Here is a 57,034-nt window from a genome sequence, read left to right on the forward strand (position 1 = left end):
CGCCATCGGTGGTGGTTCGGTTCCCGGTGGCATGGACCACCTTGTGGCCGCAATGGTGATGGAAGCTGCGGGCAAAGATGCCCTTGGCGTGAAGTACATTCCCTATGACGCAGGTGGTAAAGCCATGGCAGCCCTGCTGTCGGGTGAGATTGCAGCCCTGTCGACCGGTTTCTCGGAAGCCGTTGATCTGGCCAATGCTGGCGAAGTGAAAATCATCGGCGTGACCTCGGACGAGCGCGTCGGTGCTGCACCGGATGCGATGACCATGAAAGAGCAGGGCATCGACACCTCGTTCGTGAACTGGCGTGGGTTCTTTGCCGCTCCGGGTCTGCCGGGTGACAAGCTGGCCATGTACCAAGATGCTCTTGCCAAGATGTACGCAACCCCCGAGTGGGAAACCGTGCGCGCGCGCAATGGCTGGGTAAACATCCACAACTCGGGTGACGACTTCAAAGCCTTCCTTGAAGGTCAGGAAAAGGTCATTGGTGATCTGATGAAGAAGCTGGGCTTCCTCTGATAGATACTACTGGTCAAAGATGAGGGGCTCTGCCCCTCATACTCCCCGGGATATTTTTGGCAAGAGGAAGGGGGACGCCGTGCAGGCCTCCCCCAACTGACAGAAGGCAAGTCACCTTCCCCTTGCACGGTCATCGGCTTCCCAGCCTGTACCGTAGAGACGGTTTACCTCGAAACTGGTTAACATTTTCTTTCCTCTTGCTCGAAATATCCCGGGGGGTGCCGGTGGGTTCGCCACTGGTTCGAGAAACCACTGGTGCCGGGGCTGAGCCCCCAGCTCGACTTCCAAAACAGGAGAAAACGATGGCGCTTGATCGCTGGATTTCCCTCATCTTGCTGGGCGTGTGTCTGGTCTATGGCTACACCGCCTGGTTCACGATGGACGCAGGCCTTGCCCCGTTCATGAAACGCAACCCGATCTGGCCCAGCACTTTCCCGAAACTTTTGTCGGTGCTTGGCATCATTGCCTCGACCATCATCCTGTTGGGGATTGAGAAGGGCAGCCCGAAAGAGGCGGACATCGATTACCGCCGGTTGGGCGAGTATCACCTTGGTCAGGCGCTTGGTCTTCTGGCCCTGATGATTGCCTATGCGCTGTGCCTGCGCCCGCTGGGCTTTCTGATCTCAACTTCGGCATTCCTGATCCTTGGCTCTTACATTCTGGGTGAACGCAAATGGCTGGTGATGCTGCCGGTCTCGCTCGGGGCGAGCGGCGTGGTCTGGTATCTGGTGCAGGAAGTTCTGGGCATCTATATGCGCCCGCTTCCCGGAATTTTTGGAGGCTGACATGCTTGAAGGACTTCTGCTTGGCCTGCAAACGGCCTTTTCCCTGCAAAACCTGTTGATGGTGATCGGCGGCTGTCTGATCGGGACATTCATCGGCATGTTGCCCGGGCTTGGCCCGATGTCGATCATTGCCATCATGATCCCGGTGGCGATTTCTCTGGGCGACCCGTCCGCCGCGCTGATCCTTTTGGCCGGTGTCTATTACGGCGCGATTTTTGGTGGTTCGACCTCGTCGATCCTGCTCAATGCCCCCGGCGTGGCGGGCACGGTGGCGTCGAGTTTCGACGGCTATCCGATGGCGAAACAGGGCAAGGCGGGCAAGGCGCTGACCATTGCCGCGATCGCCAGTTTCGCGGGCGGGTCCATCGGCGCGTTGCTTCTGATGGTCTTTGCCCCGGCGCTGTCGTCGGTCGCACTTTTGTTCCACTCGGCCGAGTATTTCGCGCTGATGGTGGTGGGCCTGTCGGCCATCGCTGCCTTTGCCGGGAGCGGACAGGTTGCCAAGGCGATGATGATGACCGTGCTTGGCCTGATCATGGCTACGGTGGGCGAGGGCGCTCTGTTCAACATGCCGCGCTTCACCATGGGGATCATGGACCTGCAATCGGGCTTTGGTTTCATCACGCTGGCAATGGCGATGTTTGCCCTGCCAGAGGCGCTGTTCCTCGTGCTCAAACCCAAGACCGCCAAACAAGACGGTGACGGCAAGATCTCTGAACTGCGCATTTCTCGCGCCGAGGCCAAGGCGATTGCGCCGGTCATTGGCCGCCAGTCGCTGCAAGGCTTCTTTATCGGTGTCCTGCCCGGCGCAGGGGCCACGATTGCGAGCTTCTTGGGCTATGCAGTCGAACGCAACCTTGCCACCAAGGAAGAGCAGGAAGAGTTCGGAAAAGGCTCGATCAAAGGCCTCGCCGCACCGGAGACAGCCAATAACGCCGCCTGTACCGGCTCGTTTGTGCCGCTTTTGACGCTGGGCATTCCGGGGTCTGGCACCACGGCGATCCTGCTTGGGGCGCTGATTGCACTGAACGTAACCCCCGGTCCGCGCCTGATGATCGATGACCCGCAGATCTTCTGGTCGGTGATCATCTCGATGTATATCGGCAACCTGATCCTTCTGGTCCTGAACCTGCCGCTGATCCCCTACATCGCCAAGGTGCTGGCCATTCCGCGCAACTACCTGATCCCGTTCATCCTGTTTTTCACCCTGATGGGGGCCTATATCGGGCAGAACAACGCCACCGAGCTCTTGCTTCTGGTCGCCTTCGGCATCGGAGCCACCGCGCTGAAGTTTGCTGACTATCCGCTGGCACCGCTGCTGATCGGCTTCATTCTGGGTGGAATGCTGGAAGACAACTTCTCGCGCTCAATGCAGCTTTATGACGGTATTTCCTTCATCTGGGAACGCCCGATGACGCTGGCCCTGCTGGTGATTGCGGTCATTCTGGTGATGCTGCCCAGCTTCCGCGCCCGCCGCGCCAAGGCGCGTGCCGAAGGTGTGGCCGAAGGGGATTAATCCAACGGCCCGCCACTGCTCAATTCGGGCAGGATCTTAGGTGACACAAGATACGCCCGTCCGGTTGATCCGGGCGGGTGTTTTTGTTGGGGAGGGGGCTGATCCAACTCGAGGGGCTTGCCGGCTCCCAGCGGTTCACCTCATCCCCACCACGCGCGCCGCATCGTTCGGTCCGAACTGTCGCCGATTGCGCGCGCAGCTCCTCCTCCATATCATCACAGCATCAAATATCACGACCAGGCAACGGGAATGGCGAGGGGATATGGATAACAAAGCCAAGACACTGATTAATATCTGTCAAGCTGCGGGTCAGCTTGCAGAACAATATTTCCGAGAACAGGATCGACTGGTGATCGACCAGAAAGGTCATCAGGATTTCGTGTCGCAAGCGGATCGCAATGTCGAGTTGCTGATACGTGAAAAGCTGCAAGAAACATTCCCCGATGACGCCATCGTCGGCGAAGAGCATTCACCTGCTCCGGGGACATCGGGGTTTACATGGGTCATCGACCCGATTGACGGCACAACGAACTTTATCAATGGCATCCCCGCCTGGACCGTGGTGATTGCGGGCGTCTGTGAGGGCAAAACTCAGATCGGCATCATCCATGATCCCTGCAATGAAGAAACATTCCTTGCCGAGCTGGGGAAAGGGGCGTGGCTCAATGGAAAGCCTCTTGAGATTAAAGATCAAAGGCAACTCTCCGACGGAACTGTCGGGGTCGGGTATTCCAATCGGGTTGATAGCCGTGGCATTCTGCGGCTTGTCACCGCGCTGACCGATGAAGGGGCAATGTTTTACCGCAATGCATCAGGAGCACTTTCCCTTGCCTATGTCGCGGCTGAACGCCTTTTGGGCTATTCCGAAGAACATATGAACGCCTGGGATTGCCTCGCCGGACAGTTGATCGTGTCAGAGGCAGGTGGGCGCGTCGAGGACCAGAACGCAGATGCCATGATCCGAGATGGTGGGCGGGTTGTGGTCGGACTGCCGCAAGTATACGACCGCCTTCTGGAGATTTCCGTCACGGCATTCGCAGCGGAACACTAGGCTTCTGGCAGCAAAACCGGGCCTTTGGTGGAAAATCCGACCGTCACATCGGACCCAACTTCGAGCGGCGCATCGACATCGTCCTGCACCGCAAACATCGATCCGAATGCTGCCTCAAGCGTATATTCCATGCGAACCCCAACATAGGTGGCCTTGGATATACGCGCTTGGAACCCATCCTTTTCCCCGATGACCAACCGTGATGGACGGACCGCCAGTTTTGCCGCTCCGCTGCTCAGGCCCCGGGCGGGCAGCTCATAGCGGTACCCATCGACATTGATGCGCGCCAGATCGTTTTCCACATGTTCGATGGTGCAGGGCAATATATTCGCTTCGCCTATGAAATCGGCGACAAATTGATCAACCGGCGCGTCATAGAGTTCCCGTGGCGTTCCGATCTGCGCGATGGACGCATTTCGCATCACCACAATTTCGTCTGATACGGCGAGGGCTTCTTCCTGATCGTGTGTGACATAAACAACAGTCAGCCCAAGATCCTGCTGAATTGCCCGAATGTCTTCGCGCACCTGTCTGCGAAGCTTGGCATCGAGGTTTGACAGCGGTTCATCAAACAGCAAGACCTGCGGTTCCAATACCAGCGCCCGAGCAACGGCAACACGCTGCTGCTGCCCCCCGGATAGCTCACTTGGCAGGCGTTCACCAAATCCCTTCAACCCAACCAGGTCGAGCCCCGCTATGGCCCTGTCTCGCGTTTCTGACTTGTTGAAGCCGGAAAACTTCAGGCCATAAGACACATTTTCAAGCACGGTCATATGCGGAAAGAGGGCGTAGGACTGAAACACCATGGAAACGTCGCGGTCGGTTGCAGGCAGGTTTGTCACATCTTCAGCGCCGATCAATATCCGACCTGACGTGGCCATCTCGAGCCCTGCGATCATGCGAAGGGTTGTGGTCTTGCCGCAACCCGATGGGCCCAGCAATGTGACCAGCTTGCCGGCCTCAACATGCAGGTCGATATTGTCCACCGCGATCACGTCTCGCCCAAATTTCTTGGTGACATTTTCAAACCTGACGGGTGCGGCTTTGCTGGCAATCTGGGTTTCAACCATATTTATTCTCCCACCCCGAATTGTGTGCGGCGACCAATTTTTGTGCGTCCGACCAACAGCTGCAATATGCCCACCGCAGACAGCATCACCACAATCAGAGTTGTGGAATATGCAATGGCAAGCCCATAGTCGTTATTTTCAACCCGACCGATGATATAGCTGGTGGCCATGTCATATTCCGCCGAGACAAGGAAGATCACCGCCGAAATGGCCGTCATGGCACGGACAAAACTATAGACCAAAGCCGCCAAAATAGCCGGTCGCAACAACGGCAATATGATCGCACGAAATGTCTGCCAGGAGTTCGCCCCGAGTGTCAGCGAGCTTTCATCCAGCGACTTATCCAACTGGCTCATTGACGCGATGCCGGCGCGCACTCCAACTGGCATGTTTCGGAAGATGAAACTGACGATCAGGATGATCCCCGTGCCGGTGATCTCGATCGGCGGCACGTTGAACGCGAGGATATAGCTGACCCCGATCACGGTGCCGGGGATGGCAAAGCTTAGCATGGTGCCGAATTCAAACGCGTTTTTACCGGCAAATGTCTGACGGGTCAGAAGATAGGCTGTGACAAGGCCGACTATCGCCGTCAGCGGTGCGGCGGCGGCGGAAATCTTAATGGTGGTCCAGAAACTGTCCCATGCAGCCCCGTTCCAGCGAATTCCCGTCTCTTCAATCCTGACCGAGAATGCGGTCACATAATGTTTGAACGTCAGCGTGTTGTTCACGCCCCACAGCTCAACCACGCTGCCATAGAGGATCATGCAATAGACGACGATGGTGAAAAGACCCCAGACCGCAGCGGCGATGAAAACCGGAATGGCAAGTCCTCGGGGCATCAGTGGATGCACGCCAGCATCCCCTTTGCCTGATACCGTCGTATAGTTCTTTTTGCCCAGCCACATGCGTTGGGCGTAAAAGGCTGACAGAGTGAAGAAAAGCAGCACCATAGCGAGGACCGCCGCTCTGCCCTGATCATATTGCGCACCTACGATGGCAAAGAAAATCTCGGTCGAAAGCACGTCAAAATTGCCCCCCAGAACGAGGGGGTTTCCAAAATCTGCCATGCTTTCGATGAACCCAAGCAAAAAGGCGTTTGCAAGTCCCGGGCGCATCAATGGCAATGAGACCGTTCGAAATGTCTCCCATCGACCGGCGCGCAGCGTTTGCGCGGCCTCCTCCATCGACGGGGAAACGCCTTCTACAACACCGATTAAAACCAAGAAGGCGATAGGCGTGAACGCAAGAGTCTGGGCGATCAGAACGCCCGGCATTCCGTAAAGCCAACGTGTTGGCTGAATACCGAATAGCTCGGCAAAGAATTGGGTCACAGAACCTGAAAGTCCAAACAAAAGGATCAATGCAAGGCCAATGACAAATGGGGGTGTGATGATCGGCAGAACCGTCAAGGCGCGCAGCAGGCGTTTGTAGCGAAATCCTGACCGGGTCACGACCAGCGCAAACACCAGACCCAGCGCCGTTGTTACAAACCCGACGATGAGGGCCAGAAAGAAAGAGTTCCAGGCAGCCCCGCACCGCCCGCCGGACAAACACCCGATACCCCACAGACGGTCGTCAAAGAACTTCGAGACAAATACGGAGGCCGAATACCCCCCTTCTTCAGTGATAAATGCCGCGACGAGCATCTTTGCAATCGGGAAAAAGACGAAGGTCGTGACAATGACAATCACACCCCCAATTGCGCTGACGACAAAGACGTCACCATTGATCGCACCCCGTGCCGCAATCCCCTGTGTGAACAGAAACAGGAACGATGATGCCACAACCAACGCACCATATCCCATGCCAAACTGACGGTCCCCCAGATCTCCAAACAGGGCTTTCAGCCATTCAAACGAAAAGCCACGAATGCCAATCCCAAAGCCCTGGGCCATCAGCCAGCCGAATCCGACAGCGCCCGTCATAACCAGTATGCGCGCATAAACCGGATCGCTTTTCACCCGGCCAAGCGCAAACAACGAGGCGACAAGCGGAAGCAAAAGCGGTGCGAGCCAGAGCTTTTCACCCTGTCCGATCAGAAACGCTGCTGGTGCATAATCCTCGTCGAAAGGATACCCATCCAGCAGCCATTCAAACGTAAAAAAGCCGTCTTCCACCCCATACCAGGGCAGAAGACAGAACCCCACCCAACCGGCTGCAATCCAAAAGATCAGCGCCGGATGGACGGCATTTTCACGGGTCGCGTTGCGCATGGTTTACTGCGGCAGCGTCGAGACGTCTTCATCCCACCGTTGCAGCAGCCGCTTGCGCTCATCTGATGAGCCATAGGTCTTGAAGTCGTAATCGATCAGCTTGATCGTCGACATGTCAGGTGCGGATGGCGAAGTTTCTGCACCGCGGTTCGACGGAACTTGGAACGCGTTGACCTGCAAGGCCAGATTCTGTGCATCGGCTGAAAGCGCCCAGTCGTAGAACTTTTTCGCTTCATCCATGTTCCGGGCACCGGATATTATCGACATCGAGCCAATTTCATAACCAGTCCCCTCGCAAGGGGCGACAACTTTGACCGGGAAGCCGGACACCGCCTGTTTGACCGCGTCATGCATGAACACAATACCAATGGTGTTTTCACCGCGGCCCGCCGCCTTGATCGGTGCGGAACCTGACTTGGTATACTGGTTGATATTAGAATGAAGACCTTTCATGAATTCAAAGCCTTCCTCCTCTCCGAACAACTGAACCATCGAAGCAAGAGTCGTATATGCCGTCCCCGAAGAGTTGGGGTTGGCCATCTGAACATGACCCTTGTATTCCGGCTTCAAAAGATCGCGCCAGCATGACGGTTCTGGCAGGTTATTCGCGGCCAGCAGATCTGTATTGTATCCGTATCCCAGTGCCCCGGAGTAAATACCGATGGTCTTGTTATCGGCTCCTTCCGCCTGACTGATCGCCCAGTCATGCAATTGATCACGCATGGGGGACATATAGCTTTCCGTCAGGTTTTCCTCAGCGGCTTGCAGGTGCGGATCACCAGTTCCACCCCACCAGACATCACCCTTAGGGTTTGAAGATTCTGCTTTGACTTGCGCAAAGGTTTCACCGGATGATTTCCGGGTCATGTTAACATCGATACCCGTGGCATCTTCGAAACTCCGGGCCATCAACTGACACCAGTCTTCCTGTGCCGAGCAATATAGCGTCAGCTTGTCGGCACTGGCGGCCGTGGCGCTGGCCGCGATGGCAATCAGAGACGAGAATGCAATTAGATTAATTCGTTTCATGTTATTCCTCCCATTGGTCAGGCATCAGGGGTCTCAGTCGGCCCTCAATTATTTTGCCCTTAATCTCGACCTTCCATATGTTGGTTTTCTGGATAGTGTCGAAATGCAACGATAGCGTAACGCAATTCCAGAATATTGGAAGCATTCAGTTTCTGCGGGTATCATGGACACCCACCCAGCTCTTATGAGACAATTGTTCTCAACGCGGTTAAGGCTATACACCAATACGCTTGAATTGGACGGGCATCGTAAATGCTAAAGGCAAGACTTCACGCACGCAGGGGTGTCTCGGATTTAACATCAGACAGCTGGCAGGCACATTGCCGGAGTGCAGGTTATCACGGGTTCATTTTTGATTGCGATGGCACATTGGTCGAAAGCGCTGACATTCACTTTCACGCGTTCAGGATGGCAGCACATGAACAGGGGTACACGCTGGACCGGGAATGGTATCTTGCCCGAACCGGCCTTGATCGGGTGTCATTGTTTCAGGAGTTTGGATCCGGTCTCAATATCGACAGAGCCGTCGAAAGAAGCATTTCGATCTTCATCGAAAATAGTCCCCGAGTTCAGTTGATAGAGCAGACAGCGCGCTTGGTGCGGAGTTTGAGCGGGGACTTTCCGCTGTCGGTCGGTACGAATGCTGAGGCGCCAGTTGCAGTGGCATCGCTCCATGCGGTTGGGCTACTTCATCATTTCGAGCACATCGTTTCCATCAGCGATGGCTTTCCACCGAAACCTTCACCGGAAATATTCCTTGGGGCTGCTTCTTTGATGCAAATCCCGCCTAATAAGACATTGGTAATCGAGGATTCAGCCCAAGGCGTGAATGCGGCTCTCGCAGCCGGAATGAGCGTGATTGAAATTGTGAGCTTTGACTTAAGGGAGGCGTGAGGCTGGTAACGCCCTCCGGTCCGCGCCCGCCGCGCCAAGGCGTGTGCAGAAGGTGTGGCCGAGGGGGATTATATCCTGCCTGCCCACCGCTCACATAAGTAGGGAAATTGATAACACGCAATGCACCCGTCCGGTTGATCCGGGCGGGCGGTTTTGTTGGGGAAGGGAGAGAATCCAAAGCGAGCAACTTCATGCCTTTATGATCATCCGCTGGATCTGGCTCTGACAATCTCGCGCCATGCATCCCGAGAGATGACCCAGGATGAGTGAAGAAACAGGCTTGCAATGGCAATGGCAGTCATCAGGTCGGGCCAACTCCTCCCTGTCCAAGCAACCACAAGAGCCGCGATCACAACCGCAGCATTTCCTATCGCGTCGTTGCGTGAGAACAGCCAAACCGCCCTGACATTCGCGTCCCCCGCGCGATGGCGGATCAGGACAAGCGCAGCCGCAATATTAACTGCGAGGGCAATTAAGCCGAATATGCCCATTAACCCAGCCTCGACCGGCTGTTGCGAGAAGAAACGCCATAGTGTGTCGATCACCACGTACAATCCAAGCAAACCAAGAAACATTCCCTGAATAAGGGCCGAGCGGGCACGCCAGAGCAATCCCCATCCTATGGCAAAAACGCCAAGTAAAGTGATCAACCCATCCCCAAGGAAGTCCAGCGCATCCGCCTTAAGTGCCTGCGATCCCGACAGGAAGCCGCCGATCATTTCGACGACGCCGTATCCGACATTTAGCCAAATCACGATCCAAAGTGCGCGGCGGTATTCTTGTGAAGTGTGCGGTTGATTGGCTTCAGGCAGGTCTGCCGTCGATCCGGGCAGATGTTCAAGACCGTATCCCAAATCTGTCACGGCACTGACAACAGCTGCAAGACTTTCCTCATCCAAAGATCCGTTCAGAGAAAGAACTTGTGAGGTTGTTGAAATTTCGAAATCCATCACGCCGGCCGAGTGCACGGCTTTTTTTATCTTCGCGGCACAAGAAGCGCAGTCCATCCCGATCACGCGGTATCGTATTGCTTCTGTCACTCAAACCTCCGGAATTTGTGGTGACAGTTTGCAAATTTATTCAGCGCTGTGAAGGTCCGCTCGGTCCTGCAAAAATATGAAACCATGTGATCCCAACTACCCCGGCCTTATCCGGTAAAGAGCATCGTCCCCCACCGCCAGAAACCAGATCGTGCCATCCGGGGCTTCGCGCACGTCGCGGATGCGGATGAACTGATCGCGGAAGAGCTGTTCAGCTTCTTTCAGCGGATTGCCCTCAAGCCGGGCGATATAGTCGAACTTCAGCGCGCCTATAAAGATGTCACCCTTCCATTTGGGCCAGAGTTTGCCCGAATAGATCATCATGCCAGAGGGTGCGATGGAGGGATCCCAATAGTATCTCGGTTGCTCCATGCCCGGTGCTTTGGTGCCCACGCCGATCTTGAACCCAGTATAGTGTCGGCCATAGGAAATCACCGGCCAGCCGTAGTTCTTGCCCGCTTCCGGGCGGTTCACCTCGTCCCCGCCGCGCGCGCCGTGGGCCACGGTCCAGAACCGGCCTTGCAGATCGAGCGCCGCGCCTTGAGGGTTGCGATGGCCCAGCGACCAGATTTCAGGCAGTGCGCCGCCCTTGGCAAAGGGATTGTCCGCCGGGATCGACCCATCCCGCGCCACGCGGATCACCTTGCCATTGTGGCGCATCGGGTCCTGCGCCAGATCACGATCCCCGCGATCACCGATGGTCAGGAAGAGCGTGCCATCGCGGGCTTCGACAATGCGCGAGCCAAAATGCTTGTTGCTGCGAGAGGCGTGCTTCATGCGAAAGATCACGCGCAGATCAGTGAGGCGGGCGGCTTTGGCGTCAAGCCGCGCCACCGCCAGCGCCGTTGCGGCCCCCCCGGTGCGGGGTTCGGAATAAGACAGGAAAATCTCGCCACTTTGCGCAAAGTCCCGGGCCACCACCACATCAAGCAACCCGCCTTGCCCCTTGGCCACCACTTTCGGCACGCCAGACACCGCACGTATCTTGTCGCCGGATTTGGCGATCAGCAGTCGCCCGTCCCGTTCGGTCACGAGAAAGCCGCCATCCGGCAGAAACCCTACCGCCCAGGGCGCGTTCAGCCCGCGCAAAACCGGTTCAATGATCACGGTCCCGGCAGAGGTTTTCACCGTTTCCTGCGCCTTGGCAGGGGTGGGGGCGGGCAGGGCAAATATGAGAATAACACTCAGCAGGCGGAGCATGGCGTGTCCTCTTGATGGAAATGACAGAGAAACGAATGACGAAACCGTAACACGTTACCGCCCCCAATCAGATCACAATTGTGAAAGCCCTCAGATCTCGATGCGGGGCCAGGTGAGTTCGACACACAGCCCCCCCAGCGCGCTGGTTTTCAAGACCAGCGTTACCCCAGCGCCATCGCCCATATCCTGCACGATGGTCAGCCCCAGACCCGACCCGGAGGGACCGGAGGTCGCACGATCCGGCGTCACCCGCCCGCCACGTTCCAGCACCGTGTCACGGTCATCCGGTGCGATGCCGGGGCCGTTGTCTTCAACCCTCAGCACATGGTGATCACGCTCATTGCTCACGGTTAGATGGATCCGGTCGCGGGTCCATTTCATCGCATTGTCCAGCAGATTGCCCAGAAGTTCGGTCAGGTCATGCTCGTCAAAGGGCGCCAATACCGTGGGGTCGAGATCTTCTTCCCAGACCAGATGTGACGCATTGGGTTGGCGACGCAGCACTTTGATCAACCGCGCAGCCACCGGGGCCACCGTGCTGAACCGGTTCCGGTCAGTATTGTTGCGCACCGACGCCAGTTCGCGTTCGACGATGTGGCGCATGTTGTTGACTTCGGTCTCGATCTCGGCTGCGGCCTCGGCATCCCCCTTTTCACGCAGCTGATGCGCGGTGCCTTGCAACACGGTAAGCGGGGTTTTCAACCCATGGGCTAGATCCCCGGAATGGGTGCGGGCGCGGTCAAGCGAGGCTTCGTTGGCGGCGAGAAGCGAGTTCACCTCGTTTGCCAGCGGCCGCACTTCGCGCGGGTAATCTTCAGACAGGCGTGTCTCGGGGGAGGTCATGATCCGAGCGACCTCATAGCGGATTTTTTCCAGCGGTTTCAGGCCCAGCCGCACCTGCACCCAGCCCCCGATCAGCAAGAACGCCCCCATTGCGGCAAGCCAGATTGCCGAGCTGCGAAAAAACCCGGCGGTCGAGATATCAATGTCGCTGCGGTCGACAGCCACGGAAATGAAAACCTCATGACGCCCGACAGTTTCGGCCCCCGCTGTTGGATCGGCGCGGCCGTGATCTCCGGTCAAATGCACATGCCAAGACGCGATTGACAGCGCACCGTCCTGGCCTTCGTTCACGGTGTGATACTGCACCTGACCGGGCAGGGCAGGGCGGGGCAGTTCAAGTGGCACTGCCCAGAAGGATGGCGACAACTGTGCTGGTTGATCATCAATCTCAATCTGCCAGTAATAGCCCGACAGCGGCTGGGAAAAGCGCGGATCGGCGACCGGGGCGATCACCACATTACCTGCCTCGTCCAGACCCACATGGCCGGTGATCGAAAACAGATGGGTGTTCAACTCTTGCTGCAGGCGGTTCTCGAAATAATTCTGAAAGAGCACATTCAGGACGAAGGCGGTAGAGACAAGGGCCATCGTCGTGGTGAGCGCAGCCATCAAAAGCAGTCGCAGGCTAAGCGAAGATCTCATGCTTCTTCCCGTGAAAAGATATAGCCAAAGCCGCGACGGGTCTCGATGATGCCGCCGCCCAGTTTGCGCCGGAGCCGCCCCACAAGCACTTCAAGCGCGTTGCTATCGGGTTCATGGTCGCGCGAGTAAATCGCCTCGGCCAGTTCACCCTGTCCGATCACCCGGTCAGGATTGTGCATGACATAGGCCAGAAGGCGATACTCCAACGGGGTCAGCTTGATCGGATGCCCCCCCCGCGTGACCTGCATCTTTTTCAGATCCAACTGCACATCTCCTGCCGTTAGAACTGTGGCTTTCTGCGCCCCGCTGCGACGCAAAAGCGCGCGCAGGCGGGCCATCAACTCTTCCATCTGAAAGGGTTTACCAAGATAGTCGTCGGCCCCCGCATCAATTCCGGCAACCCGTTCGTTCCAGCTGCTGCGCGCGGTGAGCAGGATGACCGGCAGGTCCAGCCCTTCCTCTCGCCACGCCCGGAGGATGCTCAGACCGTCCTTGCCGGGCAGGCCGATATCCAGAATGGCGGCGGCATAGCTTTCGGTGCTGCCCAGAAACCAGCCTTCCTCGCCATCATGCGCCATTTCGGCAATGAAACCCTCGCCTTCGAGCACCGCCGCAATCAGCTCGGCGATCTTTACCTCATCCTCGACAATTAAGATACGCATCTAACAGGTCCGTGCTTTAAGGATCCGACCTGACCGGGCGGCAACGGTTACAGATATGACGGTGCCTGATCTGGTGACGATCTGAATTTGATAGATCGGCTCGGGCCCGGATGTGCTGAACCCCACGCTGACCGGCTGACCCGGGTGGCTTTTGCGGGTGAGTTTCACGATCTCGTCCAAGGGGCGGGCTTCTCCTCGTCGGATCGCAGTCTGGGCGCGCTGATAATCCCGCCGAGAGATGGTCAGATGATCCGCCCCGGCGGGGACTTGGCAGTCACCGCGCGGGATTGAGGGTCGCGACATGGAGGAAGGTCCGCTGGCACCTTCATTCGCCGGTTTATCGGGTCCGGAAGGGGCTGAGGCTTTGTTTTGGCCAGAGGAGGCGGAGGGGCCAGAGGGGGGGGTTGCCCGACTGGCTGGCGAAGACGCCGAAGAAGGCTTGGAAGAAGAGGAGGCCCTTGCCTGACTTAGCCCCACCATCGCAGGGGTCATATAGGCCGCCGCCGCCCCAAGCCCCAGCCGCGCCAGCGCCTGACGCCTTGTCAGGCGCCGATCTTTTGCGCCTGTCGCTGTGGATGTGCCTTTTTGTGTCAAGAGACCACCCCGCCGGTTTGCGGTTGGGCCTCCTGCTCAGGGTGAGGCGCGTCTTGAATATGTGCCCTGATCAGATGCGCATTGGCGAACTGCCGCATGGCCCGCACGCTGTCTTGCCGGATCTGCTCCGGGTCCACATCCGGGAACGCGATCATCAGGATTTCGGCCACGTCTTCTGCACTGGCGGGCTCTGACAAGATGCGCCAAATGGCCTGTGATCCGGGGTTCAACTGATGGATGGCATGACCGGATCCATCCGCCAGGAAATGCGCGCCATCCAGAGATGTCTCAGACAATCCCGGTGCCTGACTATACAGCGCAACCGGATCAAACGGATCCGCATCCGGTAAATGATAGGTCGGGGCGTTTTTCACGTTATTGTCTACACCATCGCCCTGATCCTGCGCCGAGGTTGACGGCAGTTCGGGCGCAGGCAGATCCTGCAGCAGGTGGTGATCTTTCAGGAAATTCGCTGCCTCTTCCGCCGAGGAATAGACCAGGCGATAAAGCGGTGCATGGCGCACCACCGCCTCGGCCGCTTTCAAAATCCGCCCCGCATGTTGATCGCGCGAAAAATTCTGCCGGATCAGCGCGGTCATGACCTCACCAGATTCTGCCACCTCAAGCGCAGGCGGGGTCGGATCCGCTTTCCGATCCAACACGACAATTGCCCCGATGGGCAGCCGTGACCGACCGGGGGCAATCGGCAGATCGGTCAGATACTTATAGCGCGCATTGGCACGACCGGGAGCGCCATGCACCCAGTCCTTCAATTCGGATGAGAAGTTTTCAGGCACCGGCAGGCGCAAACGCGGGGCAATGCCGTTGGCAATGCCCTCGATCCGAGAGGCCCCCGCCTCATGGCCAGGTCGCCGGACATCAACCGGCAGGAAATCATCGGTGAAAAGCGGCAAACCCAGCCGAGCCAACAGAGTCGACAAGGTGGATTTGCCGGCCCGCCGCGCATTGGGGAAAACCACCAAACGCTCCCCAAAGGCCACCGCGGCGGCATGCAGGCATAGTAGCTCGGGATCCGAGCGAAGCCGCTCCCAGGCCATTTCCGATATCAGATCACAGATCGCATCCACAGCGTTCCAGATCTTTGGGGCAACTTCCCCGTGGCTACGGGTCAGGCACCATTTTTTCGGTTTATCCGCAGCTGGTGCGAGATGTGCAAATGGCGGGGCGGAGGGGCTATCGCTTTCGACCATGGGCCATTGGCGCATGATCTCAGAGGCCATCAGATGAAGATCAGTGGCATCGTCAAAGGCCACGGGGGCCTGCAACTCGGCATAGGTCACATATCTCGTCAGTGGAATGCCCTCTGAATTTGTAATCCCTGTTCCCATGTTTCATTGTTCAGAATTTCACCGAAAGGCACCCGCCATTCAGAGGCGGGCGCCTTCGCCATGATATCCGGGCAACGGAAACGAAGCTTACTTGCTAATTGTACAGGTATTTGCTCCGGCATCATAGGTACCACCAGCAGATTCGCAGCTGCCGCCATCAACGATGCTTGAGGCGTCCACGCCGCTTGGCAAACTTGGATCGCTGGTGCTGGGTGCACTGGTACTCGGGGCGCTCGTGCTGGGTGCACTGGTGCTGGGCGCACTGGTGCTCGGGGCGCTCGTACTGGGTGCACTGCTGCTCGGCGCACTATTGCTCGGGGCGCTGTTGCTGGGTGCACTGTTGCTGGGCGCGCTGTTACTTGCGCCACTATTGCTCGCGCCGCTGTTTCCGCTGGCATGAGCCGCAGAAAGTACCGTCATCGATGGCACGGTATAGGCAACAAGAGCAACACCGCCCAGCCGGGCCATCGCGGCGCGGCGCGACAGGGGGGTTTTATGGGTATTGTTTTTGTTATTGTCAGACACTGTTCTCTCCTCGATCAAAGTCCTCTCGTAATATTCCTAGCAAGGAACGGTTCACGATTCGCTGAGAGCGTTTGTCAGGGAAATGTCAGATTGGAAGATCCCGATCCAAAAGCTCCTGATTTTCCTATATTTGTACACTTTGGCGGTTTTTTGGCACCCGCCGAGAAAATCAGTGACTTCTCAAGACACATAGACGTCCCGAAACCCTCAGACCGTGCCCTCACGATGTAGCAACATCAGCCAATCGCAAAACAGGCGCAACTCGCGTCGATCTTCTGCCCCATCCGGCACCACCAAGAAAAAGCTGCGGGGCAGGGGCAGGCGGTCGGGCAGGGGTGAGGTCAGCAGGCCTTGAGCCACATAACGACGGGAAAACTCTTCCGACACAATCGCCGCCCCGCCCGGAACCTCACCACCCGCCAACACTTCCAGCGCAATCAAAGAGCTGTCCGCCTTCATCGCTTTGGTCATCGGTGGCAACGTCTCGCCGCGCTGCGCAGCCAATCGCGGCCAGTCGCCTTCCGATCCAATGATCTGAACGGCGTGGGGGGCAAAATCCTGAAGAGTTGCGTCCGGCCCCAGTTCTGCGGCCAGGTCCGGCGAACACACCAGTTCGGCATGACGATGGCCCAGATGTCGAATGTCACGTTCAGCCCAATCGCCAAACCCATACCGGATTTCCACATCAATGCTGTCATCCTCGATCCGGTCGGTCCAGACAGCGGTGGTCAGTTGCAGATCCACCTCGGGGGAGGCGCGACGAAAATTTGCCAGTTTCGGGGCCAGCACCAGTGCCGCATAACTGATCGACGCCCGCACCTTCAACGGACGCCGTGACGGGGTGGCAAACAGGGTCTCGGTTGCTTCCGCCATCTCGGCAAAAGACCGGCGCAGGGGTTGGGCGTAGGCATGACCAATATCAGTCAGCGCCACCCCACGCGGCAGGCGGGTGAACAGCTGCACCCCCAGATGTTGCTCCAGCAACCGAACCTGCTGGCTGATGGCGGCAGGTGTCAGGTTCAACTCCTCCGCCGCTGCTGAAAAGCTGCTGTTGCGCGCTGCGGCCTCAAAGGCGCGCAACCAAGTAACATGGGGCAGAGCGGTCATTGAGGGCCTTTTGATGCAGTTTCTGTTGTTGGTTCACGAGTTAGCTTCAAATTCTATAAGGCCTTAGCGCAGAAATCCATTGTTTGTCTGCCCCGGCCCAGCCTTCCATCCTGATCAGAACACAGGTGCTGGGGAAAGGCCGATCGGATCACATATGGATGTGGATTACATCATTGTCGGCGCAGGCTCTGCAGGCTGCATTCTGGCCGACCGTCTGAGCGCGAATAGTCGCCACAAAGTGTTGGTGCTTGAGGCTGGCGGATCCGACGCAAGTTTCTGGATCAAACTGCCGCTCGGCTATGGCATGACCTTCAATGATCCCCGCGTGAACTGGCGGTATACCGCCGCCTCTGACCCCGGCCTGAACGGGCGCAAGGCCAATTGGCCACGTGGGCGCGTGTTGGGGGGATCCGGATCGATCAACGCGATGGCATATCTGCGTGGCCTCGCCCATGACTTTGACGATTGGGAACGTGCAGGCGCGACCGGTTGGGGCTGGGACACAGTGCGCGAGACCTATGGGCGGTTGGAACACCCCCACGGGCCAATCCATGTGGCGGACCTGCGCGCCGAGATGCATCCCTTCACCCGTCATTTCCTCTCTGCCGCCACAGACATGGGCTGGCCGCAAGTGGAAGATATGAACGCCGAGGAAACCGAAGGGCTGGGCTTTTACCGTAGCAATCTGCGACAAGGGCGGCGCTGGTCCTCGGCTGACGCCTTCCTGCGTCCCGCGAAGCAACGCGCAAATGTGCAGATTGTGACCGGAGCACTGGTCGAGCGGCTTACCTTCGAGGCGCGGCGCGTCACCGGGCTCACCTATCGGATCGGAGACCAGACCCACCACGTCACCGCAAAGGCCGAGGTGACCCTCTCTGCCGGGGCCGTGAACTCGCCACAACTTTTGCAACTCTCCGGAATTGGTCGCGCCGCGCACCTGCAATCGGTTGGGATCGACGTGGTACAGGATCTGTCGGAAGTGGGGCAGGGGATGCAGGATCATCTGGCGATCACCCATCATTTTGCCGCCAGCGAACCGACCCTGAACGGCGTGTTAGGCACTGTTTTTGGAAAAATAACCGCCGGGGCGCGTTACCTTCTGACAAGGCGCGGGCCGCTGTCGGTTCCGGTCAATCAGGTCGGCGGATATGTGCGCTCATCCCCCGATCTGCCAGCCCCTGACATGCAGGTCTATTGCAACCCGGCCTCCTATTCCACGACGCCCGATGGTCGCCCGGACCTGAAACCCGATCCCGGTTTTATCCTGTCGGTGCAGCCCTGCCGCCCCACCAGCCGGGGCAGCGTGACCATCACCTCTGCCGATCCCACCAAAGCGCCCGAAATCCAGCCCAACTCGCTGGTCACCGAAAAGGATCGTGGCGATGCGGTGCACGCCTGCGAGGTCTTGTGGGCCTTATCGCAAACTCCGTCGATGCGCCGTGTCACCACCTCCCCACACGCGCCGGATCTGGAAGGGATGAACAAGGACGCGATGTTAGAAAACTTCCGCAATCGCGCCGCCACCAATTTCCACCCGAGCTGCACCTGCCGGATGGGGCATGATGCCAGCAATTCGGTGCTGGATCATCGCCTTCGCGTGCATGGTGTGGGCGGGCTGCGTGTGGTCGATGCCTCAAGCTTTCCCAATCTCACCTCGGGCAACACAAATGCACCGACCATGATGCTGGCAATGCGCGCCGCTGATTTGATTCTGGAGGACGCCCGCAGCACCTGACCCACCAACTGGCACCAACCAAAAGAGGTTCCCCATGCGCCTGGACAAGATCGAAACCTTCGTCACCGCCAACCCGCCACCGCGCCACGGCGGGCGCTATTTCATCTTTGTCCGCCTGACCACCGCCTGTGGGATCACTGGGGTCGGTGAGATATACAACGCCACATTCGGCCCACACCTCTGCGCGGCCATGGCCGAGGACATGTTTGCCCGCCATCTTGCAGGCGCTGACCCGCATCAGATCGAGCTTTTCTGGCGTAAAGCCTATGGCGCGGGGTTCACCATGCGGCCAGATGTGACCGTGATGGGGGTGGTCAGCGGGTTGGAAATGGCCTGTTGGGACATTATCGGCAAAGCCGCCGACCGCCCGGTCTATGACCTGCTGGGCGGGCAGGTGCAGGACAAGTTGCGCAGCTATACCTATCTTTATCCGCCTGAAGGTGACGTCTATCCCGATCCCGACCAGCCCAATGTCTACAATGACCCGGACCTTGCTGCCGAGGCCGCTCTCAAGTTGATCGAACAGGGGTTTACGGCGGTAAAATTCGACCCGGCTGGCCCCTATACAATTCATGACGGCCATCAGCCGAGGCTTGGCGATCTCGACCGCAGCGAAGCCTTTTGCAAGCGCATCCGCGAGGCGGTGGGCAATCGGGCGGACCTTCTATTTGGAACCCATGGGCAGTTCACACCGTCCGGCGCAAAACGCATGGCGCGACGGTTGGAGGCTTATGACCCGCTGTGGTTTGAGGAACCGGTGCCGCCTGATGCGCCGGAGGCCATGGCCGAAGTGGCACAATATACGTCGATCCCCATTGCAGCCGGTGAACGGCTCACCACCAAATACGAGTTCGCGCGGCTTCTGGATTTGGGGGCAGCCTCGATCCTACAGATGAATCTGGGGCGTGTTGGCGGGCTTTTGGAAGCGAAGAAAATCGCCGGAATGGCCGAGGTGAAACAGGCGCAGATTGCGCCGCATCTCTATTGCGGCCCGGTGGTGGCGGCGGCGAATATCCAGATCGCCACCTGTTCGCCCAACTTCCTGATCCTTGAAAGCCTTGGCCGGTTTGACGGGCCTTACATGTCCTGCGTAACCACCGGGATCGACTGGCAGGAGGGCTATGTGATCCCGCCGCAATCACCCGGTCTGGGCGTGGAGCTTAACGATGACTGGATCGCTGCACACCCTTATGAAGGCGACAAGCTGCATCTGGAACTGGAGCAAGATCCGGTCCGGCCCTGATTGTCAGGACCGGTTGTGGAAGATGAAACCGATGAAGTTCAAAAGCAGCTGCGCGGCAAGGATCTGGGTGCTTTCTGACGGGTCATAGGCCGGGGCCACTTCGACCAGATCAATGCCCACCACGTCGCCCCGCTTTGACAGGCCCTGCAGGATTTCCAGCACGTCGTAATAGTGAAACCCGCCGTGGCTCGGCGTGCCGGTGCCGGGGGCAATCGACGGGCAAAACGCATCAATGTCGATGGTCACGTAGTAACGCGCGCCTTCGGGGATCCGGTCCAGAACCCCCTCGGTACCCAGCTTGCGTACCTGCCGCACCGACAGAATATCCGAACCTCGGGCGCGGGCGTCTTCATAGCCTTCCTTGGCGGTCGAAGACACGTTGCGAATGCCCAGCTGGGTCATGCCCGAGACATAGTCTTTCTCAATCGCGCGGCGCATCGGGTTGCCGTGGCCGTCGGTCACACCCTTGCGGTTGTCGACAAAATCCAGATGCGCGTCGATCTGCACCACGTGGATCGGGCCGTTCGCGGCGCAATCCTCGGCAAAGGCGTTGATGCAGGGAATGTTGACCGAGTGGTCACCTCCGATGGTCACCGGGATCGCACCCGCATCAAGGATCTTCTTCACACCATAGGCGATGTTCGCGTGGCTTTCCTCGGTCTTGGTGTGGATGATGTCGGCATCTCCGCAATCCACGATCCGCACCTCTTCGCCCAGATAGGTGGCGTCATCCTCATGGTCATAGGCGCCCGCATGGCCGAAACTGAACAGCGTCGACGCCTCGCGCACCGAGCGCGGCCCAAACCGCGCGCCCGAGCGGAACTGGCAGCCGAAATCAAACGGCGCGCCTAAAATGGCCACATCGGCATCAATCTCGTCCCAGTTCTCGACATAGGGTTTCTTGCCAAAAGTGGCGATGCCGACGAAAGGCAGGTTCAGGCGACCAGATTCATAACCGTGTCCAGACATGAGATGCTCCGTTCTGTCATGACGATGGATCCCCGCGACCACGATGCAGGCATCGGGGCAGGGGTGTCGGGGCAGAATGGGTGATCACCTGACGCTATGGCAAGCAGTTTTGCGACAAACGGATCAGATCTTTAGTCGGCAAGCTCCGGGTGCAGATAGGCCTCGGGATAGGGCATGGGTTTTAGCGGACCAACTGGGACAACCCCGTTCCACGACCGCCCGAAATATCCCTGCCGGCAATGGATCAGCGAGTTGCTGTCCGCCACGCCATCAAGCGCATAAACGCGACACAGCCAGCGCCACAGATGCGGATAGTCGTAAATCTTCGCTCCGTTCAGCTTCATCCGCAGATAGTAAACGGGATCATGCCGGTAAAGCGTCGGGAACAGGCGCAGGTCAGCTTCGGTGAACCTGTCTCCGGTCAGGAATGGGCGACCATCGGAAAGCCGCGTTTCAAGCTGATCTAACGTATCGAAATAGGCGGTAAACGCAGCAGCATAAACGGATTGGTCCGAGGAAAAGCCCGCTTTGTAAGCGCCGTTGTTGATGCCCTGATAAATAAGGTCGTTCAACGCATCGATCTCGCCACGGATCACGGACCCGTCGGGGTAAAGCCGGGGTCGAGCACCTTCGGCCACGTTGCTTCCCAAAGCTGCGGCGTGCCGGTCCAGCATCCGAATAATCTCGGCGCTTTCATTGTTCACAATGCGCTTGGCGATCTTGTCATAGAGGATCGGAACCGAATGTTCGTCAGCACCTTCCGCGCGGTAGATTTCTTTTGTCAGCCGGTAACTTTGACCCGTCCCGTTCTCATAGGTGCATTCGGGTAGGGGGGTGCCGGTCAGTGTTGAGACGCGGTCGGGGGTGAATTCCCACAGGTTTGGCCCTTCGGGGTCATCCTCACCCGTCCGGTTGGGAAAGGCCACATCCATGGTGATACTGTCCTGAAGTCCCAGCACGGACCGGGCCAGCGTGACGCGGTGGCACCACGGGCAGTTAAAGGCCACAAACAGATGATAGCGCCCCGGCTCTGCGGGAAAGTCCACATCACCAATGGCATGTCGAAACCCGCTGACGCCGCGCACGAATTCCCCTCGTGCGCGGCGGATGGCGGCATTGGTCTGGTCCTCTTGGACCGACGTGTCCGTTTTGGCTTTTGCCATGGTTTTGTCCTTACCCTCTTAGTCGATGATGAAGGATGATCGGAACGGCGAGCTCCTCTTCATCGGCCAGATGCCTTGCCAGAAAGGCTTCAATCCCTTCCGTGACCTCATGCAGCCGACCCGCTTCATCCCGGGCCTGCGCCTCATCCAGATGGATCAGCTTGATGGCCCGGTTTGCGGTGCGGGTGAAGAGATCAAGCACCTGATCCAGATCGGCGTGGTCCTTTTCCAACACCTCCAGCCCCAGATCAAATCGGGGATCGGCGGTAGAGAGTTCCGGGAAAAAGGAGTGATCCTCCCACCCGTGATGGCCGTGCAGGTTGCCCACCAATGCGCTGCCGTAATAGGACAGCCGCCCGGCAAATTCATCCGGTGTATGGTTTCGGTCCAGATAGGTTTCCGTATCCAGACGCACCCGTTCCGCCAACCTGCGGAACATCCGGTGCGCGCCCAGCCAATGGCGGGTTTTCTCTTTGAAACCGGGATGTTCTTCCCACGCCTCGCGCGGATAAGTGTCGAGCAAGAGACGCATTTCGCTCGGCATGTCGTCGCTACGGATTTTAAGTGTGTCAAACATGGTCTCGCTCCTTTCCGCATGAATATGGGAAAAGCCTCAGGACATGTCAGTCCGATTTGCGCACAGAGAGGGGTCTATTTGCGCACACCCGCATACCGCACGCCACTCAGGTCCGCCATCTCGCGTTTCCATGTGGTCAGGTCGCGGGGGTTGAGATCACTGACCGCGTGATGCCCGCAGGCGCGCGCCAAGACCTGCATCAGCTCGACACTTGCCCCAAAATAGCGCGACAGTTTTTCGGCACCCGCCTGCACATCCAACCGCCTGCGCAGCTCGGGTTTCTGGGTGGCAATCCCTACGGGGCAATTGTTGCTGTTGCACATGCGTGCGGCGATGCAGCCCACCGCCTGCATTGCGGAATTGCTGACGGCAACCGCGTCGGCGCCAAGCGCCAGCGCCTTCGCAAAATCCTCGGCCACGCGCAGACCGCCGGTGATGACCAATGTCACCTCGCGCCCCGCCCGCGCATCCAGATGCGCACGCGCACGCGCCAGCGCCGGAATGGTCGGAACCGAGATATGGTTGCGGAAAATCAGCGGGGCCGCCCCGGTGCCACCCCCTCGCCCATCGAGAATGATGTAATCGGCACTGGCCTGAAGTGCGAAATCGATATCGTCTTCGATATGGTTGGCCGAAAGCTTGAACCCAATCGGAATGCCCCCCGAGCGTTCACGCACCTGATCCGCCACCCGGCGGAAATCCCCAGGCGTGTGCAGGTCGGGGAAGGTTGCGGGCGAGATCGCCGCCTGACCCGGTTCCAACCCGCGCACATCGGCGATTTTACCCTGCACCTTGTCGCCGGGCAAATGCCCACCCGTGCCGGTTTTGGCCCCTTGGCCGCCTTTGAAGTGAAAGGCCTGCACACGGGCCACAAGATCGAGATCCCATCCGAACCGGGCAGACGCGAGCTCATAAAAATAGCGGCTGTTCTCGGCCTGCTCTTCGGGCAGCATCCCGCCCTCACCAGAACAGATCCCTGTGCCGGCCATGTCGGCCCCACGGGCCAGCGCGATCTTGGCTTCTTCGGACAGCGCGCCGAAACTCATGTCAGAGACAAACAACGGAATATCGAGCGTCAGCGGTTTTTTCGCCCGCGGCCCGATGGTGACAGAGGTAACAACCGGCATGTCGTCCAAAAGCGGCTTGCGGGCCATCTGGGCGGGCAGGATCTGAATGTCATCCCAATGGGGCAGGTCCTTGCGCGGCACGCCCATGGCGCCCATCTCACCGTGATGCCCCAGTTTCGACAACCCGTCACGGGCCAACTCGTGAATACGGGCCACGGTGGGTTCCTCCGGCGTTGGCACCGCCTGCGGCACGTCCGATTTCGGGGTAGGGGAGGGATCGCCAACCTCCAAATTCCCAAGCCGCGTATGGGAGCCATCACAGAAAGGCGCATTGGCGCTGGACTTGCATTGGCACAGAACCGCCGGGCCGGATTTCTCGGCGGTGAATTTCAAGGGCTTCAATCCGGTTCCTGCGTGCGATCCGTCACAAAACGGCTGGGTTTTAGACCGCCCACACCGGCACCAGAAGTATTGTTTCCCCTCTTCCAGTTCAGCCTTGGTCGGGTGCTTCGCGGCAATGATCGGGGGGGACTGCTCGGACATGGGGGCTCCTGCCTGGGATTACGGGTACTGCAAATGAACCCCACCCTAGACCAGCACATCGCAATAGCAAAATAACGGGCGCGTTACTTGATCCGCGTGCCCAGAATGCCGCTTTCATGGATGATCTCAGAGACCTGATGTTCCTTGCGATAGGCCATCACATGCACGCCCGATACGCCTGCAATCTCGCGGATTTGCTGGATCAGTTCGATGCAAATCTTCTTGCCCTCCGCACCCGGTTTCTCGGCCCCTTCCATGCGCTTGATCACATCATCCGGGATATGAATACCCGGCACGTTTGAGCGCATCCAGCGCGCCGCGCGGGCCGAGGCCAAGGGACCTACACCGGGCAGGATATAGACCTGTTTGTCCAATCCCAGATCTCGCACGCGGGCCATGAATTTCTCAAACAGCGGGATGTCATAGATATAGTTGGTCTGGATGAACTCCGCCCCCGCCTTGATCTTTTTCGCCAGTCGATCCGGGCGCCAGTCATGCGGTTCGATACAGGGGTTTTCCGCCGCCCCAAGGAAAAGTTGCGGCGGGTTGGTGATCTTGCGCCCCGACAGGAACACCTTCTCATCGCGCATGGTGCGAATGGTGCGCAGAAGCGAGATACTGTCGAAGTCAAACACCGGCTTGGCCCCGGGCTGGTCGCCCACGCCCACGCCATCCCCGGTCAGGCACAAGACATTGCTCACCCCCATGGCCGCCGCCCCCAGCACGTCACCCTGAATGGCAATCCGGTTCCGGTCACGACAGGAGATCTGGTAGACGGGGGAATAGCCCGCGCGGGTCAACAACGCGGAAATCCCGATTGAGGACATATGGCAATTGGCCCCCGATGCGTCGGTGGCATTGATCGCATCCACCACTTCCGACAGGGGTTGCGCCGCCTCGTAAACATCCGCCGGATCGGCGCTGTCGGGCGGATTCAACTCGGCCGTGATGGCAAAGCGGCCTGAGCGCAGCACCCGTTCCAGCCTGCTGTGAGAAACATGGCCTTCGGGCGGTGGGGCATAAGTGGTGGCGGGATCAGGCTGGGTCATGTCTTATCCCCTTTCACATCCGCTTTGGCGCCGGCGGGTGGATCTATTGTGACATCCCTATGGGCGGCTTCGGGTTCTTCCACCAGAGGCGCAGTCGAGGGTTCAACCTTGCGCGCGCCGGAAAAAGCCATGGCAATGGTGGTGCGCCTTGCTTCGCGGGCTTCGCGCAGATGAACGGCCTTCTCGCGACTGACCCTGAGCCATGAGGACGACCCCTCCAGATTGCGTTCGACCGGCGGCAAGACCTCGGTGATCTGGCTGCCGTTTTTCATCCGCGACGCCCCGTCCCAGGCCAGCGCCCAGACACATTTCATCTCGGGCTTCACCTCGCAATACGCACCGGGGCGCACACCACCACAGGGACCATTGCGCAATTGTTTGGGGCAGTTCATCGGACAGGACATACCGGTGGAGGACAGCACGCATTGCCCGCACATCTTGCAGTCAAACAGCACCGTCTTGACCGCTTTCTCCACCAACGCCACCGGGCGCTCCACCCGTTCATACCCAATCCGGGCAAACAGGGGATCCATCGCCACAAGGGTCTGTTCCACACGTCGGTAGATCCATTCAAATGCCCGCGAATGACGAATGGCAAACAACCGCAATCTATACATCTCGCGCCCTTTCGAAGCGGCCAGGTTTTGCTTTCGCAAAATCGAAGCACATGATTTTCCTTCAAGATTGAGGGATTGCGCTGGTTCCGGCAAGTTAAAAGCGAGTGGGGAAGGGGCACTAGTCAGGGATCCGACAACTCTGCCAATGCCTGCGGATTGAGAATCCTGATCTGACGGCGCCCAGTTTCAATGATCCCTGCCTTTTTGAGTGAAGAAATTGCGCGGCTTACCGCCTCTCGGTTTGCACCAAGCGTATTCCCCAACTCTGCATGTGTCGGCATGTCCTTCAAAACCCCACCTTCACTAAGCACCCCTTCCTGCAATGCAAGCCGAAGCAAATGGGACCGCACGCGATCCACAACGGAAAAGCTGGTGAGTTCATTGCAACGCATTGTAATTGCGCGAATTCTATCCGTCAGGCTTACAAGAATGGTATGCCGGAACCCGGGATGCATATCTATTAGAGACAGAAAATCCTTTTGCGGCAAAATCCACATCACCGTCTTCGTTTGCGCGTAAATCGACAACGAACGTTGCGACCCATCAATCGCGGACAGCTCACCAAAAGCATCCCCGGCAGGGATTCGGCTAAAGACAATTTCGCGCCCGTCATTTGTCCAATGCACGGCCAGGGCACGACCTTTGACCACCAGATAGACATCATTTGACGGGTCGGCGCGGTCGATGACCAACTGCCCTTGATCATATGTGGCGGGGCGCAACCGTCGCTGAACCCGCGCAAGATCTTCCTCTCCAAAACCACGAAACCACTGAAATGAACTTAGGTCTACTTTGGCCATGACCTGATCCTTGTCTCTCAAATCGGGCCCCCAAATCGCAAATACCAAAGATCAGTTGGAGCGCGGGAGAATAAATTTTCTGCTCCGATGTGCGCCAGCGCACCGAACTGGCTCGTCAGCTCTGGCAGCGTAGTCCTGCGGCAGAGACATCGCTGCAGAACCCAAGTAACTGCCAAGGAGACTGACAATGGCTCTGGATAACACCACCAGCATTTCCGTTACCGACCTTCGACAAGACCTGTTTCAGGTCGGAGCTGAGGTCTTACACATGCAAGGGCGCGCCATGGTGCTTGATCGACAGGTCAATCTGAAGGTGCTGACTGATCCGACGGGCGTCGGAGGCGAGGCGATTGCAGCGCAAAAATCCATGCGCAAAGCCGCCAACTATTACCTATCCACCGTGATGCCAAAGTTGATCAGGATCGTCACTGATGCTTCTGCCGCGCGAAACCTTGTTGTTGCGCTGAAGACCACACTTGCACCGGTGACTGACCCTGAAGAAGCCAAGCGGCTAATCACCTCGGTGGCAAACCAGCTGGATGTCTATGCAAAGAACACACAGGACGCTGTCCAACTGGCGCAGACAAGCGTGAATGTCACGACTGCCGCAAGCACTAAACTGGCGACCGCGATTGCGGATGCAACCGCAAAGCTGGACGGGCCAAACGGTCAGATCGCCGCCGCACAGACCGAGATTGACGCGACGGAAAAAGAAGTTTTCGACGCCATACAGGCCATTGTGACCAATGCCGATAGCATCGGCGAGGGTGTCAAGGATCTGGTGACCTATGTGCTGTCCTTCATCGGCGGGGGCGATAAAGACAACAAATCCGATGGCACCTCGAAAGGCGACGATTCCTCCTCTGAGAAAAAGGAGAAATCAGCGCCAAAATCCGGCGACGAAAAAGCTGAAAATGGCGAGAACGGTGATGGCCCCTCTGGTGGGGGAGATAAGGAAGAAGGAGGTGAGATTGCTGAATTTCCAGCCCAATCGATCACCACCATTTCTACCGGTGTCGCAGGCATCTCTGAGGCACAGAAAGCGATCAAGAGCGGAAACGCGCTTCTGAATAAACAATACCAGGCCTTCGCGGCGATGAGCGCAATGCTTGCCGCGGTCCAGGTTATCAACTCTCAGATCGGCACAATCAACAAAACCGGGGCCAGCCTTCTGACCGCAGTTAGTGAGGCCGCGACCTCATACGGCGATATCGCGTCTGGCATGACCGCGTTGGCCAACAAAGTCGATCAGGACGGCGGCCTTCCCGCCGCAATGTCTGAAATCAACGCGGTGATCGCCGATTGGAGCCGTTTGCGCGGCGAACTGGACGATATGCGCGCCGCCCTGTCAGGCGTTGGGTCCTATTTTCCACCGCTTTCCGACTGACATGTTCGATCAGGGCGTAGATCGCCCCGGTCCGTTTTCCCGAGTTTCCAACGTGTAAACCACCACCCCATTCAATAGCAGGAGAAAATTATGAATATCGTATTACTCGCGAACAACACCTCCACGGCCCAACAGGCATCAAACGCCAATATTGCCACCGCTGGACAGGCCTCAATCGTTCAGGGGTATGCTATGACAGTGCAGCGACAGCCCTTTGTCGATTTCGGTGACTTCAAGAACTTGAAAACGTTCGAAACGGACATCAACAACGGGATCAAAAGCGCGCAGTCCCACGCGAGCAATTATCTTGACAACATCCTGCCGGAGATGATCCAGCAAAACTCGAATATCAAGGCATATTTCAATCTGCAAAACGCCTTGGGTACGGCGCTGGATCCTTCAGCTCCGGCAAGCCAGGCCATTGCCTTGATGAAGCAAGTCCAGGAGCAAACTCAGGGCTATCAGACAAGCGCCAAGGGGTTGGTGACAAACCTCAACACACTTCGCAACAATCTGAACACCGATAGCTCCAACTTCTCGGGCTATGTCACCAAACTGAACGCTGCGGTCGATGGCGACAATGGCGTTTTGGCCCAGCTCGATAAGCAGGTCGATGACATCGACACCAAAATTGATACCGCAATCGCGGGCGCTGCCCTATCCGGGCTCACGATCGCAGGCGGCGGGCTGATGATTGCTGTCGGTGGAATTGCCGACTTTGTAACCGCAGGTGCGTCAACACCATTGGTTGTAGCGGGCGTTGCCGTAGTCGCGGTTGGGGTTGCGGGTGCGGCCGCATCCGGCATCGCAATTGGTGTTCTTCTGGACCAGAAAGGCAAGGTTCTGACCGAGAAGGCCAATCTGAAAGCCGAGGTCAAGCTAGCTCGTGGCATGTCTGGCGGCTTTGACTCTCTCGCGAAAAAGGCCGGCGGTGCCGCCGATGCGGCACAGGACATGGCCAATGCCTGGACCTCACTGGAGCAGGACATGGGTAGCCTGATCGGTCAGCTCGAAAACGGTGAGACCGACGTCAAATCCCTGCGCAACCTCTACCAGGCTGCCGCAAAAGGTACGGTCAAGGATATCCAGAACGACACCAATGTCATTCAGCAGCAGCTGGCTGGCGTCAACAAAAAATATGCCCCCGATGGAACGTCAATCGGGACCTATGTTCAGGATCAAATGAAGGCGGCTGCATAGTCTCCGAGTGACCCGGCGACCCCGGGTCACCTCCCCCTCTGACAATCGAAAGGATAGACCATGTTCAGACAGGTCATCGCCAATGCATTGAATCTTGCCAACGCCATCTCTGCCCTGCCAAAGACGTCCCAATCACAGGCCATCATCCAACACGCCAGCAATTTCAGTGATACAGAAGTTCCGGCCCTTCAGAGCTTCGCCAGCGCTTGCACGAGTTTCCTAAACTCGGCGACGCCGAGCGTTGCCACAATGCTCAAAGCCATCGAAGGCGGAGCTACCCCCGAAAGCCAGAAATCCGCTTTGGACAATCTGATCAGCCAGATCGATGGGCTCGATACGCTGGCGGTGAAAAGCAATACCGATCTGAATTCGTTTCGCAATACCTTCAACGCTGATTGCGCAGAGCTGCAAACTGCGGTTGGCCAGCTTCGTGGTCAGATCGCCGGGCTGCAGGCGCGACAAAGCCACTACCGGCAGAAAGCTAAGGAACTTCAGTCACGCATCAATGTGATGAATGTCATGGTTTGGGTCCCCTTTGTCGGATGGATTGTCAAAGGTGCTTCTGAACTGGCGAGTCTGATCACGGAGCACAAATCCACCGAAGTGGCGCTATCGGATGCCACCAGCTCTCTGGCGAATGTGAAAGCGCAGGAAGCACAGCTCAATTCATCGGTCGTACAAGCGCAACAGCTTCAGTCCCTGGTCGGACAGCTGGCTTCGGGAACCCAGAACGTGACCAACGCTGTCAACATGCTCAAGCAGCAACTCGACAACGAGGAAAACTTTCTGAATGGCGTAGGAGACGCGCCAAAGCTGTTTCTCACCGCGGCGCAAACATCGCTGCAACAACTTGCCACGCAAGTTTCCTAACCCTCCAGACCAAAGGAAAGACCAATGACACATCTTCGCAAACTGATTGCCGCCATAGGTATCGCTTCGCTCTGTGGCACCGCCGCGTTTGCCGATTGCGGGGCGGCCAATAACGCCGATCTTGCCGACAGCATTGCCTATGGGCATGCCTATTCCAAGCACCATGCTGAGTTTGACAATGGCGCAGTTGTAAACGGGATCGCGTTCCCAGATGAAGACATCACCAATGCAAATGATTTTGCCTTATTCTTGCTGGGCATCCTGAATACGCCCAGCCTGAACAAAGCGTTAAACAATGATCGGCATGCTTATTGGGATACGCCAACCGGAACGATCATCATCGAGAATCGTAATGTCGATGATTGCGGCACTGCCTTCCGGCCTAATGACGGCGTCGACTATTATAACAGACAGAACTAAACCTGTGGGCGATTTGCCCGAGTTTTCGAAGTTGTGAAAGCGCGGGCAAATCTGCATTCTGGGGAAAACGAAGGGATCAATCGATGTCAAGCCAACCCATTTGTCTGAGCCGGGACGAGCTCAATGCGACTATCCAGGCACTGAGCTATATGTTGTCGCAAACCGAGGAGAGTGAGTTTCACACCCTCGTTGGCCTCCCAAAGTCGAAAGGCCATGCCCTGACGGACCGGCTGAACGAGATATTCCGTAGTATGAAGTGAGGGAATTGATTTATTGCGTATTTCGCCGAAGCGGATCACTCAGCACCACGCAGTTTATTCGAATTCACTACGTTGTTCATCGGACTTGGGTAGGTTTCGGCTGGGTGAAAAGAGACGCCCAAAGGTGTCTGTTTCGATAATTCTGCTGTCGGATTTATCGTAGTTTATTTAGAGGCCCGCTCTGGCGCATTAGAAATGTCCTGTTTCCCTTTCAATGGCCAAAGAAGTTCTTCGCGCAGACAAGCGATGGGATGAATTTTTTTACATAATAAACCTTATGCGATTGGTGCTATGTACGCGGTGCGCACGACCAACAAGAGCGACTCCTATTAGAAACCAATGGTTTATCTAATGAGGGGATCATCGCATGGGCACGGTTTTTTGTTGCACGAGATACGCAGCGGAATTCTGACCCACAGCATCCCTGTCGGGCAGTATGACGGCCCATATCTGTTCTACCCCGACGAATGAATGATCCCCCCACTGAACTGGTCCGCCCCTATAGTTAGGAGGCGGAGGATTAAAGATGGAAATCAAGCGACATAAAGCGGAAAAGATTTTTACTAAGTTACGGCAGGCTTTGTCGCCAAGCGGCAGATAAGATCGACATGTGTATCGAGCCATTCGCGATCCAACGGCAATCCCGCAATATACTTTCGAAAATAGGGGACAGCGATCGCCATTTCCGCCAGCTGCCCAACCGGCGCGGATTCGAGAAGCTCACCGCGCTCCCCTGCGGCGGCAAATACGGCCTCCACGCTGGCGATCCGGTCTCGCATAAAGTCATTGATAACAGCCCGCGCCTGTGAATCGGTCGCCGCCAATGCTACGACTTGCGGAGCGACCTGGCCCCAGGGCGTTTCGTTCAAAGCGATCAACAGATTGCCCATCATCCACGCCAGATCGGCACGAAATGGTCCGTTGGTTTTCGGCGGGAAGTTTGGCGAGGTTGCCGCCAGAAGGAAGACGTCGTTGCGCAGCGATTCCAGTTTCGGCCAATGCCGATAAAGCGTACTGCGCGAGATTCCGGTCGCGGTGCTCACCGACCCGTGGGTGACCGCCAGTACCCCATTTTCGTGCAGAATTTTCAGTGCCACATCAAGTGCAAGGTTACGGGTTGCAGCCAGTCGCGGGTCTTTCGGTCGGGTCATTCGACGCCCCTATAAAACACATTGTTGCGGTGCGATACAATTTGTTCTAAAAGTATCCACATCATTGCCATGGCATCTTACTGTTTCTCGAAAAGGTTCATCAAGTGTTCACAGGTTTTCACCAGTCAATGGAAGCGCCGGGACACATGAGATCCTCACAAAACATTGTACGCGGCTTGTACGCCGGGAAGAAAGACATGGTCTGATGAAAAATTTTCAAGCGGAGAAAAACAGGATGAAACGAAACAAAGTATGGATCGCGGCCGGTCTGGTCTCTGCATTGTCTGTCGGCACCGTGTTGGCCGAAAGTCATGCGGATAACCCGTTTGCCGCAGGTGTAAAGGCGCGTCAGGCACATATGCAACTTTACGCCTTTAACCTCGGTATCCTTGGTGCGATGGCAAAGGGCGAAGCGGAATACGATGCCGAAGCGGCAGCTTTGGCTGCCAACAACATCGTGCATATCGCATCGGTTCACCAACCGCAGGCGTGGGCTCCGGGTTCCGACAATTCCGCCATCAATGGGACGCGTGCACTTCCCGCGCTTTGGCAAAACTTCCCGGATGTCGGCCAAAAATCGAAAGATCTGTTTGCAGCGGCAGAAGCGATGAAAGCAGTGGCTGGTGACGGCCAGCAAGCCCTCGGTGGCGCCATGGGCAAGCTGGGTGCTGCCTGCAGCGCGTGTCACAAGGCATATCGCGCACCAGAGAACTAGGTCGAGAAAACAGCTCGTCGATCACTTCAAGGCTCCTGGCCGCTTGAAAGACGGGCAACAAAACCGGCCTTCCTTTCTTATTCTCTGCACGTCATGGCACAAGAAGGGAAGGCCATGCTTTGGTAGCGGCGCAGGGACAGTTTCGCCATCAACGAAATCTATCAAGTTTAAAAATTAACTCTCTGGAGACAGATTTGATGAATGTAAAACGGTTTATCGAGAGTTTTCTTCCCATAGCCCTGTTGGCCGCCTCATCCGCAGCTGCTGAGATTGGAGACCTGCCACAGCGTGAAACGCCAATTCCACGAACGACAAACAGCGTTCCGCATGTCCAAATTGGGATAGAGCCAATACGCGAGATTTCGGCCGAATTACTAAACCGCGTATCCGAAATTCCTGGGGTCGAGATCAGGAACACTGTTGTTTCCCTGCCGGGGGCGTTGGGATTTTGGATCAGCGAAGAAATCCCCTTGGCCAGACCAGAAGTCATCGCAGGCGGCAGAGAGTTCGCCCATATGCATCCCGATGGCAGTCTGCATGCCTCGTTGCCGCCAGAGCTGGCCGAACGGGCGATCAAAGCTGGCTGGGCGGTCAGCCATCCGTGGTCCGCTCAAAGGCCGAATTGGGAGGGGTTCGCGATGATCTTCACACCCGTCACAGCGGATGAATTAGAAGTGGTCTATGACCTGGTCGTCAAATCTTACGAGTATGTGACGGGAAACGACATCGCTCCGAATTGATTTCGCACCCAGCCGTAAGCGCGTCCCAATTGTCTCCTCTCGTTACGCGCAGCTCATTGCTTCAGCCTCATCAATGAAAACACAGGCCCGCTGATTTCACTGGCTTTTGAATCTCAAAATTTGCGGGAGTGTAATTGAAACCCTCCTTGCCCTTCGCGCCCGTTCCTGTGAACCTGCCCCCACCCGATCAGCCCCGCTTGCCGGAAAGGAGCCCCCTTTGCCCGACGATCTCGACCGCCGCATTCTGGCGCTTTTGCGTTCCGACGCCCGACTGCCCACCGCCAAGATCGCGGCGCAGCTCGGCGTGGCGCGCACCACGGTTCATGCGCGCATCACCAAGATGGAGCGCGAGGGCACGATTGCCGGCTATTCCGTGGTTCTGGGGGATGCAAACAGTGAAAACATCGTACAGGTGGTGATCCTGCTTGAAGTGCAACAAAAGGAAACCGCACGGATCATCAAACGGCTGGAAGGCTACCCGGAAATCCGCCTGTGCCTGTCGATCAATGGCGAGTTCGATCTGCTTTTATCCGCCGAAGCCCCGCGCATCGAGGATCTTGATGTTCTGGTGGATGAACTGGGGGCAATCCCCGGTGTTTTGCGCACCAACACCTCGGTTGTTTTTGGGCGCCGCATCGACAGATAGGACAGTTTGTCATATTTTATGTCATACTGACGAACATGCTACGCATTTCGTCAGTTTTATCCCTACACTCTGAACAGCCCCTCCGCCATCATTTCACATGAACAGGAAATCAGCGGAGAAACACATGTCCTGGAATATTTGCGTTGTTGGGGCCGGAAAGATCGGTCAGATGATTGCGACCCTGCTCAAGGGATCACCGAATTACAGCGTGACTGTGGCCGATCATGACCTCAAGGCCCTTGGTGAAATTGCCAAACTGGGCATCGCCACCAAGCAGATCGACGCCAAGGACGAGGCTGGTCTGGCCCACGGGCTGGACGGGTTTGACGCGGTGATCTCGGCCGCGCCTTTCTTCTTGACCCCGGCCATTGCCAAGGCCGCCAAAGAAGCAGGCGCACATTACTTCGATCTGACCGAAGATGTGGCCGCAACCGAAGCCGTGCGCGAACTGGCACAAGACAGCAACACCGCCTTCATGCCGCAATGCGGTCTGGCTCCGGGGTTTGTGGGCATCGCTGGTGCTGCCTTGGCGTCCGAGTTTGATGAGCTCGACAGCCTGCACATGCGCGTCGGAGCCCTGCCGCTTTATCCGACCAATGCGCTGAAATATAATCTCACCTGGTCCACCGACGGTCTGATCAACGAATATTGCAACCCCTGCGATGCGATCGTGAATGGCGAGCTGGTCAAGACCGCGCCGCTGGAAGATTATGAACGTCTGGGCCATGACGGTGTGGAATATGAATGCTTCAACACCTCGGGTGGTCTTGGCACCCTGCCCGAAACGCTGGCAGGCAAGGCGCGCGCCGTGTCCTATCGCTCGATCCGCTATCCGGGTCATTGCGACATCCTGAAACTGCTTCTGCATGATCTGGGGCTGGAACGTCGCCGCGATCTTCTGAAAGAGATCTTTGAAACCGCCCTGCCCCGCACCGACCAGGACGTGGTTCTGGTCTATTGCACCGCCAAAGGCCTGATCAACGGCCAGCTGCGCGAGAAAAGCCTGATCAACAAAAGCTTCGCCCGCCAGATCGACGGCGCCACCTGGAGCGCCATTCAGGTCACCACCGCAGCAGGCGTGCTGGGTGTCGTTGACCTGATGCGCACCGGCAAACTGCCCGCAAATGGCTTCATCAAGCAGGAACAGGTCAAACTGGACGACTTCCTGAACACCGAATTTGGTCAGCTGTACCGCGCCGGTGACGAAACCCAGAAACATATGGCCGCCTGAGAGAGATAAGATGAAAGACATGAACATGACGTCCGAAACCACCCTGTCGAACCTTGGCCTTGACCCCGCTGCCCTGAGCGGCGGGTCCCTGAAAGTGACCTCTCCCATTGATGGCCGTGTGCTGGCCGAACTGAATGAGATGGGTGCTGGTGAAATGGATGCGGTGATTGCCCGCGCCAAAGCCGCGTTCAAAGCGTGGCGCACCGTCCCTGCCCCGCGCCGTGGCGAACTGGTCCGCCTGCTGGGGGAAGAGTTGCGCGCCGCCAAGGATGACCTCGGTGCGCTGGTCAGCTGGGAAGCTGGCAAAATCACCTCCGAAGGTCTGGGCGAAGTGCAAGAGATGATCGACATCTGTGACTTCGCCGTGGGACAGTCGCGCCAGCTTTATGGCCTGACCATTGCCTCTGAACGCCCCGGTCACCGGATGATGGAAACCTGGCACCCGATCGGCCCGGTGGGTGTGATCTCGGCCTTCAACTTCCCAGTCGCCGTCTGGTGCTGGAACACGGCGCTTGCGCTGGTCTGCGGCAACCCGGTGATCTGGAAACCGTCCGAGAAAACCCCGCTGACCGCGCTGGCCTGCGCCAAGATCTTTGAGCGCGCATTGGCCCGATTTGAAGACGCGCCCGCGGATCTGTTGCAGGTTCTGGTCGGTGGTGCCGATCTGGGCAAAGCCCTTGTGGAAAGCGAAGATGTGCCGGTGATTTCGGCCACCGGATCGACCCGTATGGGCCGCGCCGTGGCGCCGATTGTGGCGGCGCGTTTTGGCAAATGCATCCTAGAACTCGGCGGCAACAACGCGATGATCGTTGGCCCCTCTGCCGATCTGGAAATGGCCGTGCGCGCCATTGTCTTCTCGGCTGTTGGCACCGCCGGTCAGCGCTGCACCACCCTGCGCCGCCTGATCGTACACAACTCGATCAAGGGCGATCTGGTTGCACGCCTCAAGAAAGCCTATGCGGGCCTGCCCATTGGCAACCCGCTGGAAGATGGCACCTTGATCGGGCCGTTGGTAGACGAAGCCTCGGGCAACGCGATGAGCAACGCACTAAAATCGGCTGAGGCCGAAGGTGGTGTGGTCTTTGGTGGCAACCGCGTGACCGAAAACGTCCCGGAAGGCGGCGTTTACATGCAGCCCGCCATCGTCGAAATGCCCGGCCAGAGCGCCACGGTGAAAACCGAAACCTTCGCGCCGATCCTCTACGTGATGGGCTATGACGCGTTTGGCGACGCGCTCGAGATCCAGAATGACGTGCCACAGGGGCTGTCTTCCTGCGTGTTCACCCTGAACATGCGCGAAGCCGAGCAATTCCTCTCGGCAGCCGGATCCGATTGCGGCATTGCCAACGTCAATATCGGGCCATCTGGTGCTGAAATCGGCGGAGCGTTTGGGGGCGAAAAAGAAACCGGTGGCGGACGCGAAAGTGGCTCGGACGCATGGAAAGGCTACATGCGCCGTCAGACCAATACGGTGAACTATTCGGATGAACTGCCGCTGGCCCAAGGCGTCAAGTTCGACATCTGATCGTCACTCCGCCTGCCCTTTGGGCGGTTCGACACAAACAAAACCCCCGCCGAAGTCACCTTCGGCGGGGGTTTCTGTTTAGTCATATAATAGAGTGCGCGTCACACCTGACTTGGCAACCACAGCACAATCGCGGGGAAAGCCACCAAAAGCGCGATGGTCACGGCATCAGCGATGAAAAACGGCGTCACACCCTTGAACACATCCTGCACTGTTAGATCATCACGCACACCCGCCACCACAAAACAGTTCAGCCCGATAGGGGGTGTGATCAGGCAGAACTCGGCCATTTTCACCACGAGGATCCCAAACCAGATCGCACACATCGGGCCTGACATGCCAAAGGCGCTGTCCGCCGCCGCCACCGCTTCGCCGCCATTCAGCGCCATCACGGCGGGGTAGACCACGGGCAGGGTCAAAAGCAGCATCCCGATCGCGTCCATGAACATGCCCAGCACCGCATAGGCCAGCAGGATCATCACGAGGATCAGCATCGGCGACATCTCCAGCGAAGTGATCCAGTCGGAAAACGCCCCCGGCAGGTCGGCGAACCCAAGGAAACGCACATAGACCAATACGCCCCAGATGATGGTGAAGATCATCACCGAGAGCTTGGCGGTTTCGAGCAATGCGTCTTTCAACTCCGACCAGCGCATCCCCTTCCAGACCGCCATGACAAAGACCACAAAGGCCCCAATCGCGCCCCCTTCGGTTGGCGTGCCCCAGGCGTCGCCTCCGAACGGGTTGTAGACAAAGAAGATGATGGTGATGACCACAAAGACGATGGGCAACGCGGGGGGCAGCGCCATAAAACGCTCTTTCCACGTAAAGCCGCTGACCGGTGGGCCAAAACCTTTGATCACCTTAGCGAGGCCGATGATCAGAAGCCCGTAAATCACCGCGGAAAACGCACCGGGAATGAAGCCCGCAAGCAGGAGCTTGCCCACGTCCTGCTCGACGATAATGGCATAGATCACGAGGATTGCGGAGGGCGGAATGAGGCTGGCAAGTGTGCCGCCCGCCGCCACCACGCCCGCCGCAAAGCGTTTGTCATAGCCGATTTTCAGCATCTCGGGGATGGCAATCCGCGCAAAGACCGCAGAGGTCGCGACCGAGGCCCCCGACACGGCGGCAAAGCCTGCCGTGGCAAAGACGGTGGACACGGCCAAGCCCCCCGGCACCCAGGCGAGCCAGCGTTTTGCCGCCTCAAACAGCGCCTTTGTCAGCCCGGCATAATAGGCGAGATAGCCAATCAGGATGAAGGTCGGGATAAGCGACAGCGCCTGCGATGAAATCTTTGAATGCGGCACCTGCCCCGCGGTTTTCACAGCGATGGTCAGCGCCTTGCCGAACCGCTCTGGCGCATAGCCGAACTTGGCCCAGAAGATCCAGACCAGCCCGATCATCCCTGCGGCGGCGGCGGCAAACGCCACGCGCATCCCCAGCACGACCATGACCAGCATACCGCCCGAGACGATCAGCCCAATATCAATCGGTTCCATCTGCCCGCCCCTTACTTGTCATGACCCGAGACATGCTCGGCTTCCATCGCGGCCATCGTGGCCGCATCGGCAATGAGGGGCACGGCGACAGGGTTGTCGGTGCCGGTGATGAAGGCCCGCCCATAGGCCCAGAGCTGCAACACAAGCCGCAGGCACAAAACGCCAAACGCCACCGGGGCGAGCAATTTGGCAGGCCAGAGCGGCAGGGAAATATCCATCGAACTGTCCGCACTAAACAAGGGGGCGGCAAGGTCGAAGCTGCGGTCGAAATGCGCCCAGCTGCCCCAGACCATGAAGGCCATCAGAAGCAGGATGACCGACGTGGTGACAAACTCGGCCATATACAGCGTACGGCCTTTCAAGGCCCCCACCAGCATGTCCATACGGATATGCCCGCCGTCACGCTGGGTGAACGAAATGCCCATGAAGGCAATCAGCGGCATCGCCTGTTCGATCCAGTCCACGTACCCGGGTACCGGCTGGTTCGCAAAATTGCGCCCACCTACGGAAATCACCGCAAGGATCATCAGGGAAAACACCGCCAGCCCGCTGAGAAGCGCCAGCCACCCTTCGAGCTTGTAAAGACGCTGATCAATCCGACTGAGCAGGCTTTGGTCGGTCAGGACAAGAGAGGATCCGGCCATGGGTCGCTCCGTATCTGTTGGGAAATCCGAAAAGGAAAAACCCCGCCCCGATCAGGGGGCGGGGCCGTTGGATCAGCTGCCGTTGGCGATCATGCCGGTCACAAGATCGTAAAGCTCTTGTGCGGGCAGACCGCGGGCAATGTTATCCTCGATCCAGGCTTTGGCAGCGGGGGCTGCGGCGGCATCCTTGAAGGCCGCGATTTCCGCGTCCGAGAAGGTCACCTGCTGAATGCCGCGCTCTTCCAGAGCCGGACCCCAGGCCACCATGGTTTTGTTGTTGTAGTTGTCGACATAATGGGCCAACGCCTCGTCGACCGAGCTCATCAGCGCGTCTCGATGCGCATCCGACAGGCTTTCCAGCGCGGGGATGTTCACCACAACCGGGCAATTCACGGTGCCGGGGTTCAGGTTGGTGGTCCACCATTTGCCATTTTCGATGGTGCCGAAAGACATATGGGCGTGGGGGGCAAAGCTCACGGCTTTGACGATCCCGCTGTCCATCGCCTGACGCACTTCGGTGGCCGACATCGAGGTGGGCACCGCGCCGATGGTTTCCATCGCCGCACCGATCCCGCCGGTGGCACGCACGCTTAGACCTGCAAAATCGGCCAGCGTGGAAGGCGCATCGCCCACACCCACAAGATTATATTGCGGCAGTGGCGACGGCATCAGCAGGGTTGCATCCCAACGGGCCAGATCCTTGACCGCCGCCGGGTGCTGATAGACCGCTTGCGACAGGGCAATCTCCTGCTCGAGCGAGCTTACGCCCAGAAACGGCAGTTCCAGAACGGTGATCGACGGGTTCTTGTCGCGGTGATAGCCCGCACAGAACTGCGCCATTTCAAAGGCACCAATCGAGATCCCATCGAGGTTCTCGCGGTTCTTCGACAGGCCACCATAAGACAGGTTCAGGGTAAATTCGCCGTTGGTCTTGGCGCTGACCAGTTCCGCCAGCTTTTCGACATGTTCGGTGAATGCCCGGCGTTTGCCCCACAGGGACACATTCCATTCGGTCGCCATGGCTTCGGTTGCAAAGGCAAGAGACAAGGCGGCGACGGCCACCCGGTTCAGAGTTCTGCGCATGATGTTCCTCCCAGATACATGCTTGATGTTATGCGGGGAGTATGGGCGATCTTTCTTTAGCAATCCATAACCGAATTTGCATATATCTCCCCCCCCGCCTGTGACGCCCCATAACGGGCGGTTTTTGAGATGTTTCAGACCGTTATCACCTAAGATAGTTCCCGGATACATCGGGCAAAAGCAAGGATGGGTCTTCTGTATTCACCAGAGGCATTATAAAGGTATTGGCATGACAGTTCACACTCCCCTCCCTTTTCTGGCCGTGGATGGTGGCGGAACGCGTTGCCGACTGGCGCTTTGTGACAGCACCGGGAAGATCCACGTTTTTGAAACCGGATCCGCCAATGTGACAACCGATTTCTCTGCCGCCGCGCGGGAAATTCGGCGTGGGATTGAGGGAGTGTCGCAGATCTCTGGGCTGGAGCCCGAAGCGATCTCCGCCCTGCCCGCTTATTTTGGGCTGGCAGGTATCACTGGCCCGGATAACGCTGCTGAAATGGCCAACGCCCTGCCCTTCACCCATATTCGCGTCGAAGATGACCGCCCCGCCGCCCTCTCTGGTGTGCTCGGTGGGCATGATGGGATGGTGGCCCATTGCGGCACCGGGTCATTTATCGCCGCACAGGATCGGGGGCAGATGCGCTTTATCGGTGGTTGGGGGCCGGTGCTGGGCGATATGGCCTCGGCGCAATGGGTCGGACGCCGGGCGCTGGCACGCTGCCTTGATGTCGTGGATGGGCTGGCGCAACCGTCGCCCCTGTCCGATCACATCCTGAACGAACGGAAAGGGTCCGCTGGCATTGTGCGCTTTGCAGCCTCTGCATCCCCCGCCGATTTCGGGCGCTACGCCCCATTGGTGACGCGCCATGCCGCAAAAGGATGCGCGCTGTCGATCGGGATCTTGCAAGACGCCGCCAACCAGATCGCCGCCACCCTGACCAAAATTGGCTGGACCGAAGGGACCAGGTTGTGCCTGACCGGCGGCATCGGCCCCTGTTATGCGCCCTATCTGCCCGCCCCAATGCAGGCCACCCTACACGACCCCGAGGGCACACCGCTTGACGGGGCCATCCTGCTGGCCCGGCGCTTTGCTGCCGAATTGGCAGAGCTGCGCCTCTCGAATGAAACCAATCGCCCTTGCTCACCCACCCGAATGCACTGAAAAGGCGCTAGAATGACCCAGATGGAAACGGTATGAGCGACATGAGCGGACCCAGCCTCACGATCCATGGCGGCATGATCTTTGACGGAGAGCAGCTCTGCGAAGGTTTGGCAGCCCGGTTTGAACGGGGTCAACTGACCGACCTCGCCCCCCAGTCCGACCTGCCGCCGTCTGAACAGACGCTGGACCTTGCAGGCGATATCCTGTCGCCGGGTTACGTGGATTTGCAGGTGAACGGTGGCGATGGGGTGATGCTCAACGACGCGCCGGATGTCGACACGCTCAGCCGCATTGCCCGCGCCCATCGCGGGCTGGGGGCGCAGATGATCCTGCCCACATTGATCACTGATACGGCCGAAAAGACCCGTGCCGCAATTGATGCGGCGACCCGCGCGGTTGAACGTGGGGTGCCGGGCATTGCCGGACTTCATTTGGAAGGGCCGCATCTGTCGATCAAACGCAAGGGTGCCCATGAGGCGCGGTTCATCCGCCCGATGGACGAGGATGACCTTCAAACACTTCTCGCAGCGGCCGAAGCTCTGCCCGTGTTGATGGTCACGCTGGCCCCGGAAAATGCCACCACGGATCAGGTTCACCGGCTGCACGAGGCCGGGGTGATTGTGTCCCTCGGCCATACCGACGCCGACTATGACACCTGTCAGGAATACGCCCGCGCGGGGGCCACCTGCGCCACACATCTTTTCAACGCCATGAGCCAGCTTGGCAGTCGCACACCCGGCTTGGTGGGCGCGGTTCTGGAAAACGAAGGACTCGCCGCCGGTTTGATCGCCGATGGGGTACATGTGCACCCGGCCACAATGCGCGCTGCATGGACCGCAAACCAACACCCTGACCGCAACCCCACCGATCCTACGGGACGGATATTTCTGGTCACTGACTCAATGGCCGTGGCGGGCACGGATAACCCGTCTTTTGAACTGGAAGGCCGGTTGATCAAACGCGAAGATGGGCGGCTGACGTTGGAAGATGGCACGCTGGCAGGAGCGGATCTTGATCTCACTCGCGCGGTGAAAGTGCTGACCCAAGAGGTGGGTGTATCGCTTGTAGAATCCCTTCTTGCCGCCACCACACACCCGGCTGCCCTGATCGGAAAAGACGTGTCACTTGCGGTGAAAAACCGCTCACGGATCGAAACCCTCATCCGTATTCGTGCCGATCTGGGTGGGGTATCTTGGCTGATGTCAACAAGATGACCCCTACGTCATTCTAATTTTAATTTATTAATTTCAATGTATTACAAACTACTAAAAAATTAGTTTGACACAGACCCCTGCCATGTGAATTCATAATGAAAGTCAAATAGCCAATGAGCTTGCCGACTTCAAAAACAATGGGAGGAGCAAAGATGCGCAAGTATCTTTTCTCCGCAGTCGCGGTGTCTGCCGTGGTTGCGGGATCGATGGGGTATGCCGACGAGGCTGCCGCACGCAAATGGATCGATGAGGAATTTCAACCCTCGGTCCTGAACAAAGACGAACAGCTGGCCGAGATGAACTGGTTCATCCAGGCGGCCGAACCCTTCAAGGGCATGGAAATCAACGTCCTGTCCGAAGGCATTCCCACGCATGGTTATGAAAGCGAAGTGCTGACCAAGGCGTTTGAGGAAATCACCGGCATCAAGGTGAACCACCAGATCCTTGGCGAAGGCGAAGTGGTGCAGGCGGTTCAGACCCAGATGCAGACCAAGCGGAACCTGTATGATGGTTATGTGAACGACAGTGACCTGATCGGCACACACTCGCGCCTGCAACTGGCCTATAACCTGACCGACCAGATGGCCGGCGACTGGGCCGCGACCACGTCCCCGACGCTGGATCTGGATGACTTCATGGGCAGCCAGTTCACCACCGGTCCCGATGGCGACCTTTATCAGCTGCCGGATCAACAATTTGCCAACCTTTACTGGTTCCGCAAAGACTGGTTCGACCGCGCTGACCTGCAAGAGGCGTTCAAAGCCAAATACGGCTATGACCTTGGCGTTCCGGTCAACTGGTCGGCTTATGAAGACATTGCCGAATTCTTCTCGAAAGATGTGAAGAACATCGACGGTGTCGATATCTATGGCCACATGGATTACGGCAAGCGCGCCCCTGACCTTGGCTGGCGTATGACTGACGCCTGGCTGTCGATGGCAGGTGCCGGCTCGAAAGGCGAACCCAACGGTGTGCCGATCGACGAATGGGGCATCCGCATGGAAGCCGGAAGCTGTAACCCGATGGGTGCCAGCGTGAGCCGTGGTGGCGCCGCAAACGGCCCGGCTGCGGTTTATGCGATCCGCAAGTGGGATGAATGGCTGCGCAACTACGCCCCGCCGGGCGCTGCCAGCTTTGACTTCTACCAGTCGCTGCCGGCCCTCAGCCAGGGCAACGTAGCGCAACAGATCTTCTGGTACACTGCGTTCACCGCCGACATGGTGAAGCCGCAATCCGAAGGCAACAACACGGTGGATGCCGATGGTAGCCCGCTGTGGCGCATGGCCCCCAGCCCGCATGGCCCCTATTGGGAAGAAGGCCAGAAGGTTGGTTATCAGGACGTTGGGTCGTGGACATTCCTGAAATCCACCCCGTCCGAGCGTGCTCAGGCCGCTTGGCTCTATGCCCAGTTCGTTGTGTCGAAAACCGTGGACGTGAAAAAGTCGCATGTGGGTCTGACCTTCATCCGTGACAGCTCGGTCAACCACGAAAGCTTCACCGAACGTGCCGGAAAACTGGGTGGTCTGGTCGAGTTCTACCGCTCGCCTGATCGTGTGGCATGGTCGCCGACCGGTGTGAACGTTCCGGATTATCCGAAGCTGGCCCAGATCTGGTGGCAGCAGATCGGTGACGTGAACTCGGGCGCCTTCACTCCGCAACAGGCGATGGATCGTCTGGCTGAGGAAATGGACATCACCATGGGTCGGATGCAACGCGCCGACGAACAAGCCAATGTCTATGGTGGCTGTGGCCCGCGTCTGAACGAAGAGAAAGACGCCGAATGGTGGTATGCCAATGGTGGCGCCAAACCACCGCTGGAGAACGAGAAACCGCAAGGCCAGACCGTCAACTATGACGAACTGGTAGCGCGCTGGTCTTCTCAGTAACCGGGTAAAATAACGGGGTCTCCCGTAGGTCGGGCATTCCGGTGCCCGACCTCTCTGCCCCAACCCTATATAAACCTCATCCCTGGGGGATGGGGCAGATTTCTCGAAGACATGGCCAGACGGCCACATCCACCATCGGCACATCGCCGGAAAGTCCTCTTACGATGACACTAGAACTTCACAACGTGACCAAACGCGTGGGCGCAAACCTGCATATCAAGGAAACATCCCTTGTGCTGGAGCCCGGTCACTTCAACGTCCTTCTTGGCGCCACCGGGTCTGGCAAGACCTCATTGATCAAACTGATGGCGGGGCTGGACCCGCTGGCCAGCGGCACGATCAAGATGGATGGGCAGGACGTCACGCGCCTCAGCACGCAGAAGCGCAATATCAGCCTCGTGCACCAGTTTTTCATCAACTACCCGCATATGACGGTCTATGAGAACATCGCCTCGCCCCTGAAGGTGGCTGGAATGGCGAAGTCCGAGATCCAGGGCCGGGTGGAAGAAGCCGCCGACATCCTGCAATTGCGCCCGATGCTGCATCGTCGCCCGCATGAGCTTTCGGGCGGTCAGCAACAACGCTGCGCCCTGGCGCGCGCCATTGCCAAGGAATCAAAGGCGGTGTTTCTCGACGAACCGCTTGCCAACCTTGATTACAAACTGCGCGAAGAACTGCGCGACCAGCTGCCCGACCTCTTTGCAGGGCGCGGCGCGGTGGTGGTCTATGCCACTTCGGAACCGGAAGAGGCGCTTCTGCTCGGCGGGAAAACCGCGCTGATGCAGGACGGGCGTGTGACCCAGTTCGGCCCGACCGCAGAGATCTATCGCAATCCCGAAAACGTGGACGCGGCCAGCGTGTTCTCCGACCCGCCAATCAACACCGCGCGCATTGAGAAGCGCGGGGATGCCGCCCATCTGGGCGACGTGAGCTGGACCCTGTCCGGCGTTGCGGCCTCACTGGCGGATGGTCCCTACACCATCGCCATTCGCCCGCATCACGTGCTGCCCCTGCCCTCTGACACCGCAAACGTGCGGATGCCGGGCGAAGTGCAGGTGACGGAATTGTCCGGCTCGGAAAGCTCGGCCCACTTCGAAATGGGACAAGGCAGCTGGGTGTCGCTGTCCCCCGGAGTACACCCCTATCAGGTGGGTGAAACCCACGAATTCTATATGGATCCCACGGCGTGCTTTGTCTTTGCACCCGATGGCTTCCGCGTGGCGTGAGGCGCAGACATGGCTAAAATCACTCTTTCCAACCTGCGACACAGCTACCTTCCCAACCCGTCGTCTGACGACGACTACGCGCTGAAGGAAATTGACCTCGACTGGAATGATGGTGGCGCCTACGCGCTGCTTGGTCCGTCGGGTTGTGGGAAATCGACGCTCTTGAATATCATCTCGGGGCTTCTGGTCCCCTCCGAAGGCCAGATCCTGTTTGACGGCGCAAACGTCACCGACCTGCCGCCGGATCAGCGCAACATTGCACAGGTGTTCCAGTTCCCGGTGATCTACGACACGATGAGCGTTTACGACAACCTCGCCTTCCCGCTGCGCAACCGTGGCCGGGACGAGAGCGTGGTGAACGAGCGGGTTATGGCGATTGCCGAGATGCTCGAACTGACCGAGATGCTCGATCAGAAAGCCGCGGGCCTCAGCCCCGACAACAAGCAGAAGATCTCGATGGGGCGCGGGCTGGTGCGTGAAGACGTGAACGTGGTGATGTTCGATGAACCGCTCACCGTGATCGACCCGCATCTGAAATGGAAGCTGCGCTCGAAGCTCAAAGAACTGCATCAGCGCGTAAAAGCCACGATGATCTATGTGACCCACGACCAGACTGAGGCGCTGACCTTTGCCGATCAGGTGGTGGTGATGCAGGAAGGCGAAGTGGTGCAAATCGGCACACCGGTTGAACTGTTCGACCGTCCCGCTCACACCTTTGTTGGCCATTTCATCGGCTCGCCCGGCATGAATGTCCTGACCTGCGAAGTGACGGATGGAACCGCCATGTTCGAGGGCCACGCGGTGACGCTGGAAGGGCCGATCACCGGCAACGCCCACGCCGCCAGCACTGGCCGGACCGAGATTGGCATCCGTCCGGAATTTGTCTCGATCGGCAAAACCGGCCTGCCCGCCACCGTGACCAAAGTGTCCGACGTGGGGCGGCATGTGGTGGTGGAATGCCACATCGGAGAACACCGCATCAACGCCATCACCGAAGGGGCTGCCCCCGCGAAAGGCGACGCCGTGCATCTGGAGTTCGCTCCGGATCAGACCCGACTTTATATCGACGGCTGGGTGGCAACCGAGCCCACCCCTGCCCTGCAAGCCACCGAGAAGGAGGGCTGAGACATGAAAACCGAAAACCAAAAGGCGTGGTTCTTTGTGCTGCCGGTGCTCTTGCTGGTCGCCTTCAACGCCCTTATTCCGATGATGACCGTGGTCAACTACTCGGTGCAGGAGACCTTTGGCGACAACGTGTTTTTCTGGCAAGGCCTTGATTGGTTTGAGCAAATCCTGCGGTCCGAGCGGTTCCACGCATCCCTTGGGCGGCAGTTCATGTTCACCTTCCTGATCCTGATCATCGAAGTTCCCTTGGGCATTGCCATTGCCCTTTCAATGCCGCGAAGTGGCTTCTGGGTGCCGGTCTGTCTGGTGCTGATGGCGCTGCCGATGCTGATCCCGTGGAATGTGGTCGGCGCGATGTGGAATATCTTTGCGCTGCCGGATATTGGCCTGCTGGGGTATTTCCTGAACCACGTACTTGGCATCCACTATGACATGACGCAGGATCCGATTGCCGCCTGGGTGACGATCATCACCATGGACGTATGGCACTGGACTTCGCTTGTGGTGCTTCTGTCCTATGCAGGCCTCGTGTCGATCCCGGACGCCTATTATCAGGCGGCCAAGATTGACGGCGCATCCAACTGGTCGGTGTTTCGCTTCATCCAACTGCCAAAGATGAAAACCGTGCTGACCATCGCCATCCTTCTGCGCTTCATGGACAGTTTCAACATCTACACAGAGCCGTTTGTTCTGACCGGAGGCGGGCCCGGCAACTCGACCACGCTTCTGTCCATCGATCTGGTAAAAATCGCACTTGGTCAGTTTGACCTTGGCCCTGCCGCCGCGATGAGCCTGATCTACTTCGCAATCACCCTTCTGGTCAGCTGGCTGTTCTACACGCTGATGACCAAAGACGACCTGAACTGAGGACCTGATCCATGCAAAAACGATCGATCGTCCCGATCCTCTATATCCTTTTCCTGATGCTGCCGATCTACTGGCTGGTGGCGATGAGCTTTAAGACAACCAACGAGATCCTGTCGGGCTTTTCCCTGTTCCCGCAGACCTTCACGCTGGACGCTTACCGGACGATCTTTACCGATCCGACCTGGTATTGGGGTTACATCAATTCGATCCTTTACGTGTCGATCAACACGGTGATCTCGGTGGCCGTGGCCCTGCCGGCGGCCTATGCGTTCTCGCGTTATCGCTTTCTTGGCGACAAGCAGCTGTTCTTCTGGCTGCTCACCAACCGGATGGCCCCGGCAGCAGTGTTTGCCCTGCCCTTCTTTCAGCTTTATTCGGCAGTGGGCATCTTTGACACCCACCTTGCCGTGGCGCTGGCGCATTGCCTGTTCAACATCCCGCTGGCGGTGTGGATTTTGGAAGGCTTCATGGGCGGTGTGCCCAAGGAGCTGGATGAAACCGCCTATGTGGACGGCTATTCCTTCCCGCGGTTCTTTGTCACGATCTTCATTCCGTCGATCAAGGCAGGGGTCGGTGTGGCTGCGTTTTTCGCCTTCATGTTCTCTTGGGTCGAGCTTCTGCTCGCCAAAACCCTGACCGCGGTGGCCGCAAAACCGATTGCCGCCACCATGACCAAAACCGCCTCCTCTGCGGGGTATGAGCTGGGCCTGCTTGCAGCAGCCGGCACATTGACAATCATTCCGGGCGCAATTGTGATTTATTTCGTCCGCAACTACATCGCGAAGGGCTTCGCGATGGGGAGGGTGTGATGCTTTCATGGATGGCCTGGACTTGGCCCACAGCACTTGTTTTCATTGGGATTTTCACCGCAATCGGCGTGCTGATCGTGCTGGAAATCCGCAACCCCGGAGGCGATGAACGCCAAGGTGTGCTGCGCCTGACCACCACGCGAGGAGACCGTCTGTTCATCTCGCTTCTGGGCACCAGCTATATCTTCCTCGCCTGGCTTGGCCTCATTGGCATGCCGCTCTGGGGGCCGCTGGCGCTGTCGATCTGCTGGGGGATCTTCTGCTTCTGGAAGGTCTGACCCCACCCAAACCGGAAGATTCTTTGCATCTTCTAAAAAATTAGTTTTGGAAATATCTGACCTCAGGTTAGGATGGCCAAACGCAATTCTGATCCGGACCCGATACCCCGATGCGACGCAAGAAACAGGACAATTCGCTGCTGACCGAGGTTGAGCTCGAATTCATGACCGTCATCTGGGAAACCGGCGGCGGCACGGTGCACGAGATATTGGCCGAGCTGAACAAGGATCAGGAGCGCGCATATACCTCGGTGGCCACGGTTTTGAAAATCATGACCGAAAAGGGATTTCTGACCAGCGGACGTAAAGACCGTGCGCTGGTTTACCACCCGGCCATTCCCAAGGCAGATTACCAGAAAACAACACTAAAAAATCTTTCGAGCAAACTATTCAACGATACGCCCGCCGCATTGGTGGCGCGTCTGGTGGATGATGAAGAGGTAACGAACGATATGCTGGAAGAGATGCGTACGTTGCTGAACGAAAGGTTGGGGGACCATGGAAGCTGAAGTCTGGCTGAACACCTATCTAGATCTGAACCTTCTTGTGATTGCCGGAACGGCGATCTGGTTCGGGTTGCGATGGGGAATTGCCCGGACATCGCTGAACTCTGCTTTCCGCCCGCAATTGCGCCTTCTGAACGCGCTGACGGTGTTTCTCGCCCTGACGCCCCTTCTGGCGCTGGCGCTGACCACATGGATTGTGACCCGCCCGCCGAACCTGTCGGACATGCTGGTGTCGCAATACCTGCATGGCAATGTGAGCATATCCGCCAGCACGTTCGAAACCATTCTGGGCCTGCGCGAAGATTTCGTGCGCGAAATGATCACCGGACAGGCGCTTTGGGCACAGGTTTTGACCGGCGTGCTGATGGTGGGCACCGTTCTGGTAACGCTCCAGGTTATCGTCTCGATTCTGCGCTTGCGCCACGGGCTGAAACACACCCATCTGTACAAACGCATCGGCCATGTTGACCTGCTGATCAGCGACACCGCCCGCGTGGCTTATTCCACCCGTGGCCTCCTGCGCCGCTATGTTGTACTCCCCGCACCATTGCTGCTGGATGCTGAAGACCTGCGCCTGACCATCGCGCATGAGCTGCAGCACTTCCGTCAACGCGACGTGGAATGCGAGTTTCTCTTGGAAACCCTGCGGCCGTTCACATTCTGGAACCCGTTTTTCTTCCTGTGGCGCCGTCAGGTCCGCATGCTGCGTGAATATGCCTGTGATCAGGCGCTGATAGCCCGGCACCGGATGGATGCCCGCGCCTATTGCGAATGTCTGATCCGCGCCTGCGCCAAAGCGGCCCAGGAACCCGTTTTCTTCACCCGGACCACCCCTGCCGTGGCACTCGTGGACCGGCGTGAAACCCGCTACAATTCGAGCTTGCGCAATCGTATTCTGGCCGTTGCCGCCGTCGAAGAAGACCACGGCAAGGATCATGGCCCGCTCTGGCTGTTCCTCAGCGGTTGCCTGATCAGCGCTGTGATTATCACCATGCTCTTGATGCAACGCCCCGGAGACTGGAGCCACGACCGCATTATGCTGTCGACCATCGTGAACCTTGAACGGATGGCCAACCGACAAAACACCTTCCAAAGCCCGCTCATGGGCGCAGGAGAGGGCATGAGCCTGCCACAGGCGAAGTGACCCCCTGCCCCACTGAAACGCGCCTGAAGGGGCTTAGAGGCGCGCGCCCAAAGCAGATACCCAAAAGACACAAAAAGAAAAACCGGAGCGCGTAACGCTCCGGTTTACTGTTTTCAGCAAGCCATCCTTTGGCAGCGGATCAGCTGATCCCGCCCATGCAGAGGTATTTCAGCTCAAGATAATCATCCATGCCGTATTTCGACCCTTCGCGACCAAGGCCGGATTGCTTGACGCCACCAAAGGGTGCCACCTCGGTTGAGATCAGCCCGGTGTTGATACCAACCATGCCGGTTTCCAGCCCCTCGGCCACGCGCCAGACGCGGGCGAGGTCATTGGCATAGAAGTAACCTGCCAGACCGAACTCGCTGTCATTGGCCAGCGCAATCACCTCTTCCTCGGTGTCGAACTTGATCAGCGGCGCAATTGGTCCAAAGGTTTCTTCATGCGAGACTTTGGCCGTGGCGGGCACATCCGCAATCAGGGTCGGTTCAAAGAAGGTGCCGCCCAGACGGTTGCCGCCCGTCACTACACGCGCGCCCTTGGACACGGCGTCTGACAGGTGCTCTTCCACCTTGGTCACGGCGGCCTCGTTGATCAGCGGACCGGTGGTCACGCCTTCGTCCATACCGTTGCCGGGTTTCAGCGCGGAAATGGCGGCCGAGAGCTTCTTGGCAAAGGCATCATAGACCCCGGCCTGCACGTAGATCCGGTTGGCGCAGACGCAGGTCTGACCGTTGTTGCGGAATTTGGCGATCATCGCGCCGTCGACTGCGGCATCCAGATCGGCGTCGTCAAAGACGAGGAACGGCGCGTTGCCACCCAGCTCCAGCGACATCTTCTTGATCGTATCTGCCCCCTGACGCATCAGGATCTGCCCCACACGGGTCGAGCCGGTAAAGGTGATCTTGGCCACTTTCGGGTTGGCACACATCTCCTGCCCGGTTTCCGCGGCCTTGGAGTTGGTCACCACGCTGAAGACACCCGCAGGCACACCGGCACGTTCCGCCAGCACCGCCATGGCGGTCGCGGACAGCGGAGTGAGTTCCGCCGGACGCGCCACAAAGGAACAGCCCGCTGCCAGAGCAGGCGCGACCTTGCGGGCGATCATTGCGTTGGGGAAGTTCCATGGGGTAATCGCCCCCACCACGCCCACCGGCTGTTTCAGAACAACAATGCGCTTGTCCGGCTGGTGGCCGGGGATGGTGTCGCCATAGACGCGCTTGGCCTCTTCCCCGAACCATTCGATGAAGCTGGCACCATAGGCGATCTCGCCCTTGGCTTCGGCCAGTGGCTTGCCCATTTCGGCACAGAGGATGGTGCCCAGATCGTCCTGCGCCTCCATCATCAGCTCGTACCATTTACGCATGACCGCCGCGCGTTCCTTGCCGGTCTTTGCCGCCCAGGCTTTTTGCGCCACATAGGCGCCATCGATGGCCTCTTGCACATCGGCAATCGAGCAATCGGTGACATTGGCAATCACGTCGCCGGTCGCCGGGTTGGTCACGGCAAAAGTGTCGCCCTCCCGCCATTCGCCATTGATATAGGCGCGGGTTTCCAGAAGGGTTGGATCGTTCAGTTTCATTGGGTCAGACCCCTTTCAGAGTTTCGCCTGCACGGCTTTTATGGACGCTTCCAGAATGTCCATGGCTTCCCCCATCACCTCGTCCTGAATGGTGATCGGCGCCAGAAAACGCACAACGTTCCCATATGTCCCGCAGGTGAGCAAGATCAGATTGCGCGTAAGAGCTTCTGCCCGCACCGCATTGGCAAAATCCGCGCTGGGAACCCCGTCCTTGGTGTTGAACTCCGCCGCGATCATGAAGCCGGGACCACGAATGTCGACCAGTTCCGGCACCTCGGCGCGGATCGCTTCAAGGCGCTGTTTAAGACGCGAGCCCAGCTCGTTGGCCCGTGCGCACAGGTCTTCCTCTTCGATGACGTCCAGCACCGCATTGGCCGCCGCAATTCCCAGTGGGTTGCCACCATAGGTGCCGCCCAGACCACCCGGATTGGCTGCGTCCATGATCTCGGCTTTACCGGTGACAGCGGCCAGCGGCAGACCACCAGCCAGACCTTTGGCCATGGTGGTCAGGTCTGCGGCCACGTCATAGTGCTCCATCGCAAAGATATGCCCGGTGCGGGCAAAGCCGGTCTGCACCTCATCGGCAATCATCACAATGCCATGCTCATCACAGAGCGCACGCAACCCGCGCATCAGCTCGGCCGGGGCCGGATAGAACCCGCCTTCGCCCTGAACCGGCTCAAGGATGATCGCCGCCACCCGGCCCGGATCGAGGTCGGATTTAAACAGCGCGTTGATCGCCTTCATCGCATCCTCGGTCGACACCCCATGCAGGTCAATCGGGAACGGGACGTGGTAGACATCCGGCATCATCGTGCCAAAACCCGCCTTGTAAGGCTGCACCTTACCGGTCAGTGACATGCCCATGAAAGTACGGCCATGAAAGCCACCACCAAAGGCAATCACCGCCGGACGACCGGTGGCCGCACGCGCCATTTTCACCGCGTTTTCAACGGCCTCGGCGCCGGTGGTCACAAAGATCGTCTTTTTCTCGAAATCCCCCGGAACAGCCGCGTTCAGCCGCTCGCCCAGACGGATGTAGTTCTCGTAGGGCAGCACCTGATGGCAGGTATGGGTGAACCGGCCCAGTTGCTCCTCGACAGCGGCCATCACCTTGGGGTGACGGTGCCCGGTGTTCACCACGGCAATGCCGCCAGCAAAATCGATATAGCGATTGCCTTCGACGTCCCACACTTCGGAGTTTTCCGCCCGGTCTGCATAGACCTGCGTCATCATCCCCACGCCACGGGCAATGGCGCCATCACGCCGCTTGGCGACATCTGCATTTGTTGTCCCAGTCATGTCATGTCACTCCTTCATGACCAGCCCCAAGGGGCCAAATTCAAAATCTGAATGAGTTTGGGCGATTTTGGATCAGGAAAAAAGTCTGTTTATGCATCCCCCTACCCTATTGATATTAAAAGGGTGATGCCTAGAATGTTCACTATGATGAACACTCAGAACACCCCGGCTGACCCGTCCTCTGAAATCGATCTTGGCCCACGCCTGCGCTATGTGCGCGAACAGGCGGGGCTGTCACAACGGGCGCTCGCCAAACAGGTGGGCGTGCCTAACTCCACGATTTCATTGATAGAATCTGGCAAAATGAACCCCTCTGTCGGGGCGCTGAAGCGGGTGCTCGATGGGATCCCCATTGGCCTTAGTGAGTTCTTCTCGTTTGCCCCCGACCCCGATCGCAAGGTGTTCTTTGCCGCTGAAGAGCTGAAAGAGATCGCCAAAGGCAAACTTTCCTTCCGTCAGGTGGGTGAAAACCTTCTGGGTCGCAGCCTGCAAATCCTGCACGAAACCTATGCGCCAAACGCCGATACCGGTGCGCGGATGTACGAACATGATGGCGAAGAAGGGGGTGTGGTGATTTCCGGACGGATCGAGATCACCGTGGGCGCAGAGCGCAAGATCCTCGGCCCCGGAGATGCCTATCTCTTCGACAGCCGCCGCCCCCATCGCTTTCGTCAGGTTGGACCCGAGCCCTGTGTGATCGTCAGCGCCTGCACCCCGCCGACCTTCTGACAAAACGGGGTTAGCCCCCCTGCCCGTCCACCGACAGGACATAACTGGTGCTGCGTCCACCCGCAGTTTCCCGCGCCAAAATCCCACGGCCCACCAGATCATTGATGTCCCGCAACGCCGTGTCTGACGAGGTTTTGGTGATCTTGGCCCATTTCGAACTGGTCAGCTTGCCTTCAAATCCATCCACCAGCCGGTTGATCATCTCCTGCTGACGGGGGTTCAAAACTTCACCCTTCAGGGTCTCCCAGACCCGCGCCTTGTCCAGAACCGTAGCCAAAATCGCCTCGGCCCCGTCAAACGCCCGCCCCAGACAGTCGAGGAACCAGATCAGCCAGTCAGTGATTTCCACGCCACCTTTCTGCACCTGTTCCAGCACCGTGTAATAGGACGCGCGATCGGCCCGGATCTGCCCCGACATGCTGTAAAACCGCTGCGCGGTGCCTTCGGACCGGGCCAAGGCCATATCCGCAATCGCCCGTGCAATCCGTCCGTTGCCATCCTCGAATGGATGGATGGTGACAAAATGCAGATGAGCTATGGCAGCTTTCAACACGCCATCCAGATCCTGTTCCGCCTCAAACCAGTTCAGAAACCGCGTCATTTCATCTGGCAGTCGCGCCGCATCGGGTGCAATGAAATGTACCTTTTCGCGCCCATATGGGCCTGAAATCACTTGCATCGCCCCGGTGCTTTCCGGGCGCCAATCGCCGACCGTGATCCGCGTCATACCGCTATGGCCGGTGGGAAACAGCGCCGCATGCCAGGCAAACAAACGCTCTTTTGTCAGAGGGCGCGCAAAGTTCTGGGTCGCGTCCAGCATCATTTCGACCACGCCATCCACATTGCGATCCACGGGCAAGACCCCACCAATATCGATGCCGAGGCGTTGCGCGATGGATGATCTCACCTGGGCTTTGTCCAGATGTTCCCCTTCGATTTCGCTCGATTTGGTGACGTCTTCCGTCAGCATTCGAAGCACCGCCTCGGCCTGCAGATCAAAGCCGAGCGCTTCCATTCGTCCAACCAGACGCCCCTGACGATGGCGGACCTGCGCCAAACGCTCGGTGATCTTTTCAGCGTCCCATTTAAAGCTGGGCCAGTCTGGTTTTTGATGGATATACTGCATATTCACCGCACTTTCTGCTGCGATACTGGCAGGTAATCCCCGCAGGAGCAAGAATTTCCCCTGCAATTCATGCGGTGATAATTCATCGTAATCTCCGCAATCGTTCTTGGAAATAAGATCACCTATTTGAAAATTAGTCCCTAACATTGCCTAAAGTGACCCATTTGAACTGAATACCGCCCAAATCACGGACGCATCAAATGCCGTATGTGAACGAAAGATCGAAGTGACAATGTCCTGAGATCAAACTCGAGATCCCTTTGGTCATTTAACTTACCATCGTCCTCACTCAGGCAGCGCTCTCCTCGCTAAGGAATTGTTCACGTCTGTCTGCAAAAGTTCACAACTGTGAACTCCCCTGCCCCAGGTTTTGGCCCGATGTTTGTCCCAAGGTTTGGCACGGCAAGTTCACAGCTGTGAACTACGCCGCATCCTTCCGCATCAAAGCCATCACCATTGGTCCACAGGAAAACGCACCAAGTGCCGCTTTGGAGCTGAGGTTTCTCAAATACCCACCGGGTGAACGAATATCCGCAAACCGTTCCAGCATCGCCGCCACGACAACCGCAGCTTCTTCCGGCCCCATTTCCCTGCGCGCCTCATCCCAGGCAGACGGCGAAATCCCCATCATTGGTCGCACGACATCCGCCGCGCGAACAAGTTCATGCCAGTGTCGGATGGCACCATCGGAATAGGTTTGAATTTCTGGGCAGGATGCCAACACAAGCCCCAACGGTACATTTGGTAATTTGTGTTTATCCTCCGGTTCTTCATTCTCGTCCCCGACTTCGTCACACGCTTCGGTCAGTTTCGTCAGATCACCCGCCGCCGCTTTCGCTTTTTCTAAGTGGAGTTCAGAATCATAAGAGTCTTTATTTGAATTCTGAATGTGCTGCTCAGATGTAACATCATTGGTGCTCATATCTTCTGTAACAGACGGGTCCAGTGCGGTACGTGCATCATCCAATGCAGCCTTCAGATCCGCCTCCAGCGCCCCCAAATCCTCAATCGACAATTTGCGGCGAAGCGCGCGGGCTGTGAGGCGCGCCAGGTCCGAGCAGGCATCCCAGAACGGCAGGTCAGGACGCGTCTCAGCGCCGTATTCCGCCAACCCCGCCAGATCGCGCCGCATCAGGCTTACCATCTCTCTCAAGCGCTTCAGGCGGCCCTCAGCGGCACGGATCGCCTCAGCGGCACCGCAGAACTCCTGAAAGCGGGTGGCAAGCGGCGTGAGGTCAAACCCAAAGGCCACCTTATCGTCGCCATACCGCCGCGCATAGCGCTTCCCGTTGGGACTATCGCGACGAATGATCACGCCAGCTGCCACCAAATGCGCCAGATGCCGGCGCATGGTCGAGCAGGGCATGCCATTGAGCCGCTCACAAATGGAACGATTGGAAGGGTGCACCACCAAATCACTGTCATTTCCCCCCAGGATCGTCGCCTGATGAAAGCTGACCAGCGCCTGAAGCACCGTCATATCCCGGTCAGAAAGCCCAAATGCGGTCCGCCCAGCGGACAGTTCGCGCAACGCTTCCCATTTATTCACGCCATTGGGCGGCAATTCCGCCCCGGCATGAACCTGATGCTGCAAATGCGCAGCCTCTACCATTCGCCGAAACGGCGTTACAGGTGTGTAATTCATCATTTTTCATCACGGAGACAAAGAAAATCCGGCCCGCGAATCACTTTGGACTTGCGGATTTAGGCCACGGACTCTAGCTTGAAGATGCTAAAAACAGTCAGGGTCTCGTGGAGTGTCGTCTTTGCGGGACCTTTTCTTTTGCCTTATCGTGCCTCCTTTTCTGCTCTTTTCCTCAATCTTCGCCGCGCTGAAGCCAGCGCTCGTGAAGCTCGTCAATCAATGTTTGCGCCTCGCGCTCCACCCAATCTGCAAACCC

56 protein-coding genes (1 of these 56 cut by a window edge) are annotated in these 57,034 nt (G+C 58.0%); 30 read left to right on the forward strand and 26 right to left on the reverse strand.

Translation table 11 applies throughout. The features are described 5' to 3' along the window. From O2N63_RS15810 to O2N63_RS15825, 4 genes are all read left to right on the forward strand, one after another. On the forward strand, positions 1–517 hold a 517-nt coding region (locus O2N63_RS15810; protein WP_271055266.1), incomplete at its 5' end, for a Bug family tripartite tricarboxylate transporter substrate binding protein. Positions 518–819: 302 nt separating this feature from the next. Next, positions 820–1,302: a tripartite tricarboxylate transporter TctB family protein gene (locus tag O2N63_RS15815; RefSeq protein ID WP_271055267.1), complete on the forward strand. Its 483-nt coding sequence runs from the start codon at positions 820–822 to the stop codon at positions 1,300–1,302. Position 1,303: 1 nt separating this feature from the next. Beyond that, entirely contained in the window at positions 1,304–2,818 is a 1,515-nt protein-coding gene (locus O2N63_RS15820) for a tripartite tricarboxylate transporter permease (protein WP_271055268.1), read from the forward strand. A gap of 262 nt (positions 2,819–3,080) precedes the next feature. Continuing rightward, positions 3,081–3,869, forward strand: a complete 789-nt coding sequence (locus tag O2N63_RS15825) for an inositol monophosphatase family protein (protein ID WP_271055269.1) — start codon at positions 3,081–3,083, stop codon at positions 3,867–3,869. Here O2N63_RS15825 and O2N63_RS15830 read toward each other — a convergent pair. Genes O2N63_RS15830 through O2N63_RS15840 form a run of 3 tightly spaced genes read right to left on the reverse strand, consistent with a single transcriptional unit; the run spans position 3,866 to position 8,184 of the window. Then, entirely contained in the window at positions 3,866–4,939 is a 1,074-nt protein-coding gene (locus tag O2N63_RS15830) for an ABC transporter ATP-binding protein (RefSeq protein WP_271055270.1), read from the reverse strand. The genes O2N63_RS15825 and O2N63_RS15830 overlap by 4 nt on opposite strands. A gap of 2 nt (positions 4,940–4,941) precedes the next feature. Continuing rightward, positions 4,942–7,155, reverse strand: coding sequence for an ABC transporter permease (locus O2N63_RS15835; RefSeq protein ID WP_271055271.1), 2,214 nt, complete (start codon positions 7,153–7,155; stop codon positions 4,942–4,944). 3 nt (positions 7,156–7,158) lie between these two features. After that, positions 7,159–8,184 (reverse strand): ABC transporter substrate-binding protein, encoded by a 1,026-nt coding sequence (locus O2N63_RS15840; RefSeq protein ID WP_271055272.1) that lies wholly within the window; start codon positions 8,182–8,184, stop codon positions 7,159–7,161. Between the two features lie 252 nt (positions 8,185–8,436). On the opposite strand from O2N63_RS15840, the gene O2N63_RS15845 reads away from it, so the two are divergent. Then, positions 8,437–9,078, forward strand: a complete 642-nt coding sequence (locus O2N63_RS15845; protein ID WP_271055273.1) for an HAD family hydrolase — start codon at positions 8,437–8,439, stop codon at positions 9,076–9,078. Positions 9,079–9,281: 203 nt separating this feature from the next. Here the strand turns inward: O2N63_RS15845 and O2N63_RS15850 are convergent, their stop codons facing one another. From O2N63_RS15850 to O2N63_RS15870, 5 genes are all read right to left on the reverse strand, one after another. Further along, entirely contained in the window at positions 9,282–10,118 is an 837-nt protein-coding gene (locus O2N63_RS15850; protein ID WP_271055274.1) for a cation diffusion facilitator family transporter, read from the reverse strand. Positions 10,119–10,214: 96 nt separating this feature from the next. Beyond that, on the reverse strand, positions 10,215–11,318 hold the full coding sequence (locus O2N63_RS15855; protein ID WP_271055276.1) for a PQQ-dependent sugar dehydrogenase: 1,104 nt from the start codon (positions 11,316–11,318) through the stop codon (positions 10,215–10,217). A 90-nt stretch (positions 11,319–11,408) separates the two neighbouring features. Next, positions 11,409–12,803 carry an ATP-binding protein gene (locus O2N63_RS15860; RefSeq protein ID WP_271055277.1) on the reverse strand — a complete coding sequence of 465 codons (1,395 nt, stop codon included), beginning with the start codon at positions 12,801–12,803 and terminating at the stop codon, positions 11,409–11,411. Then, positions 12,800–13,465, reverse strand: coding sequence for a response regulator transcription factor (locus tag O2N63_RS15865; RefSeq protein ID WP_271055278.1), 666 nt, complete (start codon positions 13,463–13,465; stop codon positions 12,800–12,802). Before O2N63_RS15865 ends, O2N63_RS15860 begins: the two co-directional genes overlap by 4 nt. Beyond that, complete coding sequence (locus O2N63_RS15870) at positions 13,466–13,768, reverse strand: PepSY domain-containing protein (protein ID WP_271055279.1); 303 nt, start codon at positions 13,766–13,768, stop codon at positions 13,466–13,468. It abuts the gene before it with no gap. Between O2N63_RS15870 and O2N63_RS15875 the strand changes: the two genes are divergently transcribed. After that, a complete protein-coding gene (locus O2N63_RS15875; RefSeq protein ID WP_271055281.1) occupies positions 13,767–13,931 on the forward strand; it encodes a hypothetical protein in 165 nt (54 codons plus the stop codon). The genes O2N63_RS15870 and O2N63_RS15875 overlap by 2 nt on opposite strands. Before the next feature lie 124 nt (positions 13,932–14,055). Here O2N63_RS15875 and O2N63_RS15880 read toward each other — a convergent pair whose 3' ends face one another. Further along, positions 14,056–15,408, reverse strand: a complete 1,353-nt coding sequence (locus O2N63_RS15880; RefSeq protein WP_271055282.1) for a PqqD family peptide modification chaperone — start codon at positions 15,406–15,408, stop codon at positions 14,056–14,058. Positions 15,409–15,571: 163 nt separating this feature from the next. On the opposite strand from O2N63_RS15880, the gene O2N63_RS15885 reads away from it, so the two are divergent. Beyond that, entirely contained in the window at positions 15,572–15,808 is a 237-nt protein-coding gene (locus O2N63_RS15885; protein ID WP_271055283.1) for a hypothetical protein, read from the forward strand. Between the two features lie 332 nt (positions 15,809–16,140). Here O2N63_RS15885 and O2N63_RS15890 read toward each other — a convergent pair whose 3' ends face one another. Further along, positions 16,141–17,040, reverse strand: a complete 900-nt coding sequence (locus O2N63_RS15890) for a LysR family transcriptional regulator (RefSeq protein WP_271055284.1) — start codon at positions 17,038–17,040, stop codon at positions 16,141–16,143. A 154-nt stretch (positions 17,041–17,194) separates the two neighbouring features. On the opposite strand from O2N63_RS15890, the gene O2N63_RS15895 reads away from it, so the two are divergent. Next, the gene (locus O2N63_RS15895; protein WP_271055285.1) at positions 17,195–18,775 is read left to right on the forward strand and encodes a GMC family oxidoreductase; all 1,581 of its coding nucleotides are present in this window, start codon (positions 17,195–17,197) and stop codon (positions 18,773–18,775) included. Between the two features lie 34 nt (positions 18,776–18,809). Further along, on the forward strand, positions 18,810–20,018 hold the full coding sequence (locus O2N63_RS15900) for a mandelate racemase/muconate lactonizing enzyme family protein (protein ID WP_271055286.1): 1,209 nt from the start codon (positions 18,810–18,812) through the stop codon (positions 20,016–20,018). A gap of 3 nt (positions 20,019–20,021) precedes the next feature. On the opposite strand, the gene speB is transcribed toward O2N63_RS15900, so the two are convergent. The 7 genes from speB to O2N63_RS15935 all read right to left on the reverse strand — a co-directional run bounded on the left by speB (position 20,022) and on the right by O2N63_RS15935 (position 26,803). Continuing rightward, positions 20,022–20,987: an agmatinase gene (speB, locus tag O2N63_RS15905; protein ID WP_271055287.1), complete on the reverse strand. Its 966-nt coding sequence runs from the start codon at positions 20,985–20,987 to the stop codon at positions 20,022–20,024. A 131-nt stretch (positions 20,988–21,118) separates the two neighbouring features. Next, positions 21,119–22,150: a glutathione S-transferase C-terminal domain-containing protein gene (locus tag O2N63_RS15910; RefSeq protein WP_271055288.1), complete on the reverse strand. Its 1,032-nt coding sequence runs from the start codon at positions 22,148–22,150 to the stop codon at positions 21,119–21,121. Between the two features lie 10 nt (positions 22,151–22,160). Beyond that, positions 22,161–22,727 (reverse strand): hemerythrin domain-containing protein, encoded by a 567-nt coding sequence (locus tag O2N63_RS15915; RefSeq protein ID WP_271055289.1) that lies wholly within the window; start codon positions 22,725–22,727, stop codon positions 22,161–22,163. Between the two features lie 74 nt (positions 22,728–22,801). Then, entirely contained in the window at positions 22,802–24,337 is a 1,536-nt protein-coding gene (locus O2N63_RS15920; RefSeq protein ID WP_271055290.1) for a glutamate synthase-related protein, read from the reverse strand. 83 nt (positions 24,338–24,420) lie between these two features. Then, complete coding sequence (locus tag O2N63_RS15925) at positions 24,421–25,386, reverse strand: methylenetetrahydrofolate reductase (protein WP_271055291.1); 966 nt, start codon at positions 25,384–25,386, stop codon at positions 24,421–24,423. Next, positions 25,383–26,042, reverse strand: coding sequence for a methylenetetrahydrofolate reductase C-terminal domain-containing protein (locus O2N63_RS15930; RefSeq protein WP_271055292.1), 660 nt, complete (start codon positions 26,040–26,042; stop codon positions 25,383–25,385). The genes O2N63_RS15925 and O2N63_RS15930 overlap by 4 nt, the downstream gene beginning before the upstream one ends. A gap of 83 nt (positions 26,043–26,125) precedes the next feature. Continuing rightward, complete coding sequence (locus O2N63_RS15935; protein ID WP_271055293.1) at positions 26,126–26,803, reverse strand: Crp/Fnr family transcriptional regulator; 678 nt, start codon at positions 26,801–26,803, stop codon at positions 26,126–26,128. Between the two features lie 187 nt (positions 26,804–26,990). Between O2N63_RS15935 and O2N63_RS15940 the strand changes: the two genes are divergently transcribed. From O2N63_RS15940 to O2N63_RS15960, 5 genes are all read left to right on the forward strand, one after another. Beyond that, entirely contained in the window at positions 26,991–28,190 is a 1,200-nt protein-coding gene (locus tag O2N63_RS15940) for an HBL/NHE enterotoxin family protein (protein WP_271055294.1), read from the forward strand. A gap of 90 nt (positions 28,191–28,280) precedes the next feature. Continuing rightward, entirely contained in the window at positions 28,281–29,390 is a 1,110-nt protein-coding gene (locus O2N63_RS15945) for an HBL/NHE enterotoxin family protein (RefSeq protein WP_271055295.1), read from the forward strand. A 60-nt stretch (positions 29,391–29,450) separates the two neighbouring features. Next, complete coding sequence (locus tag O2N63_RS15950; protein WP_271055296.1) at positions 29,451–30,260, forward strand: hypothetical protein; 810 nt, start codon at positions 29,451–29,453, stop codon at positions 30,258–30,260. Between the two features lie 24 nt (positions 30,261–30,284). After that, positions 30,285–30,680, forward strand: a complete 396-nt coding sequence (locus O2N63_RS15955; protein ID WP_271055297.1) for a hypothetical protein — start codon at positions 30,285–30,287, stop codon at positions 30,678–30,680. An 83-nt stretch (positions 30,681–30,763) separates the two neighbouring features. Beyond that, positions 30,764–30,940, forward strand: a complete 177-nt coding sequence (locus O2N63_RS15960; RefSeq protein ID WP_271055298.1) for a hypothetical protein — start codon at positions 30,764–30,766, stop codon at positions 30,938–30,940. Between the two features lie 563 nt (positions 30,941–31,503). Here O2N63_RS15960 and O2N63_RS15965 read toward each other — a convergent pair. Then, on the reverse strand, positions 31,504–32,091 hold the full coding sequence (locus O2N63_RS15965; protein ID WP_271055299.1) for a TetR/AcrR family transcriptional regulator: 588 nt from the start codon (positions 32,089–32,091) through the stop codon (positions 31,504–31,506). A gap of 235 nt (positions 32,092–32,326) precedes the next feature. Here O2N63_RS15965 and O2N63_RS15970 point away from each other — a divergent pair, with 235 nt between their 5' ends. The 5 genes from O2N63_RS15970 (at position 32,327) to amaB (ending at position 36,948) form a co-directional block, all read left to right on the forward strand. Beyond that, on the forward strand, positions 32,327–32,806 hold the full coding sequence (locus tag O2N63_RS15970) for a c-type cytochrome (RefSeq protein ID WP_271055300.1): 480 nt from the start codon (positions 32,327–32,329) through the stop codon (positions 32,804–32,806). 119 nt (positions 32,807–32,925) lie between these two features. Continuing rightward, on the forward strand, positions 32,926–33,546 hold the full coding sequence (locus tag O2N63_RS15975; protein ID WP_271055301.1) for a luciferase domain-containing protein: 621 nt from the start codon (positions 32,926–32,928) through the stop codon (positions 33,544–33,546). 217 nt (positions 33,547–33,763) lie between these two features. Further along, entirely contained in the window at positions 33,764–34,192 is a 429-nt protein-coding gene (locus tag O2N63_RS15980) for an Lrp/AsnC family transcriptional regulator (RefSeq protein ID WP_271055302.1), read from the forward strand. Positions 34,193–34,316: 124 nt separating this feature from the next. After that, positions 34,317–35,423: a saccharopine dehydrogenase family protein gene (locus tag O2N63_RS15985; RefSeq protein ID WP_271055303.1), complete on the forward strand. Its 1,107-nt coding sequence runs from the start codon at positions 34,317–34,319 to the stop codon at positions 35,421–35,423. Positions 35,424–35,433: 10 nt separating this feature from the next. Beyond that, positions 35,434–36,948 (forward strand): L-piperidine-6-carboxylate dehydrogenase, encoded by a 1,515-nt coding sequence (gene amaB, locus O2N63_RS15990; RefSeq protein ID WP_271055304.1) that lies wholly within the window; start codon positions 35,434–35,436, stop codon positions 36,946–36,948. Between the two features lie 101 nt (positions 36,949–37,049). On the opposite strand, the gene O2N63_RS15995 is transcribed toward amaB, so the two are convergent. From O2N63_RS15995 to dctP, 3 genes are all read right to left on the reverse strand, one after another. Further along, positions 37,050–38,450 (reverse strand): TRAP transporter large permease, encoded by a 1,401-nt coding sequence (locus O2N63_RS15995; RefSeq protein ID WP_271055305.1) that lies wholly within the window; start codon positions 38,448–38,450, stop codon positions 37,050–37,052. 11 nt (positions 38,451–38,461) lie between these two features. Continuing rightward, positions 38,462–39,094 carry a TRAP transporter small permease subunit gene (locus O2N63_RS16000; protein WP_271055306.1) on the reverse strand — a complete coding sequence of 211 codons (633 nt, stop codon included), beginning with the start codon at positions 39,092–39,094 and terminating at the stop codon, positions 38,462–38,464. A gap of 72 nt (positions 39,095–39,166) precedes the next feature. Then, positions 39,167–40,177, reverse strand: a complete 1,011-nt coding sequence (gene dctP, locus O2N63_RS16005; protein ID WP_271055307.1) for a TRAP transporter substrate-binding protein DctP — start codon at positions 40,175–40,177, stop codon at positions 39,167–39,169. 229 nt (positions 40,178–40,406) lie between these two features. Between dctP and O2N63_RS16010 the strand changes: the two genes are divergently transcribed. The 10 genes from O2N63_RS16010 (at position 40,407) to O2N63_RS16055 (ending at position 50,394) form a co-directional block, all read left to right on the forward strand. Beyond that, positions 40,407–41,339: a BadF/BadG/BcrA/BcrD ATPase family protein gene (locus O2N63_RS16010; protein WP_271055308.1), complete on the forward strand. Its 933-nt coding sequence runs from the start codon at positions 40,407–40,409 to the stop codon at positions 41,337–41,339. 41 nt (positions 41,340–41,380) lie between these two features. Continuing rightward, positions 41,381–42,553, forward strand: a complete 1,173-nt coding sequence (gene nagA, locus O2N63_RS16015; protein WP_271055336.1) for an N-acetylglucosamine-6-phosphate deacetylase — start codon at positions 41,381–41,383, stop codon at positions 42,551–42,553. A 152-nt stretch (positions 42,554–42,705) separates the two neighbouring features. Next, positions 42,706–44,439, forward strand: a complete 1,734-nt coding sequence (locus O2N63_RS16020) for an ABC transporter substrate-binding protein (RefSeq protein ID WP_271055309.1) — start codon at positions 42,706–42,708, stop codon at positions 44,437–44,439. Between the two features lie 164 nt (positions 44,440–44,603). Beyond that, positions 44,604–45,665 (forward strand): ABC transporter ATP-binding protein, encoded by a 1,062-nt coding sequence (locus O2N63_RS16025; RefSeq protein ID WP_271055310.1) that lies wholly within the window; start codon positions 44,604–44,606, stop codon positions 45,663–45,665. A gap of 9 nt (positions 45,666–45,674) precedes the next feature. Then, a complete protein-coding gene (locus O2N63_RS16030) occupies positions 45,675–46,790 on the forward strand; it encodes an ABC transporter ATP-binding protein (RefSeq protein WP_271055311.1) in 1,116 nt (371 codons plus the stop codon). A gap of 3 nt (positions 46,791–46,793) precedes the next feature. After that, positions 46,794–47,657, forward strand: coding sequence for a carbohydrate ABC transporter permease (locus O2N63_RS16035; protein WP_271055312.1), 864 nt, complete (start codon positions 46,794–46,796; stop codon positions 47,655–47,657). A gap of 11 nt (positions 47,658–47,668) precedes the next feature. Continuing rightward, positions 47,669–48,466 (forward strand): carbohydrate ABC transporter permease, encoded by a 798-nt coding sequence (locus tag O2N63_RS16040; RefSeq protein ID WP_271055313.1) that lies wholly within the window; start codon positions 47,669–47,671, stop codon positions 48,464–48,466. Then, positions 48,466–48,744 carry a DUF2160 domain-containing protein gene (locus tag O2N63_RS16045; protein ID WP_271055314.1) on the forward strand — a complete coding sequence of 93 codons (279 nt, stop codon included), beginning with the start codon at positions 48,466–48,468 and terminating at the stop codon, positions 48,742–48,744. Before O2N63_RS16040 ends, O2N63_RS16045 begins: the two co-directional genes overlap by 1 nt. Before the next feature lie 110 nt (positions 48,745–48,854). Beyond that, the gene (locus tag O2N63_RS16050) at positions 48,855–49,253 is read left to right on the forward strand and encodes a BlaI/MecI/CopY family transcriptional regulator (protein WP_271055315.1); all 399 of its coding nucleotides are present in this window, start codon (positions 48,855–48,857) and stop codon (positions 49,251–49,253) included. After that, positions 49,243–50,394 carry a M56 family metallopeptidase gene (locus O2N63_RS16055; protein ID WP_271055316.1) on the forward strand — a complete coding sequence of 384 codons (1,152 nt, stop codon included), beginning with the start codon at positions 49,243–49,245 and terminating at the stop codon, positions 50,392–50,394. Before O2N63_RS16050 ends, O2N63_RS16055 begins: the two co-directional genes overlap by 11 nt. A 139-nt stretch (positions 50,395–50,533) precedes the next feature. Here the strand turns inward: O2N63_RS16055 and O2N63_RS16060 are convergent, their stop codons facing one another. Then, positions 50,534–51,976, reverse strand: a complete 1,443-nt coding sequence (locus O2N63_RS16060; RefSeq protein ID WP_271055317.1) for an NAD-dependent succinate-semialdehyde dehydrogenase — start codon at positions 51,974–51,976, stop codon at positions 50,534–50,536. A 15-nt stretch (positions 51,977–51,991) separates the two neighbouring features. Then, complete coding sequence (locus O2N63_RS16065; RefSeq protein WP_271055318.1) at positions 51,992–53,278, reverse strand: 4-aminobutyrate--2-oxoglutarate transaminase; 1,287 nt, start codon at positions 53,276–53,278, stop codon at positions 51,992–51,994. 147 nt (positions 53,279–53,425) lie between these two features. On the opposite strand from O2N63_RS16065, the gene O2N63_RS16070 reads away from it, so the two are divergent. Further along, a complete protein-coding gene (locus tag O2N63_RS16070) occupies positions 53,426–54,007 on the forward strand; it encodes a cupin domain-containing protein (protein WP_408629823.1) in 582 nt (193 codons plus the stop codon). A gap of 10 nt (positions 54,008–54,017) precedes the next feature. On the opposite strand, the gene O2N63_RS16075 is transcribed toward O2N63_RS16070, so the two are convergent. The 3 genes from O2N63_RS16075 to repB form a co-directional block, all read right to left on the reverse strand. After that, positions 54,018–55,133 (reverse strand): Fic family protein, encoded by a 1,116-nt coding sequence (locus O2N63_RS16075; RefSeq protein ID WP_271055320.1) that lies wholly within the window; start codon positions 55,131–55,133, stop codon positions 54,018–54,020. Between the two features lie 421 nt (positions 55,134–55,554). Further along, on the reverse strand, positions 55,555–56,778 hold the full coding sequence (gene repC, locus O2N63_RS16080; protein WP_271055321.1) for a plasmid replication protein RepC: 1,224 nt from the start codon (positions 56,776–56,778) through the stop codon (positions 55,555–55,557). A 172-nt stretch (positions 56,779–56,950) separates the two neighbouring features. Next, positions 56,951–57,034 carry the 3' portion of a plasmid partitioning protein RepB gene (repB, locus tag O2N63_RS16085; protein WP_271055322.1) on the reverse strand. The gene runs 954 nt beyond the window's last position, so the window shows 84 of its 1,038 coding nt (coding positions 955–1,038); the start codon falls outside the window, past its right edge; the stop codon is at positions 56,951–56,953.

Origin of the sequence: Aliiroseovarius salicola, from assembly GCF_027891095.1 — a bacterium.
Lineage (GTDB): Bacteria > Pseudomonadota > Alphaproteobacteria > Rhodobacterales > Rhodobacteraceae > Aliiroseovarius > Aliiroseovarius salicola.

Coding starts and splice junctions, on each gene's coding strand:
- O2N63_RS15815 (WP_271055267.1), top strand. CDS start 820: ATGGCGCTTGATCGCTGGATTTCCCTCATCTTGCTGGGCGTGTGTCTG.
- O2N63_RS15820 (WP_271055268.1), top strand. CDS start 1,304: ATGCTTGAAGGACTTCTGCTTGGCCTGCAAACGGCCTTTTCCCTGCAA.
- O2N63_RS15825 (WP_271055269.1), top strand. CDS start 3,081: ATGGATAACAAAGCCAAGACACTGATTAATATCTGTCAAGCTGCGGGT.
- O2N63_RS15830 (WP_271055270.1), bottom strand. CDS start 4,939: ATGGTTGAAACCCAGATTGCCAGCAAAGCCGCACCCGTCAGGTTTGAA.
- O2N63_RS15835 (WP_271055271.1), bottom strand. CDS start 7,155: ATGCGCAACGCGACCCGTGAAAATGCCGTCCATCCGGCGCTGATCTTT.
- O2N63_RS15840 (WP_271055272.1), bottom strand. CDS start 8,184: ATGAAACGAATTAATCTAATTGCATTCTCGTCTCTGATTGCCATCGCG.
- O2N63_RS15845 (WP_271055273.1), top strand. CDS start 8,437: ATGCTAAAGGCAAGACTTCACGCACGCAGGGGTGTCTCGGATTTAACA.
- O2N63_RS15855 (WP_271055276.1), bottom strand. CDS start 11,318: ATGCTCCGCCTGCTGAGTGTTATTCTCATATTTGCCCTGCCCGCCCCC.
- O2N63_RS15860 (WP_271055277.1), bottom strand. CDS start 12,803: ATGAGATCTTCGCTTAGCCTGCGACTGCTTTTGATGGCTGCGCTCACC.
- O2N63_RS15865 (WP_271055278.1), bottom strand. CDS start 13,465: ATGCGTATCTTAATTGTCGAGGATGAGGTAAAGATCGCCGAGCTGATT.
- O2N63_RS15875 (WP_271055281.1), top strand. CDS start 13,767: ATGGAGGAAGGTCCGCTGGCACCTTCATTCGCCGGTTTATCGGGTCCG.
- O2N63_RS15870 (WP_271055279.1), bottom strand. CDS start 13,768: ATGTCGCGACCCTCAATCCCGCGCGGTGACTGCCAAGTCCCCGCCGGG.
- O2N63_RS15880 (WP_271055282.1), bottom strand. CDS start 15,408: ATGGGAACAGGGATTACAAATTCAGAGGGCATTCCACTGACGAGATAT.
- O2N63_RS15885 (WP_271055283.1), top strand. CDS start 15,572: ATGCTTGAGGCGTCCACGCCGCTTGGCAAACTTGGATCGCTGGTGCTG.
- O2N63_RS15890 (WP_271055284.1), bottom strand. CDS start 17,040: ATGACCGCTCTGCCCCATGTTACTTGGTTGCGCGCCTTTGAGGCCGCA.
- O2N63_RS15895 (WP_271055285.1), top strand. CDS start 17,195: ATGGATGTGGATTACATCATTGTCGGCGCAGGCTCTGCAGGCTGCATT.
- O2N63_RS15900 (WP_271055286.1), top strand. CDS start 18,810: ATGCGCCTGGACAAGATCGAAACCTTCGTCACCGCCAACCCGCCACCG.
- speB (WP_271055287.1), bottom strand. CDS start 20,987: ATGTCTGGACACGGTTATGAATCTGGTCGCCTGAACCTGCCTTTCGTC.
- O2N63_RS15910 (WP_271055288.1), bottom strand. CDS start 22,150: ATGGCAAAAGCCAAAACGGACACGTCGGTCCAAGAGGACCAGACCAAT.
- O2N63_RS15915 (WP_271055289.1), bottom strand. CDS start 22,727: ATGTTTGACACACTTAAAATCCGTAGCGACGACATGCCGAGCGAAATG.
- O2N63_RS15920 (WP_271055290.1), bottom strand. CDS start 24,337: ATGTCCGAGCAGTCCCCCCCGATCATTGCCGCGAAGCACCCGACCAAG.
- O2N63_RS15925 (WP_271055291.1), bottom strand. CDS start 25,386: ATGACCCAGCCTGATCCCGCCACCACTTATGCCCCACCGCCCGAAGGC.
- O2N63_RS15935 (WP_271055293.1), bottom strand. CDS start 26,803: ATGGCCAAAGTAGACCTAAGTTCATTTCAGTGGTTTCGTGGTTTTGGA.
- O2N63_RS15940 (WP_271055294.1), top strand. CDS start 26,991: ATGGCTCTGGATAACACCACCAGCATTTCCGTTACCGACCTTCGACAA.
- O2N63_RS15945 (WP_271055295.1), top strand. CDS start 28,281: ATGAATATCGTATTACTCGCGAACAACACCTCCACGGCCCAACAGGCA.
- O2N63_RS15950 (WP_271055296.1), top strand. CDS start 29,451: ATGTTCAGACAGGTCATCGCCAATGCATTGAATCTTGCCAACGCCATC.
- O2N63_RS15955 (WP_271055297.1), top strand. CDS start 30,285: ATGACACATCTTCGCAAACTGATTGCCGCCATAGGTATCGCTTCGCTC.
- O2N63_RS15960 (WP_271055298.1), top strand. CDS start 30,764: ATGTCAAGCCAACCCATTTGTCTGAGCCGGGACGAGCTCAATGCGACT.
- O2N63_RS15965 (WP_271055299.1), bottom strand. CDS start 32,091: ATGACCCGACCGAAAGACCCGCGACTGGCTGCAACCCGTAACCTTGCA.
- O2N63_RS15970 (WP_271055300.1), top strand. CDS start 32,327: ATGAAACGAAACAAAGTATGGATCGCGGCCGGTCTGGTCTCTGCATTG.
- O2N63_RS15985 (WP_271055303.1), top strand. CDS start 34,317: ATGTCCTGGAATATTTGCGTTGTTGGGGCCGGAAAGATCGGTCAGATG.
- amaB (WP_271055304.1), top strand. CDS start 35,434: ATGAAAGACATGAACATGACGTCCGAAACCACCCTGTCGAACCTTGGC.
- O2N63_RS15995 (WP_271055305.1), bottom strand. CDS start 38,450: ATGGAACCGATTGATATTGGGCTGATCGTCTCGGGCGGTATGCTGGTC.
- O2N63_RS16000 (WP_271055306.1), bottom strand. CDS start 39,094: ATGGCCGGATCCTCTCTTGTCCTGACCGACCAAAGCCTGCTCAGTCGG.
- dctP (WP_271055307.1), bottom strand. CDS start 40,177: ATGCGCAGAACTCTGAACCGGGTGGCCGTCGCCGCCTTGTCTCTTGCC.
- O2N63_RS16010 (WP_271055308.1), top strand. CDS start 40,407: ATGACAGTTCACACTCCCCTCCCTTTTCTGGCCGTGGATGGTGGCGGA.
- nagA (WP_271055336.1), top strand. CDS start 41,381: ATGAGCGGACCCAGCCTCACGATCCATGGCGGCATGATCTTTGACGGA.
- O2N63_RS16020 (WP_271055309.1), top strand. CDS start 42,706: ATGCGCAAGTATCTTTTCTCCGCAGTCGCGGTGTCTGCCGTGGTTGCG.
- O2N63_RS16025 (WP_271055310.1), top strand. CDS start 44,604: ATGACACTAGAACTTCACAACGTGACCAAACGCGTGGGCGCAAACCTG.
- O2N63_RS16030 (WP_271055311.1), top strand. CDS start 45,675: ATGGCTAAAATCACTCTTTCCAACCTGCGACACAGCTACCTTCCCAAC.
- O2N63_RS16035 (WP_271055312.1), top strand. CDS start 46,794: ATGAAAACCGAAAACCAAAAGGCGTGGTTCTTTGTGCTGCCGGTGCTC.
- O2N63_RS16040 (WP_271055313.1), top strand. CDS start 47,669: ATGCAAAAACGATCGATCGTCCCGATCCTCTATATCCTTTTCCTGATG.
- O2N63_RS16045 (WP_271055314.1), top strand. CDS start 48,466: ATGCTTTCATGGATGGCCTGGACTTGGCCCACAGCACTTGTTTTCATT.
- O2N63_RS16050 (WP_271055315.1), top strand. CDS start 48,855: ATGCGACGCAAGAAACAGGACAATTCGCTGCTGACCGAGGTTGAGCTC.
- O2N63_RS16055 (WP_271055316.1), top strand. CDS start 49,243: ATGGAAGCTGAAGTCTGGCTGAACACCTATCTAGATCTGAACCTTCTT.
- O2N63_RS16060 (WP_271055317.1), bottom strand. CDS start 51,976: ATGAAACTGAACGATCCAACCCTTCTGGAAACCCGCGCCTATATCAAT.
- O2N63_RS16065 (WP_271055318.1), bottom strand. CDS start 53,278: ATGACTGGGACAACAAATGCAGATGTCGCCAAGCGGCGTGATGGCGCC.
- O2N63_RS16070 (WP_408629823.1), top strand. CDS start 53,426: ATGAACACTCAGAACACCCCGGCTGACCCGTCCTCTGAAATCGATCTT.
- O2N63_RS16075 (WP_271055320.1), bottom strand. CDS start 55,133: ATGCAGTATATCCATCAAAAACCAGACTGGCCCAGCTTTAAATGGGAC.
- repC (WP_271055321.1), bottom strand. CDS start 56,778: ATGAATTACACACCTGTAACGCCGTTTCGGCGAATGGTAGAGGCTGCG.